Source organism: Sorangium sp. So ce1504, assembly GCF_051521635.1.
Classification (GTDB): domain Bacteria; phylum Myxococcota_A; class Polyangia; order Polyangiales; family Polyangiaceae; genus Sorangium; species Sorangium cellulosum_B.
In genome coordinates this window covers 2,880,963-2,938,633 of record NZ_CP150365.1, presented here as the reverse complement: position 1 = coordinate 2,938,633, position 57,671 = coordinate 2,880,963, and the positions used below count along the sequence as shown (strand labels likewise).

Sequence of the window (57,671 nt, the reverse complement as noted above, 5' to 3'; positions counted from 1 at the left end):
ACCGCGACGGTCCGGCGCGCGGCGCGCGGCTTCACCGAGGGCGCGATCGCGGTGGAGGTCGCGGCCTCAGGGCTGAGCCACCGCAGGTTCATCGAGCTGTTCCGTCGCGAGGTCGGCTTGACGCCGCGTGACTTCCTGCGCGTCCAGCGGTTCCAGCGGGCGCTCGACATCGCCGCGCGGAGCGGGCGAGCCGGGGCCGATCTCGCCTACGCAGCAGGGTACTCCGACCAGTCGCACTGGATCCTCGAGTGCCGGAAGCACTCGGGCCTGACGCCGCGCGAGCTCCTCGCCAGGCAACGGGGCGCGCGCCCCATCCCGCCGGCCGAGAGGGGTCAAATGCTTCCTATTCGCTGACCTGGCGCGCGATCCAGGCTGCGCGCATGCACATCATCTTCGGTTCCAGCGGAGTCGTGGGGAGCGCGGTCCTGGCGGAGCTTCACCGCAGAGGGCTGCCCGCGCGCGGCGTCTATCGTTCGAGGAGGCCGGCCCACCACGCCGGCGAGGTCGCGCGCGTCGATCTCGAGACCGGCGACGGCCTCGACGCGAGCCTCCGCGGGGCGACGACCGTCTTCCTCGCGACAGGAGACATGCTCGATCAGGTCACCGCCGAGCTCCGCGTGGTCGAAGCGGCGCGGCGCGCCGGAGCCCACCGGCTCGTCAAGCTCTCGATCATGAGCGCGGAGAGCGAAGCGTTCTTCTATGCGCGCGTCCATCGCGCGATCGAGCGCGGGGTCGAGGCCTCCGGGATCGCTTACACGCTCCTCCGGCCAGGCGGCTTCATGCAGAACTTCATCAATTACCACGGTCACGCGATCCGGACGGAGGGTGTCCTCCGCCTGCCGTGCGAGGACTTCGAGGAGAACGTCATCGACGCGCGCGACATCGCCCGCGTGGCGGCCGAGTGCCTGTCATCGGACCGCTTCGAGGGCCAGGCGCTGACGCTGTGCGGGCCCGAGCCGCTCTCGTACGCGTCGATGGTCGCCGAGATCTCCGGGGCGACCGGCCGGAAGGTCACCTTCGCGTCGACCTCGGCGGAGGCGTTCCGCGCGGCGATGCTGCCGTATGCGGTATCCCAGGAGCACGTCGACGGGATCACGGCGATGCTCCGCTTCCATCAGATGGGTCGGGGGCCGAAGACGAGCGACGCGGTGCTCGACGTGACCGGCGCTCGGCCGCGCTCCTTCGCGGAGTTCGCGCGCGAGCACGCGTCGAGCTGGCTCCCGTAGGGCTGCGACGAGCTTCCCCGGCAAGCTCGTCAGGGGCGGGCTCCCTCGCCTTCTGGTCGGTCGCAGTGACGCGTCGCCGACGCCTGTGGTGCCCTCGAGAGCCGCCAGCGCTATCCTGCGCGCATGTCCGGAGCCGCGTCCGCCCGTCGCCTCGCCACCGCGGACGATCTCCTGGCCATCCCAGAGCGCGAGCGTTTCCACGAGGTCATCGGTGGCGAGCTCGTTCGCAAGGCCATGCCGAGCGGCCCGCACGGGCGCGCCCAGCTCCGGATCGGAAGCCGGATCAGCGGACCCTATGACCGGCGGCCCGGCGGCCGCTGGCCCGGTGGCTGGTGGTTCGCGACCGAGGTCGAGGTCGAGATGGAAACCCATGAGGTCTACCGTCCCGATGTGACGGGGTGGCTGCGCGAGCGCTTGCCGGAGCTGCCTCGCGAGGTGCCCATCCGGGTACGGCCGGACTGGGTATGTGAGGTGCTATCGCCGTCGAACAGCCGCAACGATCTGTTCAAGAAGCTTCGAACGTACCAGCGCTGCAAGGTGCCCCACTACTGGATCGTCGACCCCGAGACGGAGACGCTCATGGTCTACCGGTGGATGACAGAGGGATATCTGCTGGTGCTGGCCGCCGAGCGGGAGGATCGGGTCAGGCCCGAGCCTTTCGATGCGATCGTGCTGAAGGTAGGCACGCTGTTCGACGACGACGACGAGGACGACGAGGAGCGGCAGCGGTGACGGACCGTGGCCTACGGGACCACCTCGATCCACGCCGACGCGCGCACGGCGGCGTCGGACGCCGGATTCAGCTGCAAGAGGCTCGCTCCGAGGACGCCGGTCCGGCGGTTCCGGGCGAAGGTCACGGGCGGCGCCGGGCCCGCGTCGAAGTCGCGCAGCCGCTCGAGCGCCGCGATCAGCCCCTCCCGCGTCGCATGAGCGCCGGCGCGCTTCAGCGCCTCGATCGCGATCTGCGCCGCGACGTAGGCGCTCGCCTGGATCCCGAGCGGCCCCGGCGCCACGCCGGCCCGGCGCAGGAACGCCTGCAGCGCTTGCTCTGACGCCCGCTCCCGCTCGCTCAGGGAGCCTGGGTACACGAACAGCACGCGGCCGGCGAGCTCGCGGGACAGCGCCCCGGCGTGGCCGGCGATCGATCCCGGCGAGGCGTAGATCGGCGCGGCCGAGCCGGCGTCGTCCAGCGCCGCCCTGGCGCTCGCGAGGTCCGCGCCGGGGCCCCAGAAGAGAACGGCCCGCGCCCCGTGCGCCCGCGCCGCGCCGGCCACGTCGCGCGGCGAGAGGTGGCCAGGCTCGAAGGAGAGCGCCGGCGGCGCAGGGAGGTCGCGGTGAGCTGCCTCCTCGCGCGCGCCCGACGCCCAGGCCTCGCCGGCGCGGTCGCGCGTGTGCACGACCAGCGCAAGCGCCCCCGCGGTCGCAGGAGCGCCGGCGAGGTGCTTGACCGCCACGCGGGCCAGCACGTCGGGCCCAGGCAGCACCTGGAACACGAGATCGTTGGCCCCGGCCGCGCCCCCTCGGGCGACATCCCGCGCGCGGCCAGGGGCGCCGCCGGCCAACCCGGGTGCGCCCGCCCCGCCAGCCAACCCGGGTGCGCCCGCCAGCGACAAGGGCCCCACGAGCGGCGCCCGCTCCTCCGAGAGGCGCGCCCGCAGCGCCGGATCCCCGTCGAAGGCGCTCCCCACCAGCGCCAGCACGCCCCGGTCCAGGAGGCGCGCCGTCGCCCCGGCCTCGCCCGCCGGCCCGGCGCTGTCCTCCACACGCAGCTCGAGCCTCCGCCGGTAGATGCCGCCCCGCGCGTTCACCTCGGCGAACGCCGCCATCAGCACGTCGCGCGCGGCCGCCCCCACCGGCGCCTCCGGCCCGGTCAGCGGCAGCGCGGCGCCCAGCGCCACCGAGCCCGCCGTGACGCCAGGGTCCAGATCCCGGCCGACACAACCCAAATAGTCAATAAGATCCGATAGATCCGCCTCTGCCAGGTGGTACCGCGGCATCACCGGGCTCAGCCACTGCCCCGCGGGCCCTCGCCCCTCGCGGATCGCCGTCACCAGCGCGGCGGCGGTCATCGCCCCCTCGCCTGCCCCCCTCCCCTGCCCTGCTCCCCCACCCCGCTCGCCGCTGGCCCCTAGGCGCAGCTCGGCCGCGAGCGGCGGCGCCGTCACGCCCCCCTCGGTCGTCCCCTGCCCGCTGGGGCCATGGCAGCCCGCGCAGGCGGCCTCGCGGCCGGAGAGCGCCGCGGCGCCGCCGACGATCGCGCCCTCGATGGCCCGGCCGTCCTCGGTCGCGCCGCGCTGGTAGATGCGCTTGCCGCGCCGGGCGGCCGGCGAGAGCTCCTCGCACGACGCCACCTCGCCCGCCGCAGGCGCGTGCGCCCGAGGCGCGCGATCGTCGCGGCCGAGCGCCCACGCCGCGACCGCGCAGATCCCCACCGGCACCGCAGCCAGGAGGCCGAGCCGCGCCCTCCCAGAACGGGCCCCCGGCCTAGCCACCGCCCGCGCTCCGCGCCGCAGCCCCTCGCGGCGGAAGCAACGCCCGGACCTCGTCCGCGAGGCGCCCCGGCGGCGCGATGCCCTCGACCCGCGTCCAGCGGCCCTCCGCCTCGCGCCCGATGAGCGTGATCGGCGCGTGCCGCTCCTTGATCGGAGCGCGCCCCCCGAGCGCATCCAGCACGCGGTTCACGCGCTCGCGCCGCCCCGTCAGGAACGACCAGCCCTTCCGCCGGCCGAACTTCTCGGCGTACGCGTTCAGCCGCTCCGGCGTGTCCATCGCGGGGTCCAGCGAGATCGAGACGAGCCGCACGTCCCGGTCCAGCGCGCCGCCGAGCTCGGCCTGGAGCCGGCCGAAGATGGCCGTCATCGGCGAGCAGATCGTCGTGCAGGTCGTGAAGATGAAATTGACGGCGAGCACCCGGTCCCTGGCGAGCTCGCGCAGACGGACGGGCCGGCCGTCCTGATCCACGAGCTCCTCGTCCAGCACCTCGACGCCCGTCGCCGGCGAGGCGCGCACCTCCGCCGCGCCGTCCGCGGAGAGCCCAGGTGGCCCCGCGGCAGCAGCGACGTCCGGAGGGAGCCCTGGCGGCCCCGCGGGAGCGGGGGCCGCGTGCTCGCCAGGAGGCGCGTTCCCGCTCCCGCGGCCGCACGAGGCCGCGGCGAGCGCGCCGGCCAGGACCAGCGCTTTCGATGCACCGAGCGACAGGAAACGCATTGTGGGCCTCACCGTGGGTCGTTGAGGTGCTGGACGGCGCGCGCGAGCGCCTCGGGCTCCTCGGTGGCGAACGCCTTCAGCCACATGCCGGTCGACGTGTCGCCGACGAGCAGCGTCATCGTGTGCTCGTCGGGGCGCTTCACCTGGCCGCCGAGGCGCTTCAGCACCGCGGCGACGTTCTCGGGCGTGCCGGTCAGGAAGTACCAGCCCTCGCCCGCCTTGAACTTCGCGGCGTACTCCTTCAGCGCGGCCGGCGTGTCGTTCTCCGGGTCGACCGTGATCGTCAGCATCGTCACCGCCTGCCCGCGCGCCCGCAGCAGCGCCTGCACGCGCGCGAGGTTCGCCGTCATCGTGGGGCAGACGCCCTTGCACGAGGTGAAGGCGAAGTTGATGAGCACCTTCCGGCCCCGCAGCAGCCCGTCGTAGAAGCGGTGCGCGCGGCCGTGCTGGTCGACGAGCTCGGTGTTGGTGAAGTACCGCGCCGCGGCGGCGTCGTCCTCCCGGGAGACGCCGCCGATCTTCATCCGCTCCACGCGCGGCGCCTTGCCCTCCGCGGGCGTGAAGCGCGCGGACGAGGAGATCGCGAGCGCGAGGGCCGCCGCGGCGAGGGCCGCCCCGGGCCTCATCGCGCACCTCCGCCCTGCGCGCTGGCGCCGCGCGGGGAGACCCGGAGCGGGACGAACGGGAGCGCGCCGACAGGCGCCCCGCGCCCAGGGACGGCGGCGAGGAAGCGGTACTGGCCCGGCGCGGGCGGCGTGAACGCGACGGAGAACGTGCCGTCCCCGTCGGCCCGCGGCGCGCCGCGGAAGCGGTACCCGGCCGGGAACCGGACGACCATCACCTCGATGTCCTCAGCGTCGAGCGCGTCGAGCGGAGGGCCCCCTTCGCCCGCGGTCGCGCGGAAGCGCAGCGTCGCGGGCTCGCCCGCCGCGAGCCGCAGGTCGGGCTCGAAGAGCGGCGCGATCGCGATGTCCTTCACGGGGTCGCCCCCGCAGCCGGACGCGTCGGCCTCGCCGTCGCCCGGGGCGCAGCGCGCGGGCGCCACGGTGGCCTCGAGGCACACCCCCGTCCGCGGGCGGTCGAGGAGGAGCTCGACGTCGTAGAGCCCCCCCTCGCCGAGGCGCACCGTGGTCGCGTACACGCCCGGACGCACCTCCTTGAGCGACCTGTCCTCGACGAGGATCGATCGCGGCTCGCGGCCGTAGCTCGGCAAGGTGCCGATCGGGGCCATCATGCCCTCCACGTAGACGTAGAGCGCCCTGTCGGCCGGGCTCGCGACGAGGGCGCCGTTGCCCTCGGGCAGGGGGGCGATGGGCGTGGCGAGCGCGGCCGGCCCTGGCCGCGCCGCGGCGGCCAGAGGCGGGCCCTGGCCGACCGCGATGTCGACGAGGGGCGGGGCCGCCGGGCCGCCGAGGGCCGACCGGTCGACGAGCGAGACCCGCGCGGCGCCCCGGTTGCGGATGTAGGCGAAGGCCCCGGTGAAGGTGACCGCGTCCGGCGCGGCCAGCCCGGTGAGCGTGTGCGCCACCGCGCCCGTCGCGCCGTCGAGGACGGCGACCTCGTTCGCGGACGGGTTCAGCGCGAACGAGAACCGCCCGCCCGGGTCGAACTGGAGCGCGCCGAGCCCGGGCTTCAGGGCGACGCGCCCGGCGACGGCGCGGCGCGCGACGTCGAGGATCACGACCTCGCCGCGCGCGGCGTTCGCCGCGTGGACCACGCCCGCTTCATCGCTCGCCGCGATGGCGACGACCCCCTCGCCCACCGCGATCTCGCCGAGCGGCTCGAGCGTCTCGCCGTCCACCACGGCCACCGATTCGCCCTGCTGGCTCGTGATCCACGCGGCGCGGCCGCCGCCGGTGAAGGCGATCTCGTGGTGGCCCGGGCCCACCGGGAGCGTCTTCAGGACGTCCGTCGAGCGGGCGTCGATCACGCTCACCGTCCCGTCGCCGTCGTTGCCCACCCAGACCGTGCGCCCGTCGGGGGCGACCACGACGCGCGACGGATCCTGGCCGACGGGGACGTTCGTCCGGACGAGCCCCCGCCGCGTGTCCACCACGGCGAGGCCCTGCCCGCCCCGGAGCGTCACGTAGAGGCTCTCCCGGTCGGGGTGCAGGACGAACGAGACGCCGCGGCCCGCGAGGCTGACCACGCTCCGGAGCTGCGTCCTGGCGAGGGCGACCTGCGGGTTGATGGCCGAGAGGGAGTTGTCCTGGTTCAGCGTCCAGAGGAGGTAGGCGTTCATGTCGACCTCGGGGCGCACGGACAGGAGGCCCGCCATGAAGCTCTTGATCTTCCCCCGGCACGCCGCCTCGTCCGGCGCGGCGTCGATCGCGCTGGCGAGGCTCGCCGCGGGCGCGCCGCTGGCGAGGCTCGCCGCGGGCGCGCGGCCGGAGAAGCTCGCCGCGGCGGCGCCGTCCGCCCCGGCGCGGCGCGACATCCAGCCGAGCGGCGTGAGGCCACGGACCGGCGCGCCCGTGGACGCGTCGGTGATGGTGAACTCGGCCACGACGTCGGAGCCCGCCACCGCCGCGGCCGGCCCCGCCCCGAGGCCGGTCCCCCCGCCCTGCTGGCCGCGATCCAGCGGCCGCAGGGCGAACGCGATGGAGAGCCCATCGCGCTCGACCCGGCTCTCCTGCAGGGGAGCCGCCGGCTCCTCGGGCTGCGCCGGCGGCGCGAGCTGCGCCGGCTGCGCCGGCCGCTCGGCCCCCGGGTCCTGCGAGGCAGGGAGCGCCTCTCTCCGGCCGCAGCCGAGCGCCGTCGAGGCGCTGAGCCAGGCCAGCGAGAGCCAGAGTCCGCGCGCGCCCATCGAGGCGCCGTCCATCGAGATCCGTCGCATCACAGGCCCCTCCTCCCGCTCACGGCGTGACCCGCCAGATGCCCCAGAGCCCGCCGGTGAGCATGGCGTTCGACTGGTCCATGTAGAGGCGATCGCCGGGGACCTCGAACATGCCGCCCGACCTGAAGTAGGGAGTCACCGTCCACGCGGTCATGGGGCCGATGCCGCCGTGCGCGCTCACGGCGAAGCTCTTGCTGTTCCGGCCCTGGTACCGGGATCCCGAGCCTTGCGCCCACGGGTTGTACGCCCACTCCGTGTTCGAGAGCCCGAACGAGTGCTGGCGCCGGTGCCCCGAGGCCTGCAGCACCCGGAAGCGCACGCGGTCATAGCGCCCCGCCGTGAAGATCGGCGTCGCCGGATCGCCGCGCCCCGCCGAGCTGAAGACGCCGCTGACGTCGAGGCCCGGGCGGACGCCGAGAGGCGCGTCCGGCCCCACGCCGAGCCGCGCCCAGATGGGCTCGGCGCGGTAGTTGAACGCCTTGTGGCCAGTGAAGTCGGGATCGGGAGGGCCAGCGACGTTCGCGAGGGTGGCGCCGCAGCCCAGGGCCGGGTTGAGGCAGCGGAAAGCCGCCTGATCCGACTGCAAGGGCACCTCGTCCTGGTAGAGGAGCACGAACTCGCGGAACCAGATCTCGGAGCCGTTCTCGTCCCGGTGCTTCACCTGGGCGGCCGCGCGGGAGTCCCGGCTCGGGTACCAGACGGCGCCCTCCGGCTCGACGATCAGCGCGCCGATCCCGCCATGCATCGGGTGGTTCACCACGTCCGCCATGTCCTTGAGGTTCACGGCGCCGAGCTCGATGGGCTGCCAGCGGACGTCGCCCCGCGCCGTCACGGAGATGTCGCCGGCATACCAGGTGTACGTCCGCTGCTTCCCGCGCTCGACCGTCTGATCGGGGTTCTGGCCCACGTTCGCGCCGTCGCTCGCCGTCACGTCATACCCCACGAGCTGCGGGTGCAGCGAGACGCGGTTCGACGGCTTCACCTGGTTGACGTTGAACCCGTCGACGATGGGAGCGTTGTAGTTCCAGTGAGGCGACTTCGGCGGATCCTCGGGCAGGTCGTTGACGAGCGTGACCTCGACGCACTCGCCGGCCGCCGCGCGCAGGACGAGCGGCTCGGGCGGGCGCGCGCCCGAGCGCAGGGCGGCAAGATCCTCCTCGAGGACGAACAGGATGGCGTTGGGATCGTTGAGCCCGTACGTGGCGTTGTACGTGAGGCGATCGCCCGGCAGGTTGCCCTTCGCGGTGATCGCGTGGACGACATACGCCCTCTTCTGCGCCTCGGGCGGGCACACCTCGACCTCCCGGCGCCTGCCTCTCCGCAGCGACGCGCCCGAGAGCGGCAGGAGATCCGTCTGCCGCTCGCCGTGGACGCGCAGGATGCCCCACCGCCCCTCCCAGAGATCGTCCGTCGGCGCGCCCGCATAGAGGTAGTCCGCGCCGCCCGCCGCGTTCTTCCGGAAGAGGGGCGCCGCGTCGAGCGCGAGATCCGCCTGCTCCGAGACGCCGATGGCCTGCCCGTTGGCGTAGCCGCTGTCGGGATCGGTCGACTCGTTCAGCCACTTCTTCCCGTGCACGGTGAACACGTGCTGCTCCGCCTGCGCGCCCTGGGTGAGGCGGATCAGCGTGCGATCGCCCTCGTACGCGCGGAGCAGCGGCGTCGCGGGATCCCCGTGGACACGCGAGCTGAAGACGTTGTGCATGGCGCCGGCGTCGCCGCTCTTCTGGACGACCGCGCGCGTACTGCAGTTGCGCTCGGCGATCCGGAGCGGGATCGGCTCGTTCCGGTAATTGATGAGCCCGACGCCCGAGTCACGCCACGAGATCGCGTCGGGGGTGGAGGGCCCATGGGTGATGGCCACCGGCAGCGGCGCCGGCGCCTGCGACGACGGGTTCACCGGCCGGCCGCACTCGTCGTAGACGGGGCCGTAATCGGCGATGCTCAGGTTGAACTCGCGGAACGGGCTCCGGTGGTCGCCCGGGGGAAACAGGATGTCGGCGCGGTAGCTCGTCGGCCCGCCGTCGCTGCGATCGCCGAAGAGCGCTCCGGTCTCCGGATCGCGCCAGATCGAGCCGGCCGGCTCGACGACGAGGCCGCCGTAGAGCCCGTGGTGCTGGTGCGATGAGGCCGAGAAGTGATCGTGGGTGAAGGCCGTGCTCAGCGCGCGGTCCTGGCCGGCCTCGCTCATGATCGAATCGGCCCACCAGCGCTGTATCGTGGTCTGCGCCCCGAGCGACGGGCTCGTCATGCGCGGGTGGCGCGTCGGGTCCTCGAGCCGCACGCGCGCCCCGGGCTCGCCGCTCCTGACGCCGGCGGCGAGGGCCCCGCCGAGCGCGTTGGCCGCCTGGATGCGCGCCACCACCTCCTCCATCGCGAGGGCCCCGTCCTCGTAGTTGAAGCCGTTCGCCCCGCCGTCCGAGGAGGTGACGTCGAACTTCACGAGGTGGATGTGCTGGCCGATGACGTCGGTGGGCGTGAAGATCTGGAAGTCGTCCGCCGCGAGCGCCGCCGGGATGAGGTTCGTCGCGTGGAACACGACGCACTCGCCGGATTGCGCGCGGATGAACAGCGGCTCCGGCGCCCTCGTGCCGTCGAGGGTGGCCTCGACGTCCTTCTCGAGGACGATCATGCGGGCCTGCGCGTCGTGCCAGCCGGCCCGGTTCACCGGGGCGTTGGTCTGGACGTAGGCCGCACGGTAGGTGCGCACCGGCGCGCCTGGCGGGCACGGGTCCGCGAAGGGGGCGCCCGCGGCCGGCGGCTGGCCGTTCACGAGGAAGAGCGCCGGCTTGCCGGCCGCCGTGAAGGCGGGGTAGCCCTTGACGGGGAAGCCGTAGCGCTCCGGCGCCAGCACGGCGCCCGGGAACGCGCCCGCGTGGAAGTTGGCGGCCGCCACCTCCGACGGGGTGCCGTCCTTCGGCAAGAGCTGCACGTCGGCCCTGGAGAGCTGCACGTCGAAGAGGCCGCGGCCGCCGGCCGCCGCGCCTCCCGGCGGGACGTTCGCGATGTAGTGGCGCGGGAGCCCCCCGTCGTGCTCCATGTCGCGGGGCGGCTGCGACGGCCGGTGCCCCGCGACCGCGGCGACGTAGAACGGATAACCCGGCATGGGATCGCGCTCCTCGGTCTTGCCGTCGGCCATCCTGACCGACGTCCGCTCGTAGGTCGGCATCGGCGCCAGCGCGACGCCGGGGATCGGCACGACCGCGGGTGTGGGCGTCCCCGCCGCGAGCTCGCCGTCCGGGAGCGAGCGGTCCGGCGTGCCCGCCTCGAAGACATCGTGTGTGCGCCAGAGCCCCCACATGCCCTGCGCGAAATGGGCATACAGGTGGCAGTGGTAGATGGCGTCTCCCACGGAGAGGTTGCGGTTGCCGCCTCCGCCATAGGTGATGTCATACGTGTAGGCGGCCCTCGGGCCGATGGTCTGCGAGTCGATGTACGCGCTCTTCTCGTTGCCCGGCGACCGCAGCCACTGGTGGCCGTGGAGGTGGAAGACGTGCGTCTCGCTGGGGCCGGCGTGGAGGTTCCTGACGCGGACGGGATCCCCGAGGTAACCGTGGGATACGTTCGAGGGGTCGTCCGGATAGAGGGCCTCTGTCGCGTTGCCGGCGTCGTCCCGGTCGATGTTCAGCGCCGGATCCCCGTTGACCCACGAGCTCAGGAAGAACTCCTCGAACTTGCACTCCTCGCAGCGCTTGCTCGGGCCGATCCTCCGCTTGTTGGCGAAGACGGCGCTGCCCAGGCTGGCGGCGCCGTAGTTGATGCCGAAGCCGGTGCGCACGCCGTTGTAGCGCGGGTCTGCCTGGTACTCCGCGATGGGCTGCACGACGCTCAGGATGTCGTGGAAGAGCACCGTGAACTCGCGGAAATAGCCCATGTTCTCGGAGGCAGGGGAGCCGACCTCCGTCTCCTCGCCGAAGCCCGCGATGATGGCGTTGACGTCGCCGTGCACGATCTCGCCGGCGTCGTCGATCATCTTCAGGATCGGCCGACCGGACGCGTCGACCGCGTTGTAGTCGATGCGCGGCGTGCCGTCCGGGTTCGAGGGGTTCTGGGAGGCGGCCGAGAGCTCGGCGGCCGTCACCTGCGAGCGGTAGGCGACCGCGCCCGGCGGCTCGACGGTGACGGCGCCGTACAGCGTCTGGGAGATCCGCCGCCCCGGCCCGGGCTCCGAGCCGACCATGGCGCCGCCGCTGTGCATGAGGAACGTGCCCTCGCGGCCGGCGAAGAGCTCGTACTTGCGCGTCTCGCCCGGCGCGGCCAGCGAGCTCTCGTTCTTCCCGACGTCGCCCGCGAGCGCGTCGATGTTCCGGATCTGGAGCCCGACCACCTGGATCGAGGCGTCACGGGTCGACGCGGAGGCGCTCGGCAGCGCGCCGGTCGCGGGCGTGAGCCAGTTGGTGAACGAGATGGAGAGCCTGTCGCCGGCGTTGACCCGCAGGACGAGGGGCCTCGGGCGCTTGCCCGGCCGCAGCGTCGCGTTGCCAGGACCGATGGACTTCGACGGATCGGCGGCCACCACGTCCCGGCGGAGCGCGTACACCATGCCCCCGGGGTTGAACGCGCCGAGGCGATCGTAGACGAACATCTGATCGATGGCCACGACGTCCGCGAACACCGTCCTTCCAGACGCGGGTGCATGGAAGTCGTAGCGCACCTCATCCTGGCTCTCCAGGACGCTCTCCTCCTCCGGAGGAGGCCCTTCGGAGCCGGAGCACCCAAGGACAGCCACCATCGTCATGGCCCATCCGGACCGCCAGGGAAGCCTCATCAGCACGGGGATCTCCTTGCTCCGGGTGGAGCCGAGCAGGAGCGCTCGCGTCGAACGTTTTTCGTAGGAACGCCAGGCACGAGCACGCCGACGGATGCGCGCAATGCAATGCGCGGCCATGCGCCGACCGAAGCCTGGCAGTTGTAATAAAACTCTGTCTCCCAGCCCCCCTCGGGTCAAGAATCTTCGCTATCAGGGGCCCGCCGAGCCGAGAGAACAGGCGGTGTTCCGAACAGACACGCGCGGGACATGCGCTGTCCCCGCGGCGGGCGGAGCTCACCCTTCAGCGGCGGTTCCAGGCGTCAGAAGCCGACACAGACGGGCGCGTCGATACGCAGCACGGATTCCTGGTTGAAGCGAACCTTGTATTCCTTGCGGATCGCGTCGATGGCGTCCGAGGCGACCTGGCCGCCGTCGTGGAGGAGCATGATCAGCCGGCTGTCCTCGCGGATCAGCTTCCCCGTCGTCGCGAGGTACTGGCCGTCGACATCGAACTGGGTCAGCCCGTCCTTGAAGCGCGGGGTGACCGCCGTGTCGACGAACTGCTGCCACTCCGCCTGCGTCACGGGGGGTAGCTCGAACCGGTCCAGGCCGAAGAAGAGCTCGGTCCGCGTCATCGGATCGCCGCGCCCGCAGGCGGCGCCGGCCCGGTCGGGCGAGGGGTGCGCGGCGTCCTTGCGCGCGCCGTGGCACGCCGTGGTCGCGAGGGGCGTCGCGAGGAGCGTCGCGAGGAGCACGGCGAGCAAGGCACGCGGGAGCGTTCGGCTGCGCATGGCGGCGGTCTCCGGGGTGAGGGCGTTCGGGCGCGAGGCGCGCGCCACCGTACCACGGCCCCACGCCGAGGGCGGGCGGACCGGCAGGCCGGTCCGGGAGTCCGACGTCGCGCCGCGGAGGCCGGCCGCAGGCCTAGGTGATGTTGTACGCGAGCAGCGCGATCCCCGCCGCGATCAGGACGATGCCGCCGATCTGAAGCGCCGTCAGCGTCTCGTGCAGGAAGTAGACGGAGAAGACCGAGATGAGCAGAAAGCCGCCCGACGACATGATCGGATAGGCGATCGACAGGTTGATGCGCTTGAGCGCCAGGACGTAGAACAGGATGTTCGACGCGAAGAGCACGAGCCCCAGCACGAGGTGGTAGTTCTTGACGAGCGCGAGGCCCTTCTCGACGAGGGATAACCCCTCCATCGAGGTGACGCGCCGCGACGCCAGCTTCATCAGGATGTTCGCTGTCGCGTTGAAGACGAGGGCGATGATGAGGAAGAGGTAACCTTGAGCCATGGCTGACGTGCGGCGAGCGCGCTCCCCGGGGGAGCTCGCCGTGCCCGGGAGGGCACCGGCGCGGCGCGCAGCAGTAGCAGATCCGGGAGGATGGCGGGAACGACAAAGGGCGGGGCGAGGCCCTCGCGGCGTGGCCCGCGCCTCGCCACGCACCCCCGCTGACGCCCTGCGCGGCCCCTCGGCGCCTCAGGCGGGCGGGGCGCCGCTCTCGTCGCCGAGGAACGCCATCACGGAGGCCACGTCGTACGCGTTCTCCCAGTGCTCCGTGATCAGGCCCCCGCGGAAGCGCCAGACCCCGCAGAACGGCATCGCCAGGCTCGCGCCGCCGAGGTGGGCGCGCAGCACGCCGAACGCGGCGCCGAAGTGATCGTTGGCGAAGATGTGCTGCACGTCCATGAGCAGGGTGCCGCCGGTCATGCGGATCAGCTCGCGCTCGTGGGTGGTGGCGGCCGCCTTGCCGACGACGCGGCCGGCGGCCCTGTCGCGGCAGAGCTCCCGGTGCGCGGTGTGCAGGACCATGTCGTCGGCGACGAACTCCCCGATGCGCGACAGATCGGCGTAGAGGGTGCGCAGCTTCTGGACGTTCGGATGGGCGGCGCTGGTTTGCAGCTGGGTGCTCATGGCATCTCCTTCGTCTGGGCGGACCCCGATTCCGACGCCGATGGACGCCACGTCTTCGCTGCAGCAGCGGCGTCCTCGATGGCGGCCAGCTCGCTCTCGTCGAGCTTCATGTCCGCCGCGCGACAGTTCTCTTCCAGGTGCTTGATGGACGAGGTGCCGGGGATGGCGAGGATGGACGGCGACCTGTGCAGCAGCCAGGCGAGGGCCAGCTGGGCGGGCGTCGCGCCGCGCTCCTTGGCGAGCCCGGAGAGGACGCTGCCGGGCTTGGCGAGGTCGCCGTGTCCCATGGGGAACCACGGAATGAACGCCATGCCGTGCTGCTCGGCGTACCGCAGGGCCTTCTCCCCGGAGCGGTCCGCGACGTTGTACAGGTTCTCCACGGCGGCGATCTCGGTGATCTCGCGCGCCTTGGTGAGCTGCTCCACGGTGACCTCGGGCTGCCCGGAGAGGCCGATATGGTGGATCTTGCCCTGCTCCCGGAGCCGCGCGAGCTCGCCGAGCTGATCGGCCAGCGGTACGGCCGGGTCGATGCGGTGGAGCTGATAGAGCTCGATGCGCTCGAGCCCGAGGTTTCGCAGGCTCATCTCCACCTGCTGGCGGAGGTACGCCGGACGCCCGCACGGGACGATGTACGGGCGCCCCTGGACGGTCCAGTCCTCCGGTCCGGAGCGCAGCAGCCCGCCCTTGGTGGTGATCACGAGCCCCGCCGGGTACGGATGGAGGGCGCGGCGGATGATCTGCTCGTTCGTGTCCGGGCCGTAGGCGTCGGCGGTGTCGATGAAGTTGACCCCGAGGTCGACGGCGCGCCGCAGGAGCCGGACGGCCGCGTCCGGGTCGGCCGGCGGCCCCCAGTAGCCCGGCCCGGTCAGGTACATGGCGCCATAACCCATGCGGCAGACGGGACGGTCGCCGCCGAGCGTGAACCTCAGAGACGGCGTCTTGAGCGATGCGTTGGTCATCAGCCTTCCCTTCCTCTTCTCACACGATTTACATGGCAGGAGCGACAGGGCCGCTGTCACGCGGCGGAGGACGAACGCGCTCCGCCCCTGCTCTCGCCGTGATCGTTCACCCAGGAGCCGACGGCCATCTCCGCCGTGATCCCCGGGCCGAACCCCGCGATCACGCCGCGCGCGCCGTCGGGCATCGGCCTGTCCGCGAACAGGCGTCCTAGAGAGTCGAGCACCACCGCGCTCGCGATGTTGCCGTACTCCGTCAGCGTGGCCCTGCTGTACCGGAACGACTCCTGGGGCACCTCCAGGTACCTGCACAGATCGTTGAGGATGCGCGGACCGCCCGCGTGGACGATGTAGAAGTCGAGGTTGCCCACGTCCCAGCCGTGGCTCGAGACGAGCCGGCGCATCACGGGGGCGAGGGGCTTCATAGTCCCGGGAACCCGCTTGTCGAGCCGGAAGTGAAACCCGGTGTCCTTGACGGCGTACGAGATCCACTCCTCGGTGTCCGGGATGAGATAAGCCTCGTTCCGCTCCAGCCGGATGCCTGTGCCTCCGCTGCCCCGGACGACGACCGCGCCCACCGCGTCCCCGAAGAGGCCGTCGGACAGGAGCGATCCGACGTCATCGTCCGTCGGCTGGTAGCAGAGGGAGCAGAACTCGCAGGCCACGATGAGCACGTTGGCCTTCATGTGCGCAGCGCAGAAGTCGTGCGCGCGGCTGATCGCCGCCGCCCCGGCCGCGCAGCCGAGCTGCGCCATGGGTATCTGGCGCGTGTCGTGCCGGAAGCCCATGGCGTTGATCAGATAGGCCGTCATAGACGGCATCATGAAGCCGGTGCACGAGACGAAGATGATGGCGTCGATGTCCCGCGCCGTGAGCTCGGCGTTCTCCAGCGCCTGCCGTATCACCGGCGGCACCCGTCGCTTGGCCTCCCGTTCGTAAATTCTATTTCGGATCTCGAAACCAGGGTGAGCGAGCGCCTGCTCCAGAGGCTGCACGATGTGGCGCTTCTGCACCCCGGTGCCGTTGATGAGCCGCAGCACGAGCTTCAGCTGCGGGTTTCTCGCGTGCAGCCGCTCCGCCAACTTCAGCGTATCTTCCCGCGTGACGATGAACTCCGGAACCGCGACCTCCGGCCTGCACAGTGTGGCCATACTTCCCCCCTACACATGATGAACTCGGAACGTCCGGCGTCGGCCGAGCCGCGGCGAACGGCGCCATGGAGCGGCACACGGAAGCAAGGACGTCGCGTCGATCTACCGCGTCGCCGGCTCTACAAAGCCCGAAATTCCCTCCGGACGCCCATGGCGCCTCAGCGTCGGGCCGCCAACGATTCCATCGAGTACCGCAGGAATCACACATCGTCAATGGAAGGTGTGCGATTCCTAACAAGCCCTGTCCGCCCAGCGAACATCCGACTCGCCATCCGTGCTCGACGTCGATTGTTCCTCATCCGTGCACGCGTGCGTCCGGGCTCCCCGGCCGAGCGCAGCGCGGGCGGCCGCGCCCCGCGCCCCGCGCCGCGAGCGCGCCAGACGCACCCGGGTCTGCCCCGGGCAAGCCACCTCTCGCGCTCGCAGCGCACCGCGGACGGCGCGCCCTACGGGCGGAGCATTGGCGCGCACGTTCAGAGTCGCAGTCTCGCGCGAGCGCCCCTCGGCGCATCGCCGGCGGCGCGCGCGAACATGGGTGTTCGCGCGCGAACGACCGATGAAGTAATGCCCTTCATCGGAGCCCTGCTATCGTGGGGTCAGGGGCCGTTGTGGTCCGCCTCCACACTGCCCCGGCAGGTGCCATTCCTGCTTTTACCGTCAACTTCGCCTCGCGACGTAAATCCACCGATGCCTGCCGCGGCGACGAGCGGCATGAGCTCGAGATGAACAGCACCTCTCGCGCGGGAACGAAGGACGAAGGCGAGAAAACCGTTAAACGACGACGGGGATCCACCGTGAGCGCGCACAACATGACATCGCTGCATACGGACAGCACGACGAGCACGACGACGCCCGCATCGGCCGAAAACCACGAAAGCCACGCGATCGATAGGCCATCGCTCCGGAGCGCGGCGCCTCCGGAGCGCGAGCCGGCGCTGCACCGGACGCCCGAGGACGGCCAGGGGCGAGGCGCCGACACCCGGATGACCGCGAGCCTCTTCTCGACATCGACATCGAAGACGCCGGGAGAGACCGACTCGGCGATGAAGATCCTGGCCAAGTCGGTCGCGCGGGAGCTGAGCAAGCATGGATATGGTCCTCGGGAGGCGATCGTCCTCTCGACGGAGCTCGTGCGGCTCATCTCTGCCGAGCTCGAGCACCGCAGGAAAATGCACCAGGCCTCGCTGCCGAACGGCGCCGGCCAGGAGCGCCTGTCGTAGGCGAGCTCACCCGCATGGCGAGCGAGCGCGGGACCGCGCACAGGCGGATCGATCCCGGAGCGGACCGGTCCCTCAGCCCGGTCCCCTGCCGAGGTCTTCGAGGCCGGGGCGCGCGCCCCGGCCCGAACGTGGCCCGAACGTGGCCCGAACGTGGCCCGAACGTGGCCCGAACGTGGAATGAGCGCCGCCCGCGCCTTGTGGGATCACGGCCGCTCGGATAGGCTCCCGCCCGCTCAGCGCCCCGGCGCGAGGAGGATGGATCCGGATGATCCGGCGAGAAGGAGCCTGCCAAGTGCAATTGCCTGTTTCGGGTGTCGCAGAGGTGAGCGCGAAGGGGCGCGCCGAGGTCCCCCCTCCCCGCGCTGTCCGGACCGCTTTCGCCGGGCGCGGCCTGGCCGCGCTGGTCGCGTCTGCGCTCCTCGCCGGGTGCGGCTACACCGAGTTCGAATGGCAAGCTCAGCTCGACCGGTCCGAGCGCCTCCAGCGCGAGCTCGTGGCCAGCCAGGCGCGCGTCCGCCAGCTGGAAGAGCAGGGCCCGCGCGGCGGCGCCGCGGCCGATCCACACTGGGCGAACGATCCGATCTCGGGCCTCGACGTCGGGCTGGGCGCGACGCCGCCGCGCGGCGAGCCGGCCGGGGCCCGCCCGGCGTCAGAGCGCGACAGCGACGTCCTCAGGGCGTTCCTGCCGGTCGCCGCCGGAGACGTCACGGTCGCGCCGCGCGACGGCCGCGTGGTCATCTCGATCCCGAGCCGGGTCCTGTTCAAGGGGAACCGCGACGCGCTCTCCCCGGCGGGGGAGAAGGTGCTGAGGGACATCGCCGCGATCATCCGCAGCAACGAGCCGCTCAAGGGCCTCGGCTACCAGGTCGTCGGCCACACGGCGAGCGGCACGCCTGGCGTGGCGTGGCGCAACGGCTGGGACGTGACGGTCGCCCAGGCGCGCGCCGTGCTGCTCTTCCTGGCGCAGCCCAAGGAGGCCGGCGTGCCCCTCGCGCGGCTCAGCCTGGCGAGCTTCGCCGATCTGCCGCCTGCCGACGCGGGCGGCGGCGCCGCGGCGCAACCGCCCGAGCCGCGCGTGGAGATCGTGATCGAGGGGACAGCCCAGCTCCCGGAGGGCCCCGCTCGCCCGGCTGGCGCGGCCCCGGCTGGTGCAGCACCGGCTGGCGCGGCCCCGGCTGCACCGGCTGGCGCGGCCCCGGCTGGCGCGGCCCCGGCTGGCGCGGCCCCGGCTGCACCGGCTGGTGCGGCCCCGGCTGGCGCGGCCCCGGCTGGCGCGGCGCGCCCGGGAGCCGGCACGAAGGGCGGGGACGATACGTATCCGTGAACGCGGCGCGAGGGCTGCCGCGGCCATCCGGCCGCGGCGAGCCTGTCATGCGCCGTGCAGCTCCTCGACCCTCAGCCTGAGCGCCTCGGCATCGCCGAGCTCGCCCAGCAGCGCGCGCACCGCCTCCGGCGCGGCGGCCGCCACGGCGTCGCGGACCTGCGCCCGCAGCCGCCGGCCGCTCGCGACGAGGTAGGCCGCCGCGAGCGCCGCGGCCACCTCCCCGTCGGCGCCTCCGCGCTGGAGGAGCGACACGGCCAGCGCGCAGAGCGCCTCGACCGCCTTGGCGACCTGGGCGCCGTAGATGGGGTGGGCCGAGTCGACGCCCTGGTCGTGGCACGCCGCGAGGCACAGGGCCGTGCTGGAGAGCCGGCCGAGATCGGTCGAGTCGCCGCGCTCCCAGAGCCCGGACGCGAGCTGCTCCTCGAAGAGGCGCCCGAGGCCGTCCCCCTGGGACGGGCCTCCAGGAGCAGCGCTCGGCGCCGGCGCGACGGCCGGGGCTGGCGGGGGCACGTGGTGCGGCGACGCGGGGCCGCCCGGCGCGGCGGCGGCCGGGGGCGCGACGGCGCCCGCCGCCCGGTCGGCCGAGCCGCGCGCGGCCGCGGCCCCTTCGCTCGGCTGGAAGAGCTGCTTGGCGCGCGCCAGCAGACCGCCCGTGGCGGGCGCCGACCTGGGCGGGGCGGCGGCCGCCATGGGAGCAGGCGCGGAGGCCCTGGATCTCATGACGACGGGGCCGCCCGGGCCGCCCGTCCTGGGGCGGCGCCCGTCCATCGCCATCACCATCATCGCGTCGATCACGGGCCCGGACGCCGCCGGGCCGCGGCGGCTCGACATCCCCCACCCCGCCGGCGCGCTCACCGGCACGGGCCGCGCCTCGGGTTGCCCGTGGGCGCGCCGGTCGCCCGTCCGCCGCTCGATCACCACGAACGACGCGTGCTTCGACGCCACCCGGTGCCGGACCGCGAGGTCCACGATGCGCTTTCGCATCGCCTCGGCGCGCTTGCCGGACAGCCCGCGCTCCGACTCCTCGAGCTCCCGCACCCGCGCGCCCGCCCACAGCGCCTCGAGGCCGGGCCGCGACGCCTCCGCCGCGAGCTCGACCGGCACCTCGACGAGGAAGCGCTCCCCGCGCAGGATCCCGCGGAGCGAGAGCCGCCCCATCCCCGGCTGACCGTAGCGGCCGTAGAGCACCCACGGCTCGCCGTCGACGAGCGCGGGGCGCTCGGCCGGCGCGAGCTCGCCGACGTCGATCCCCTCGAAGCGCGCCTCCAGCCCGGTGACCCGGACCGCCGTCGCCCGCGCGAACTGGGCCGTGACCTTCTCGTCGATGCGCTCGCCCGGATGGATGAACTCCGCTGCGCCCTCCGTCCGGCGCGCGAGATCGCTCACCAGCACATCGCTCACGTTCGTGCCGATGCCGAACGCGTAGATCCGCACCCCCTTGCCCCGCTGGACGACGCGATCGACGATCTGCGCCTCGTTGCCCACCTGACCGTCCGTCAGCAGCACGACCACGCGGTCTCGCTCTGCGTCGCCGAGCATGCCCACGGCCGCGAGCAGCGGATTCAGCATCTCCGTCCCGCCGTCCGCGCGCAGGCCCTCGACGAACGCGTCCGCGGCCTTCAGCGTCGCCTGCGTGAACGGGGCGAGCGACGGATCGAGCGCCCGGAAATCGCTGGAGAACGCGATCACGCCGAGCCGATCCCCCTCGGCGAGGTGGCGGAGGCACAGCCGGAGCGCGCGCTTCGCCTGGTCGAGCGACTCGCCCTGCATCGATCCCGACACGTCGACGACGAACACGACGTCGCGCCGGGAGGACGCCCGCTTCGCGTGTGCATGCGTGTCGAAGAGGTCCGGCACCACGGTGAGGGCGAAGGTCCCCTCCTGGCCTTTGGTCCTGTCGCACACAACGCCTGCCTGCACGCCCGGCGCGCCCGCCGCGAGCAGCACGATGTCCCGATCGAGCGCGGCCTTGTCGTTCCGGAGCGAGACCCGCTGGCGATACCCCTCTTCGCGGCGCACCGAGAGCGCGTGCGAGGGGCTCTCGATCGCGACGTCGCGCCCGAGATCGAAGACGATATCCACGGTGATCCCGTAGTCGACCCGCGCGATCCCGGGGGAGATGCGGTCGGCGTCGGGCACGTCGCCCGTCGGCTCCTGGACGCCGTGCGCGGTCCGGTCGCCCCCGGTCGCGCCGGGGATGTAGCGGGGCGCGACGAGGGTCGGGATCATGAGCCGCAGCGCCCCCTCGTCGGCCGTGAGCGCCTGCACGAACGTGACCTCGACGACCGTCTCCTCCCCCGGCAGGAGGTTGCCGACGCTCGCCGTGAACACGTTGCGCCGCTCCTCGTCGAGCAGCGCCGCGCCGTGGCCGGTGGCGATGGCCTCGTCGTAGGCCTGGAACGCCTCTTCGCGCTCCTTGACCTCCCCCTCGAGCCTGCGGCCGGCGCACTCCATGGCGAAGCCGGCGATGCTCGCCTCGCCCGGGAGCGGGAAGGTGTAGATCGCCTCGATCGGCCGGTGCTCCTCGTTCCGGTAGCGCTGCCGCACGACGAGCCGCGCCGCGCCGCCGAGGACCTCGCCCGAGAGGGAGACGCCGAGCAGCGGGACCGGGTGGCCCTCGGAGGTGCGAAGACACGACATCGGCGACGGGTGCGAAGGATCGTGGGAGGGGTTCATCGCGAGCCTTTCGGGGCAAGGGTTGTGTAACGAGACTCGATATCGAGGGCGATGCGCCGCGAGGGCTCCGGGGCGTCGGTCCGCACGTGGAGCTCCACCCCGTCGGCGATCTCGACCCGCTCCCAGCGCTCGCCGCGCGGGGCGCCGGCGCGCGGGCTCGACGCGGCGGCCTCCTCCGGCCCGGCGCAGCGCACCTCGAGAGCGCCCGGCGGCGCCCCCGCGGCGATGCGCTCGATCTCGTCGAGGCCCGCGGCCGAGAGGCGCGCCTGGATCTCCTCGAGCGGCAAGTGCGCCTGCTGGAGGACCTTGATGGCGCGGAGCCGCGCGAGGTGCTCTCGCCCGTAGGAGGTGTCCTTCCCGCGGAACTCCGGCGCCGGAAGGAGGCCGCGCTGCACGTAATACCGCACCGTGCGCGGCGCCACCCCCGCCTCGCCCGCGAGCTCGTCGAGCTTGTACGTCATCACGAAGCGCACCCTGCATCGAGACACTAAAACTGTCAAGTAAACAGTTTTAGTTGCTCCGCGACCAGGCATCTTTAAGCGGAAAATTGAACATGAAGGCGGGAAGGCGGGAAGGCGGGAAGGCGGGAAGGCGGGAAGGCGGGAAGAAAACCTTGATGATCTTCCCGCCTTCCCGCCTTCATGTGGACTCTCTCCGGGCAAAGTTGACCACTACCGAAATTCGAGGGGATGCTTCAGAGCAGGTACTTGACCGCGAATCCGAACTCGATGAACCCGAGCCCAGCCGGGTCCGAGACGACATCGTCCTTCTTGTTCCAGAGGAACTTGTAGCGATAGCAGGTGCCGTCGCACCCCTCCTGATCCTTCTTCTTGAAGGGCGCCGAAAGGCGCAGGGAAGCGCCGCCGGAGACGACGAGGTGCTTCGAGAGGGCGGGCACGCCGACCATCGCCTCGATCCGAGGGGTCACCGCGTTCAGGAGGACACGGCCCGAATCCTCGTACTCGACCGCCTCCGAGCGCCGGAGCGCGAGCTCGCTCAGCGGGGCGAGGAGGTCGATGAAGGAGGGTTGGAGGGCGAAATAATAGGCATCCGTATAACGCACGACGCCGCGCAGGTTGAGGGTGTTCGCCGACGGCACGATCCTCGGCGATCCGCCCTCGCCGTCGATGTAGCTCGGGCTCCACGACACGCGCAGCGCCATGTCGGGCCTGTAGAAGGCGTGACCCCACGGGCGATCCATGCCGCCCCCCGTGCCCAGCTCCCGGAGCACCTCGACGGACGCCTCCCGGAACGCGGCCCGGTCGGCGTCCGAAGGAATCTTGTCGTCGACCGTCGCGAGGACGTAGACGATGACCGCCTCGGCGAAGCGCCGGTAGATCTCGACCTGATCCCCCTCGCCTCCGGGCCGCGAGGAGAAGAACGTCCTGATCGCGCGGCTCGCTGCCTCCCCGTGCTCGCCCTGGCTGGCGAGCCGGATCGCAGGCCAGAGGTCCGCCTGGAGGTCGCCGATCTTCGTCAGCGCCGAGGACTGTCGCTCGATCTGGGCGCAGATCTGGCCGATCAGGTCCTTGTCACAGAGATCGCGGAGCGCGCCGCCGGCGGCGCCGATGACGTTCACGAAGCTCACGAGATCGAGGTTGTTCGCGCCGCCCCGCGTGCCGATGTTCCACTGGACCCGGAGGCGCTCGAGGTTGCTCAACCTCGAGCGCAGCTCCCGGGCACGAGCGGCTGCGTCTGCCTCGGCGGCGCCCGGCGCGACGGGTGCGGCGGACAAGAGGACAGGGAGGATCTCGTCGAGCTTCTTGCCGCCGCGCAGGACGTCTCTCGTGACCAGGACCGCCTCGTCCAGGAGTCTTCTCCTCACGGCGTCGTCCGTCACCTCGAGGGCCTTCGCGGCGGTCTCCCCGACCACGACGGCGGCTGCCCTGATGAAGTGCTCCTCCGCCAGGGCGTCTTTCCTCTGGAGAATCGCGCGAACGGCGAACGCGAGCTCACACGCGTAGCTGGTCCCTGACGCCGCGCTCGCGCCGCAGTCCTTCTCGAGCGGCGATGGCGCGCCAGCGTCGGTGACGCCCGACGCGAGATCTTCCTTGAGCACGGAGACACAGGTGTTCAACGACCGCGGGTCGAGCTTGGTCCACGTCAGCTTGCTGGCCGCCGCGCGCTCGGCGCGAGCGTCGTCGGCGCTCGCGAACTTGTGCAGGAGCTCGATGCTCTGTGTACCCTGCGGCTTTCTTATCTGGCCCTCGTTCGACGTCAGCCCGACATAGACCATGTGCCCCGCGAAGCCCGCGACCTCGTCCGTGACGCTCGTCCGGATCGCGCTGAACTGCCGCCGGAAGACCCGCTGGAGCGTGAGAGGGAAATAGGTGAGGATCGGGAACCCCCTCCTCAGGATGGGCCTTAGCTCGTCGCGCCGCTTCTCTAGCGCGTCCTTCTCCGGGCCCGCCGCCGCGTCTTCGAGCTTGTCGACGATCCCTGCGTATTCTCGCAGGTGGTGATCCGCGCTCGCCAGGCGCGCCGTCTGGCATACCAGGTTGGGGGCGACCGCCTCGGCGACCTCCCGCTGGATCAGATCCTCGATGACGTCCCTCACGTCCTCGTAGACCGCGTCAGCGATCTGCGCGCGCGCCGTTCCCGCAAAGCCGGTCACCGCCATCGCAGCGGCCGCGCACGAGATCGCGATCTTCCGGTGGTGTCTCGCCATGGCGCTACAGCTTCCCGAGCGACGCGCGCACGTGCTGGATGAACACCTTGATCTTCGGTATCTCCGACAGCGCCCCCGGGACGCTGAGCCGCACGGGCCGCTCCTGCCCGACCACGTCGGGCAGGACCGGCACGAGCGCGTCCGGCCCCACGTCCGGGTCGGGCACGAGCGCGTCGGGGACGAGGCCGATGCCCAGGCCGGAGATGCAGCAGTGCCGGATGAAGTGGATGTCCGTCGCGATGAGGGCCGGCTCCACGGTGAAGGGCGCGCCCCGCCATGTCCGCCAGGTGCGCGCGTCCTCGCCCGGGGCCTGCCACGCGAACAGCTCGTGGTGCTTCAGATCGTCGATCGTCTGTGGCGTGCCGCGCCGCTCCAGGTACGCGCGGCTGGCGATGAGCCACTCGCGGACGCGCAGGACGACGTGAGATATCCAGTGTCCGCTCGGCGCGTCCTCGCCGAAGTGGACAGCGATGTCGATGTCCGTGAGCGCCTCCCCCAGCGGATCGTTGCTGAAGCGGCAGTGGACGTGGAGCCTCGGATACGCGCTGCGAACGGCGGCGAAGAGCGGCGTCATCATGTGCGGCGGCAGCCCCACGGGCAGGATGACCCGCAGGGTGCCCGAGGGCGCGTCGCCCACCTCCCGGATCGAGGCCAGGAGCGCGGCGGCCTCCTGCACCATGCCGCGCCCCTTCCGGGCGAGCACCTGCCCGGCCTCGGTCGGCACGACGCCGTTCCGCACGCTCTCGAGCAGGAGGACGCCGGCGCGCGCCTCCAGCGACGCGACCTGACGCCGCAGCGTCGTGCGCGACGAGCCGAGCGCGCGCGCCGCGCCAAGGAAGGAGCCGGCCTCGACCACGGCGAGGAAGGCGCGAAGCTCTTCGAGATCCATACACCCTGCCACTGTCCGCATTCTAGCCAGGGGTGACCGTCTTCGGCCATCCACATGCGGCGCCGCTCGATAGTGTCGCGAAAGGAGGAGACAAGTCGATGGCACGAGACGATTCGCACGCGCTCACGCGCACAGGCTCGCTCGCGGCGCTGGCCCTCTCCCTCGCGGCGCCCGCAGGCTGCGGCGGAGGCGAGGAGACGAGCACGACGAGCACGACGCCGCAGACGACGTCCACGTACGAGGACCCCCCCGAGCTCCAGCCGGGCGCGGACGGAGCGTACGAGCTGCGTTTCGGCCCGAGCGAGGTCGAGATCGACGGGCGGCGGTTCTGTCTCCGTGCGTACAACGGAATGACGAGCGGCCCGACGATCCGCATTCCGAAGGGCGAGGATCGCAAGGTCCACGTGAACCTGCATAACGACTTCACGAAGAGCGACTTCCGCGAGATCGCGAGCATGATGGGCCATGGCAACAGGTCGTGCCACGACTTCAACCTGACGAACTTGCACGGCCACGGCCTGCACGTGCAGCCCAACTTCGCGACGGACGATCCCGCGGACCCGTGCGAGGGGGACGGCTGCGCGCCCGAGGGGAGGTATTTCGGCGACCACGTGCTGCACGAGGTGGGGCCTGGGGAGAGCGCCCGGTACCGCTGGGACCTGGACGAGGACGGGATCCACCACGAGGGCACCGACTGGTACCACCCTCACATCCATGGCTCCACGGCCATCCAGGTCATGGATGGGGCCGCCGGGGCGCTCCTCATCGAGGGCGCGCTCGACGAGCTGCCCGGCATCGCCAGGGCCAGAGAGCGGGTGATGGTCATGACGCAGGTGCCCATCGATCACGCGAACACGGTGCCCTTGAAGGAGGGAGAGGCCTGCACCGAGGACAACCTGTCGGTGACCGACTTCCTCGCGGTCGAGTCGCTCCGGGCCACGCTGATCAACGGCAAGCTCAGGCCGCGGCTCACGACGCCGCCCGGGCAGGTGGAGCGCTGGCGCATGGTCTACGCGGGCAGCCCGGACGAGATGGGGATGAAGCTCCACGCCGCGAAGGACGCCTCGTGCTCCGATTTCGACAAGGCGCCCATCGAGACGACGCAGATCGCGCGCGACGGGCTGACGCTGCCGCAGTTCTACAGGAGCGATACGGTGTGGGTCTCCCCCGGGTACCGCGCCGACGTGATGGTGAAGATGCCTGAAGGCAAGCAGACGCTCTGCCTGGTTGGTCGCCGGCCGAACGATCTCCTGGGGAGCGTGATCGCGATCGTCGATGTGGATCCGAGCGCGGGCGAGCCGACCGAGGTGAACCTGCCCGCGGAGGCGGACGTGGCCGCGCTCGCGCCGCCCACCTCGTGGACCGGCACGGTCGACGGCGAAGAGATGGAGGTGAGCTGCGATTCGGTCGAGGCCGTGCACCAGAAGGTGGTGCTCCTCGTGCCCACGCCGGGGAGCCAGCCGCCCGATCTCAGCAGCGATGTGGCGCTCATGTCCTGTGACCCGGGAGAGCACCCGCACGAGGTCGATCCGGACGCGCCGGTGTGCATCTGCCCGGATCCGAACATCAGCTGCCGCAAGTTCGACGAGCGGCGCGCCCGCGGCTACCGGAGCGATCGGGTCATGACCGTCGGGAGCCCGGAGCGGTGGGAGATCCGCGCGTTCGACGGGCACCCGTTCCATATCCACATCAACCCGTTCCTTGTGTGCCCCAACAAATCGAACAAGGAGCCCAACTTCGCCCACTGGCGAGACACGATGTGGGTCCAGGTCGAGGACGGGCCGCGCGACGTGATCATGAACCCCAGGAAGTTCACAGGCCAGTTCGTGGCGCACTGCCACAAGCTGAACCACGAGGACGAAGGGATGATGGAGCTCGTGGAGATCTGCGACCCGGGAGATGAGGAGTGCCTGTGTCAGGGGACGGACGAGAGCGGCGCGTGCATCTCCCAGGCAGGGTGTCAGCCGGACGATCTCGCGTGCCAGTTCGCGAAGACGGCGACCGACGCGTACCCGGCGCCGCCGCCGCCGAACCTCGAGCTCTGCGGGCCGTGATGGCGCGGCGGCGCGCCGCGCCCGGGACACGCGCCGCGAAGCCCTCGAGCCTGGAGCTCTGGCTCGACCTTCATCGCGGGTCGCTCGGCGCCGCGCGCATAGCGCACGCTCGCACGCGCAGCCGCGGCACGCAACGCGCGGCGCGAAGACACGGCACGTTTGTCGCACGACGCGCAGGGTCGAGCTCACGTACGAGCTCGGACTGGGGGAAATCATGGCCCAGACCGTCGGCGAGTTCCTGCTGAGGCGCCTCGTCGCGTGGGGTGTCCGGCGCGTCTATGCCTATCCAGGCGACGGCATCAACGGGATCGTCGGGGCGTTCCACCGCGTTCCGGACCTCCGGTTCATCCAGGTGCGGCACGAGGAGATGGCCGCGTTCATGGCGTGCGCCCACGCGAAGTTCACCGGCGAGGTCGGCGTGTGCCTGGCGACCTCGGGGCCCGGCGCCATCCACCTCCTGAACGGGCTCTACGACGCGAAGCTCGACCACCAGCCGGTCGTGGCCATCGTCGGCCAGCAGGACCGCGCCGCGCTCGGCGGGCACTACCAGCAGGAGGTCGATCTCCTGACGCTCTTCAAGGACGTCGCGCACGAGTACGTGCAGATGGCGTCCTCTCCCATGCAGATCCGCCACCTCATCGACCGCGCGATGCGCATCGCCAGGGCGGAGCGCACCGTGACGTGCGTCATCGTCCCGAAGGACGTCCAGGAGCTCGACGCCGTCGAGCAGCCCCCGCACGCGCACGGCACCGTGCACTCCGGCATCGGCTACGCCTCGCCGCGCGTGGTGCCGAAGGAGGAGGACCTGCGGCGCGCGGCCGACGTGCTGAACGCCGGCAAGCGGGTCGCGATGCTGATCGGCCAGGGCGCGCTCGGGGCCGCGCCGGAGATCGTGCGCGCCGCCGAGATCCTCGGGTGCGGCGTCGCGAAGGCGCTGCTCGGCAAGGCGGCGCTCCCCGACGACCTGCCCTGGGTGACCGGCGCGATCGGCCTGCTCGGCACCAAGCCGAGCTGGGAGATGATGGCCAACTGCGACACGCTCTTCATGGTCGGCTCGAACTTCCCCTACCCGGAGTTCCTGCCGGAGGAGGGCAAGGCGCGCGGCGTCCAGATCGACATCGACGGCCGGATGCTCGGCCTGCGCTACCCGATGGAGGTCAACCTGATCGGCGACAGCGCCGAGACGCTGCGGGCGCTCATCCCCTACCTCAAGCTCAAGACGGACCGGTCGTGGCGGCGCAAGCTCGAGGAGAGCGTCGCCGACTGGTGGAAGGTGCTCGAGGCGCGGGCGATGAACGACGCCGATCCGCTGAACCCGCAGCGCGTCTACTGGGAGCTCTCGCCGCGGCTGCCCGACGGCTGCATCCTGACCGCCGACTCCGGCTCGTCGGCGAACTGGTACGCGCGCGACATCAAGATCCGGGCGGGGATGATGGCCTCGCTCTCGGGGACGCTGGCGACGATGGGGCCCGCGATGCCGTACGCGGTCGCGGCGAAGTTCGCCTTCCCCGACCGCCCGGTCGTGGCGATGGTCGGCGACGGCGCGATGCAGATGAACGGCATCAACACGCTCATCACCGTCGCGAAGTACTGGCGCGAGTGGAAGGACCCGCGCCTCGTCGTGCTGGTGCTCAACAACCGCGACCTGAACCAGGTCACCTGGGAGCTGCGCGCCATGAGCGGCGATCCCAAGCTCGAGGCGTCCCAGACGCTGCCGGACTTCCCGTACGCGGCCTACGCCGAGGCGCTCGGGCTGCGCGGCGTGCGGATCGACCGCCCGGACCAGGTCGCGCGCACGTGGGACGAGGCCTTCCGGGTCGACCGGCCGGTGGTGGTGGAGGCGATCACCGACCCGGAGGTCCCGCCGCTGCCGCCGCACATCACCCTGAAGCAGGCCACGATGCTCACGTCGGCGCTGCTCCGGGGCGACCCGGGCGGGCGCGGGGTCATCCGCCAGGCGTACCGCGACATGATCGAGAGCTGGATCCCGCACCGGGGCTGACGGAGCGCGCCGGCCGGCCCCGAGGCGGAGACGCTCGCGGACGAGCTCTCGCGCATGATCGACGGCGAGGTCCGCGTCGCCGCGGGCGTCCGGGCGCTCCACGCGACCGACGCGTCGAACCGGCGAGCGCGCTGGTGCACCGATGGGGAACGGCGATTGCAAATGCAGCGCCCATGGAACCATCCGGTGTGATCCGGTTCGATCTGGAGAGGGTCTCCCGCTCCCTCGGCGAGCGCGGTCATGTTCGCGCCGAAGCCGTTCCCGCGGCGCCGTCAGGCCTCGCCGAGCCGATCGAGCGCAGCGAGGAGCGGCTCGCGTGCGATCGGGTCACGGCGAAGGCGAACCTGCGCGTCATCGAGGGCGGCGCCGCGCCCACGGCCCGGCGCCTCGCCGCCGCCGCGGCCGTCGCGCTCGCCCTGGGGACCGCCGCGGCCGTGGCGGCGCGCGCACGTCGCGAACGCCGGCGCCTCTGGTGAGGGGCACGAGGCCCAGACGAGGTCAGGGAGCGCTGAGCCGCGGTCACACCGCCGGCGGCTCGGTCTGGCGTTGCCACGCGCGGTGCATGGCGATCGCCTTGACGAACGCCGGCGCCGCCGCGGCCACCGCGTCGTCCGGCAGGACGAGCAGGCCCGGGTCGGCCCCCGCGGCGGCCTTCATGCCGGCGGCCTCGGCGAGCGGCGCGGCCGACGCTGGCACGAGCAGCGGCTTGCAGTGGCGGTACTGGAGCTGGACGAACTCGACCGCGAGCCCGTCGCGCGCCAGCGCCGCCGCGCCCCTGCCGGGCAGCAGCGCCGCGGCGTCGAAGAGGACGCTCGGGGCCGCCTCGACCGTGACCTCGACCGGCAGCTCGTCGCCCTCGGCGGTGCGCACCACCCCGAGGCGCGCGCCGACGTAGCGGGGCACCGCGCCCGCCACCAGCAGCGCCTCGTAGAGCGCGCCCGCCTCCGCCCCGCTCACGCCGTCGGCGACGAGGAGCGCGACGCGGCGGCCGAGGATGCGGCCGTCGCCGGGCCGGGCGAACAGCGACAGGGCCGGCGATACCGCGACTTCGGGGTCCTTGACGGGCGGCGCCACGATCGAGAGCGGCTCGGGGAGCGGCATGCCGAGGTCGGCCGCAACCTGCGCGGCAAGCCCCTCGTCGACGTTCCGCAGCATCCGGACCATGCGCTCGCGGATGGCTTGCGTCTGTACGCGCGTCAGCTCGAAGCGGAAGGCGCGCGCGATGTGCGCGCGCTCGACGGGCGTCTGGCTCGCCCAGAAGAGGCGCGCCTGCGTGTAGTGGTCCGCGAACTTCTCGGGCTTCGCGCGGAGCTTGCTCGGCTCGGTCGCGGCCTGCTGCGCCAGGAGCCGCTCGGCGACCGAGGCGAAGCCGCGCGCGCCGGCCTGGAACGGGCAGCCACCGGCGAGCGAGTTGGGCTCATAGTTCACGCGGCCGCGGTTGATCGCCTGGCGATGGAACCCGTCGCGCTGGTTGTTGTGCACCTCGGCGACCGGCGCGTTGATCGGGATCTCGTGGAAGTTCGGCCCGCCGAGGCGCGAGAGCTGCGTGTCGAGGTACGAGAAGTTGCGCCCCTGGAGCAGCGGGTCGTTCGTGAAGTCGATGCCGGGCACGATGTGCTGCGTGCAGAACGCGACCTGCTCCGTCTCGGCGAAGAAGTTGTCCGGGTTGCGGTTCAAGACGAGCCGGCCGACGGTGCGCAGGGGCGCGAGCTCCTCCGGCACGATCTTGGTCGCGTCGAGCACGTCGAAGCTCCACCGCTCGGCCTCGGCCTCCGTGAACGTCTGGATCTGCAAGAGGTACTCGGGGAGCGCGCCGCCCTCGATGGCCTCCCACAGATCGCGGCGGTGGAAGTCGGGGTCGGCGCCCGCGATCTTCACCGCCTCGTCCCAGTCGAGCGAGTGCGTGCCGAGCACGGGTGTCCAGTGGAACTTCACGAGCGTCGCCTCGCCGGCCGCGTTGACGAGCCGGAAGGTGTGCACGCCGAAGCCCTGCATCGTCCGGAAGCTGCGCGGGATCGCCCGGTCGCTCATCTGCCACATGACCATGTGCATCGACTCGGGCATGAGCGAGATGAAGTCCCAGAAGGTGTCGTGCGCGCTCGACGCCTGCGGCATCTGGTGGTGCGGCTCGGGTTTGACGGCGTGCACCACGTCGGGGAACTTCATCGCGTCCTGGATGAAGAAGACAGGGATGTTGTTGCCGACCAGATCCCAGTTGCCCTCTTCGGTGTAGAACTTCACGGCGAAGCCACGCACGTCGCGCACCGTATCGGCGCTGCCGCGCTCGCCCGCCACGGTCGAGAAGCGCACGAAGACCGGCGTCCGCTTGCCGACCTTGGCGAAGGGCGCGGCCTTGGTGAGCGAGGTGATGTCCTCGGTGCACTCGAAGTAGCCGTGCGCGCCCGAGCCGCGCGCGTGCACCACGCGCTCGGGGATGCGCTCGTGATCGAAGTGCGTGATCTTCTCGCGCAGGATGAAGTCCTCGAGCAGCGTCGGGCCGCGCAGCCCCGCGCGCAGCGAGTTCTGGTTGTCGCCGACGGGCACGCCCTGGTTCGTCGTCAGCGCCCGACCGAGCGAGTCGACCCGATGCTTCTGCAGAGGCCCCTGGTTCGGATTGGCGCCCGGCGCCGCCTTGGCGCCGTTCTTCTCGGACTCGTTGCTCTCGGTGATCGTGCTCGCGGTCGCGTCGAGGTTCTCGGGCTTCGCCGTGGCACCTTGCGGCGGCTGTGGCATTTTGCCGCGTAGCGCGTACTCGGCGCCTTTGTTCACGTTCTCGGGGATCGCGGCGACGAGCGCTTCGGTGGCGTCGACCTTCGCGTCGAGGCGGTCGGCTGCCGCCGCGTGGCGCACCCGGGCGTCCTCACTGCTCGTCCCGCTACCGAGCGCGGTCGCCGCGCGCTCGAGGAGGCTGCGTTTCGTCCGTGCCGCCCGCGGCTTCGCCGACGGGCCGCCCATCGATTGCTTCGCGCTGCCCGCGCCCTTCTCGGTCGGCGCCGGCTCACTGGACGACGGCTTCGCGGGGTCTTTGCGTTCGGTCATGAGATGTCCTCCCGGAGAGCCGGGGTTTCAGCAAAGGGCGCACCAACACGCGAGCTTCAAGCAAGCGCGAGCGACCGACGCACGGCCGAGCCCGTTATGGCGCCTCGGTCGGCCCGCCGCGACCTGGTGGGGCGTCGCCGTGCCGCCGGCCGCGGGCGCAGACGGGGCGCGCGTGAGCCCGAGTTCCTCCGACCGGAAGGCGCGCCGGAACTGCCCGCGACCCGCGGCATCCAGGCGCGGCACGAGTACTACGTCGTGCTGGTGAGGCTGCGCGAGCTGCCCCACCTCTTGGCGCCCAGCGACGCGAAGGCGCGGCCGAGCTTCGGGCGCACCGGCACCCCTCGCACCGCACTCGAGTGGCGGAGCAACATCACGCTCAAGCCGCCGCCCACGGCTGAGATTGCGAAATTTCCACCCCACCACGTGGTGCTTGCACCCGCATCCATGCATTGTCACGCCATGGATGACGACAACCTGCGCAGATGGTTGTGGACCGACGCGACCGCGAGCGCGTCGGACGATCCGGCAGGGGTCCTCTTGTCCGTGGAGCGGGACCACGTGGACTCGGTCTGGAGGGAGCACAGCCAGACCAATGTTCGCGTCCTGATCCGGAACGAGCAGCGCCCGGTGGACATGGAGGTCTTGCCGCGTCGGGTCGATGCGCCGTCGCGATGCACCGTGCCCGAGCTCCTCGCCCGCCACGAGCGCGTGCTCGTCGTCGGCGGGCGAGGCTCGGGAAAGACGGCGCTCATCGCGCGGCTCGCCGCGCGGGCCGCAGCAGACCACCGCCCGGGCACGCGGACGCTCGTGCCGTTCGTCGTCCCCGTATCGCTCCTCGACGACCCACGCTTGAGCGAACACACCATCGCGAAGCTCTCGCCGATCGGCGGGGTCGTGCTCCTTCGCCGTGCGCTCGAGGAGCGCCGCGCTCTCGTGCTCGTCGACGGGCTCGATGAGGCGAGATCCGGCGCGAGGAGGCTCTCCGAGTCGGTCGAGGCGTTCGCCGAGGCCAATCCGGGAAATCCGATGGTCGTCACGACGCGCCCGCGTCGCACGGGGATCCCGGGCTATACACGCGTGGAGCTGCGCGGATTCGTGACGGCGACCCTCTTGCCGCAGCCCTGCTCCCGCGTGGTCGCGGCGCATCATTTCTTGGCGCGACGGGATCCGGGGCGCCGCACGTCCTTGATCGCCTCCACCATCGACGCGCTGCTCGAGCGCTACGCCGGCGAAGAGCTCCCGCCCGACGCGATCCTGAAGTCGCTCGATCTGCGCGACCGGCGGCTCCTCTTCGGATCCATCGCCTGGCGCATGCACTGCGACCAGCTTGTCGAGCTCCCCGTGGAGCCGCTGGCCGCGCTCCTGCGACAGCAGTTGAACGGCGCTCGCTGGGTCGAGGGGCCGCGCCTCGTCCTCCGCAGGGCGGACGAAGAAGACGAAGAAGACGACATGGATGATGAGGATGAACACGGCGACAGCGACCGCGATCCCCAAGGCGGCCCGCTCGAGCGCGAAGCGGCCGGCGACGCCCGTGAGCTCGGAGAGCTCGCGCAGGACATCGACGGGATGGTCGAGCGCGTCGTCGAAGAGATCCGCCGGCATCAGGGATTGCTGATCGAGCCACGCCCCGGGTTCTTTTCGTTCGCGGACCTCTCCTACCAAGCGTACCTGAACGCGCTCGATCACGTCAGGATCGGCTCGCTCGACTTCCTCATCGAGACGCGAAACAATCCGTGGTTTCATGAGACCATCGTTCACGCAGCGGGCCTACCGGAGGTGGACGCGGCCGCGTTCATTCGGGAGCTCCTCGAAGCGGATCGGGGTGAGCCGCCGGTGGCCACGCTGCTCGCTGCCCGATGCGCCGAGGTCGCCGGCGGGCGCCTCCCGACCCAGCTTCGACGCACGATCGCGCGGCGGCTCTCCGATGTGGTGCCAGCGCGTGATGCGTTCGACGTCGCGCGCCTCGTCGACGACATCGGCGAGGTCGCGGGTCCAGGGCTGATTCAAGCGCTCGGCTCCGCCAGCCCGAGCGAGCGGGCCTATACGGCGATGGCGCTCGGAGCCCTGCGCTATCGGCCCGCCTACGGCGTGCTGGTGCGGATGGCCGCCGACGATTCACCTGTGAACGAGCCGATCGAGTGCTGGCTCTGGGACGACGATCACCTCGTGAAAAATCAAGTCGTCGGCTGCTTCGCGCTCCTCTCGCTCTTCGACGTTGCGCTCGCCGTGCCGTCTGCAAGCACACTCTTCCAGCAGGCCCTCGAGCGCGTTCCACGCGGCGCGCTCGACTGCGTCTACAAGCTCATCGACTACCGACATGTGGTGAGGAGCACCAGGGCCTCCGAGGACAAGCCAATTCGCGATCTGGAGGCCGTCGATGTGCTCCTCGCCAAGATGCGCAAGGTGCTTGACCGCACGGGCGGGCCCTCGGAATGGCGGCCTCCGTAGTCGCGCCGTGAGAATGGCATTGCGACCGCGACCTCCGCATGCCCATGCCAGACCGGAGATGAGGTTCCGGTCCGCCGACTTCGGTCGCGCAGCCGGCGACCGAAAGGCCGACGACGGTAGGGTTTGAAGCGCCCGCCGAGGAGCTCGAGGCGGTGGTCCGCCGCATCGGCGAGAGCTACTTCGATTCGAGGTACGTTCGGTAGTGGTCCGGTTCGAGGATGGGGATCGCGTCGTTCTTCGTGACGCACGACATCCAGTACGGACCGGCGAGCCTCATGAACGCCTCGAACTGGGCCTCGGGCGTCGTCTCCTCGATGAAGTAGAAGAGCTTGTCGTGCACCATGTTCTCGATCTGGCTCTTCATCTCCTTGGGAAAACCCTTCGGGTCGCCCCAGAGGAAGACCTGTTCGCCGTGGCCGATGGCGCGCGTCAGGAGGATCTCGCCCTTGCCGTAGGCATCGACCGACGGGAATGCCGCCATGGTCCGACCCGAGATCAGCTCGCGGAAGTTTGCGACGGTCTTCGTCCGTCCGGCGTCCTGGTAGAGGCCGAGACGGCTCTTGCGCGCCTCGTCGATGAAGCGCAAAAACCCCGGCCCAGCCTCGGTCCCCTTGAAGAACTCCTCGAAGTAGTCGAGCGCAGTCTGGCGCTCGGGGCCGAAGGGGAAGTCCATCAGCGCCCAGCTCTGGACGAAGACGCCGTCCTCGAAGGCCGGGTCGCTCATGAAGAGCCTCTCCAAGTCCTTCCAGCAGCGGGTCAGCGCCGGGTACTTGTTCTCCGCGACGCACGCGATGCCGAAGAAAAGGAGAAAGCGGTACGCACGCATGTACTCGGCGAAACCAGGCGGACCCTCGATCCTCTCGGTAAGGAAGGCGTGAGCTGCCTTCACGTTCCGAAGCTGGTCGAGCGTGAAGCGCGACGGATCCAGATTGCCCGGCAGAATCGAGAGCCACGCGGGCTTCTTCTTCGCCATCGGGCCAGCGATAGCAGGCGGCGCGGCGGGCTTCCATCCCCAGCGCGGCGGAAAGTTCAGCGGTCCAGCCGCCGGGAGGGCCGCTGAACACGCAGCCGGTCGATCGGACCGAGCCGAGTAGCCGACGCCGAGGAGATCGAGGAGAAGGGGCGGACAGCCTGCCGCTGATCGCCGCCGCGGCAGACGCCGTCGAGAACATGCTCGCCGCCGGATCTCGGCCATCACCTCCTCGTGCAGGATGAACGGCCCCGCCGCGCCGGCCGCGACCGCCTCGCGCTCCTCGCCCGAGATCTGCTCGTCGTAGACCACGGGCGCGAGGCGGAACGCCCGCAAGACCGGGGCCTTCTCGTCGAGATCGGGAGCCATGAGTGCTCGTCCAGGCCAAGGACAAGTGCCGGCGTGGACACTTCTGGGTGCTCGTGGCCGACCGAGACCACGTGCTCTTCCGCTTCACGCCGCGTCACAACCAGGATGGCCCCAAGGAGTTTCTCCGCGGATACAAGGGCTACGTCCAGGCCGACGCATCGAGCGTCTACGAGGAGCTGTTCCGGACCGAACAGGTCACCGAGGTCGGCTGCTGGGCCCATCGCCGCCGGCGCTTCTTTGAAGCGATGTCGTCGGACCGGGAGCGTGCGATGACGGCGCTCGGCTTCATTCACCAGCTCTTCGCCATCGACGAGGCGACCAAGGACCTGGCTCCCGGTCGCCGCACCGAGCAGCGCCGAAGCCATGCCCAGCCCGTGCTCGATGCCTTCCGCGCGTGGCTCGACAGCGAGGAGCTGCTCGTGCTGCCCAGGAGCCCCATCGCTGGCGCCATCGGGTATGCGCGCAACCAGTGGCCCGCGCTCATCCGCTTCCTTGAGGATGGGCGGCTCCGCCTGGACAGAGAGCTCGATCTGCTTGGTGGTGAGGGGGCGCGCTTCGAAGCTCGCGTGACCGGAACATCGTCCGCTTCACCCTCGTACTGCGAGATCGGAACGACCTTGGCCCTGGGCATGCAATGCTTCTTGTGGTTCCACACCAGCATGTGATCGGAAATGCCGAATTTCCGAGCAGTACGCCGGAGGGAGAGCTCGTTCGTTCGTTCGGAGGATCCTCTCGATCTCCGCACGAGCCTCATGTCTACAGACCGCACAAGCCATCGTACGTCTGGAAGTATGACGCACGAAATCGAGCAACAAGCAATTACGGCTTTCCCACATCAAGATTTCACGCTGAAGAGACGAGAAGAATGGCGTCGAACAGCCTGGCAGGCTCGTCCTTGACGTGGCCAGGGGCCGGGCTCCACGTGCTCCTCGGGGGAAGCACATGAGACGGCTGCTGTGCGTGCTGGGTCTTCTCGGAGCCACAGGTCTGGCGACGATGGTGGGATGTGGAGCATCGCCAGAGGTGGACGAACCTGAAGCGGCCAGCGGCGAGGTCGAACTGCCTGACTCCCTGGACGAGTGCAACCGGGCATGTCGGAACGGACAGCAGGCGATGGAGCAGTTTTGCGCCCAGCTACCACCGGACCCTCGCTTGAGGGCGGGTTGCTGGGCGGCGGCGTAAGGGTAGCTTGGTCGCGTGCCTCGGCTGGTGTTACTGGCACTACGGCACGTGAAGAGGACGTCCGCTTGACACCCTGCGGGAAGGGGCCGCAAGGTGCGTCCTATGCAGGACGACACCCCGCTCGAACCCATCGCAGAACGCCGCCTCTCGGTCGTGGGCGAGCCCGGTCGGGTGGTGACCGTGACCATCGGCAAGCCGGTGTAGAAGGCGTCCGGCGACTGGGCGTGCCCGGTCGATATTCAGGGACTTGGGAAAGCGGTGCGAGATTCCGCCTACGGTGTGGACGCCGTGCAAGCTCTACAGCTCGCCTTCGAGACGGCTCGTCAGTCCCTCAAGAACTCTGGGCTTCCGGTCACCTGGTGCGACGGAGAGCCCGGAGAGACGGGATTCCCCGTCGCCGTGCCGTACATCTTTGGACGCACCTTCGAGGACAGGATGGAGCGGCTGATCGAGGATGAGATCGAGAAGGCCGTGGAGGCGAAGAAGAAGGGGGCGCCCGGCTGAAGCCAGGAAGTGATGCTCGGCGCCTGGACCTCGATCGGTAAGGGACGCTATCGGCCTCAGCCGGGGGGCGAGCCTCGGCGAGCCCTGTGGGTCTGGCTCTGGTCGATCGCCTGGCACGAGGCGAGCCACTACCGGGGCAGGGCGTTCCGACGCCGGGAGGTCTGGATGGCCGACCCGTGGACGGCCGGCCCCGAGCCGATCGTCAAGCACGACCCGGTAGACCGGATCGACGCCCAAGAGGGGATCCTCACCATCCGCCGGCTGCCGCTTCATCTGCGTACGGTCCTTCGCTTAGGGGGCATCGGCCTCGGGGCGACCGAGCTCGCCAGCCTCCTCGGTGTCCCGGTCCCGACCGCGGCATCTCGGCTTCGACGAGGGCGGCAGCTCCTCGGCCAGATGCTGGCAAGGGGAAGGCGATGAACAAGGGGCGGCTACCCCGATACCGTGCACCCACGCAGCAACCTGTATCTCTCCTGGTGCGCCTTGATCCTGAGGGTGATCTGCTCCCAGGGAAGGGGCTGAGCTTCACCTGAGAGGGTTCGTCGCAGCTCATGATGCAGGTCGAATATGACGATCTGCTGGAGCGCATCTCCCGGCGCGACCGGGAATAGCTGATTGCGCATTCCCGTGGTCGCATAGACGCCGGTTTCTGGAGTGATCTTCATCCATGCCAAGGCGTGACAGTTGTCCTTGTCGTCGGCTCCAATGATGAATGATGGGGCGCTTTGGATGCACTTCCCCGCCTCCCTGAGCGCTTGGATCTCCATTTGCACTTCAATTGTCAACCACAAGGGGAACCGCCGCTTGTGGTCGGACCAGGACACGAAGAGGAAAGGGTCGAAGGGTTCATCCCACGGGACGGCTCCCTTCTCCTGGGCGTCGAAGAACGCATGGGCAGCGAACCACACATCTACGTACCAACTCAGCAGGTCCATGCCGCGGTACTTCTTGTTCAGGTACCTGGAGTTGATGCGGAGGATCGGGAACCGGAACCGCTCGCAGAGTGCGTTCTTCTTCTCGTCGCGGCGCCTCTGCACCTCGGAACGATGGGATGCCCCGTCGAACTCGACCGCGAAGAGCGGAATGCTCTTCGCGTCTGCGACCACGAAGTCGAAGTGCGCCTGGAGGGCGTACCGGAAGAGCTCGGAGGGCAGGCCGCTACCCTCAATGGGCAGGACCTCTTTCAGTCCGACCTTGGGGCACACGCGGGCGCCGAACCCGCTGCACGTCTCCTGGAGCCTGGCGTCGGTAACCTTCTCGTAATCGTCGACCAGGATGGGCTTGAACGTCGGGGACTTCGACGAGTCCTTGGGCGAGGGCTCGGACATCCTGGCGAGCCTAAAACGCGCTCGGCCGGGCAGCCTGGACACTGGTCACGTGTACAGCATACTTTTGTATGGACCTGGACAATTTGATTCGTAAGTTGAATCACATGACTACTCCACAGGGCCAGGCGGAGCTCGTGGAGAAGGACTACGCGCACATCCGGTGCCCCGAGCATGGCGGCTCGACGATGGCCGAGCCGGACCCCGCGGAGCAGGGGAGTTTCTTCTACTCGTACTGCTGCGAGAAGCTCCAGGAGCTCGTCCACGCCGAGAGGGCTAGCTCGGGCTAGCCGTGGCCCCCGATCACGTTGCCTCACGTTGCCACGCCGGGTGGGTCGTAGCGTCCCGTCGCGTCCCGTCCGGTAGCCGATGGGGGCTAACCCTGCGGAATGACGTAGATTTACCTAGCACCCCCGGCAAGAATTGAACTTGCGACCTTCGGTTTAGGAAACCGCTGCTCTATCCACTGAGCTACGGGGGCAGGGGCGACAGCCGCTACGGGCGCCGGACCCTGGCACACCTCGCCTCACGCATCAAGCCAGATCCCCAGCCACGCCTTCGTCCAGCCCGCTCTTCCGCCGCGCCTCACCGGCCCGCGCTCCTCCGCTGGCCGCCATCCCGCGCGCTTTCGCCTTCCGCCGCGCGCCTCGATCACTTCCACACCTCGCCCCAGAGCGCCGCCCCGATCGCCAGCGCGCCCGCGCCCCGCATCAGCCCTGCCCGCAGCGCCGCCACGGCGCGCTCGCGGTTCCCCCGCACCACCCGGGCGATCTGCTGCGCCCCCCGGTAGGCGTGGGTCGGCCTCACCACCTCGACGTGCACCTCGTCCCCGAGGCCGAGATCGATCCTCTCCCCCGTCCCCTTCCCCCCGACCCGCGCAGCGCTGCTCGCTGCGCCGTCGTCTCCCGCCGCCATCACCCCCGTCGCCCCCGCCTCGATCTCCTCTGCGATCCGCTCCGCGACCTCGTCCCCCGCCCCGCTCCGCTCCCGCGGCAGCTTCAGCACCCTCGCGAGTTCCATCGCGTCCAGCGCGCACAGCCCCGCCACCACGGCGAACCCCATCGCCGCCACGAGGCGCCCCAGGTCGGGCGCCGCCGCCCCCGCCAGCCCCGACCCCAGCTGCAGCGCCACCGCGATCACCGCCGCCGTGGCCGCCCACACCGCCCGCCGATCCGAGAGCGCCACGATCGAGCCGGCGCGCGCCCGCCCGACGCGGTTCGCCGCGCTCAGCACCGCCGCGAGCGCCGGAACGAACGGCAGCGCGAACACGGCGCCGAACGCCGCGCCGATGATCATCCCTGCCGGCCCCGCCACGAGCCCGATGGTCATCCCGTTCACGACGCCAGCCACCACGATGGCCCACAGCGCCAGCACGCCCGCCACGAACGGCCCCCGCCGGGTCCACTTCCCCGGCGCGTCGACCCACGGCAGGCCGTCCGCCGGCGCATCGCCCGCGCCGAACGCCATCGAGCCATCGCCCCAGACGCCTCCGATCCGCGGCGTCAGGTAGTGACCCAGCAGCGCCGCGACGATCGGGGTCACACCCGCGAGCAGGAAGCGGGGCACGAGCTCGTCCATCTCGAGAACGTCGGCGGTGAGCCAGCCGCCCACGAGCCCGATCGCCCCGCAGGGGAGCACGAGCGACACGGGCGCATCAGGCGACATGGAATCGGACGTTGAACGCGGCATCTTGAAACCCTCCGGCTCGTTCGTTCCCCTTCGACGCGCAGGCCCTCGAGCAGCTTCCAGGTCCCTGGCGCGCCGCCCGACCTTCCATCATCTCACCACGGCGCTCCACGCGCACTGCACACGGTCCGCGCCATCAGCCCGGCCCCGCCTGCGGGTGCGGGTAGTGGCTGAGCGCCACCAGGTTCCCGTCGGGATCGCGCGCGTACATCGTATAGGCGCTCTCCCGCTCGACGCCCACGCCGCCCGCGGCCAGCCGGCGGCGCCACGCCTCCCGCTCGGACGGCGCGATCCCGAGGGCGACGCAGTGCCAGCCTGGCGCCTCGTCCGCGCGCATCGGCCCGGCGGCGCCCGCCCGCTCCACGGCCAGAAAGGCGCCGCCCCCGAGATCGAGCCACACCGACCGAGGCGCTCCGGCCTCGTCCGTCCAGCGCCGCACCACCGGCAATCCGAGGACACCCGCGTAGAACGCCTCGGCCCGCACCAGGTCGCGCACGACCACGGCCAGATGATGGACCGACAGCGACGCTACCGTCCCGCTCATACAGCGCCCTCATTTCAGCGCCTTTCACGCGGCGACGCACCTGAAAAGCCACGCGGGCGCCGCGCAGCCGACGCCTCGCCGACGCCGGGCGCTCGATCGGCCGGCGCTCGACGCGTTCGACCTGTCTTGCCCCGGCAGGGCGCCTCGTCTATGGTCCCGCTCGCGGACGCGCTCTGCCCGGGGAGTCGCACAGTCCGGTAGTGCACGAGCTTTGGGTGCTCGTTGTCGCGGGTTCAAATCCCGCCTCCCCGACCCTCTCCGACGATCCTCGCCCCTCGCGAGCCGGGCGGCCCCGGTGGCCCCGGCGCTGCGGCTCAGCTGGATCGCCGCTCGCGTCGCCATCGCTTCCGCCATCGCACCCGCCGCGCGCATCGAACTTGGCCTCCTCGGGTCCGCTGCGCATAGTCCCGCCGATGTCGACGCCCGTAAGACTCCTGCTCGGCGCATGTCTCTCCCTGTCCGTCGTCGCAGGGTGCGGCGGGCCGCAGACGGCCGCCCCGGCAGCGGCTCCGGCGCCGCGCGCGCAGAGCGCGGCGCCGCCCAAGCAGGCGGTGCCCGCCGGGCAGCTCGCCCGCGCCGACGTCGACCGGGTGCTGCTGCAGGGGCCGCCCTGGATCCTGCGGCGCGTGCCGGTCGAGGAGGTCGTCCGGGCGGGCGCGTTCATCGGCTGGAAGATCCTCGCGCTGCCCGCGGACTGGAGCAGCATCGAGCTCAAGACCGGCGATGTCGTCACCCAGGTCAACGGCACGACCCTGGAGCGCCCGGACGACCTGTTCGCGGCCTATCGCGCCCTGGCCAGCGCCAGCGAGCTCAAGATCACGTACGAGCGCGAGGGCGCCGCGCGCGAGCTCGTCGTACCCATCGTCGGGGCCCCGTCCAAGGAGACCGTCGAGACCTTCGCGAGCGACAGCCCCCCGCGCCGCGCGACGACCGCCCGGCCGCGGGGAACGACGGTGATCGAGGAAGACGACGGCGGCGCGCCGCTCGACGGCAGCGCGCCGTGAAGCGCGTACCGGCGCCGCGCGCGCATCGCACGGCGCCGCGCCTCACATGTCGAAGGCCAGCCCCAGGACCCACGTCGAGGTGCCGACGTGCATCTGCGGGCGCGAGCCCAGCCCGTCGAGGTTCGCGAACATCCACTCGCCGAACAGGTACGTGTGGTTGATGCCCGTCGTCTCATCGAGCTGGGAGGCCGAGCGGCGGTCCAGCCAGTTGAGCGCGAGCATCCCGCCGAACGCGAGGTGCGTGCCCCACGTGATGCCCTCGCCCCGGACGCCATCGGGCACCGGCGTGACAGGGCCCGACGTCGAGGTCCATAACCCCATCCCCAGGCCCACCTTCGCGTAAGGCACGATCGGGACGCCCGTCTTGCGCATCAGCTCGTCGGCGCGGAGGACGGCCGACAGGTGCATCGGCATGATGGTGAGCGAGGTCTCCTCTGCCTCGGCCCTGTCGTCGCTGCCCGCCACGAAGGCCTTCGCCGACGCCGACGTGTACCCCCAGCCGAACCCTGGGCCGATCGCGCCGACGTACGGGATCCGGAGCGGCAGCCAGTCGACCTCGACACCGAAATAGAAATTCTGGCCGTCGCCGAAGGTCTTCCCGTAGGGGCCCGCGCCGGAGAACTCCTCGTCGACCTGGGGAGAGTACGGGGCGAAGCGGAGCTCGAACGCGAAGCTCTGAGGAGACGCATAGCGCTCCTCTCGCTGGATCCTCGAGCGATCGTGCTGCCGCCAGTCGCCCATCCCGTAGCTCGTTTGCGCGCCGGCGACGGAGGCGGCGAGGAGCGCCGCGCTGCCGGCGAGGCAGGCGGCCGCCTGATGACGGAGATGACAGCTCATTCGCTCTCCTGCGTGAAGGAACACGCGTGCGCGCGCGCGTGGCGTCGACGACGACGGCTCCTGCGCAACAACCCGAGCGCCGCGCCGGCCGCGACGGCGGCGAGCGGCGCTGCGGCCCACCGGCCCGCCCCCACCGGCCCTTCGATGCTGCAAAAGCCCCCACCGGCTTGCCCGCCGGCGTCCCGGTACTGCTCGAAGAACCCGTCGACGTCGGTCGCGGTCGCACAGGAGATCGCCGACAGCGGCCCGGCATTGCCCACCTGGTCATAGGCCGCGACGCCGACGGCATACGATCTACCGTTGACGATGTTCTCCGTGGCCTCGCCACGGCTGGCCCTCCCCACGCTGCCGCACTGGTACTTGGCGTCCGGGATCTCCCCCGAAACCAGGAGCGACGACTGACAACCGGCGCTGCCGCCCCCCGTCGCGCTGCCTCCGGCTCCCCCTGCGCCGTCGCCGCCTCCGGCTGCTCCGCCTCCGGTGCTGGATCCCCCTGCGCCGTCGCCGCCTCCGGCCGCTCCGCCTCCGGCGCTGGATCCCCCCGCGCCATCGCCTCCTCCGGCTGCCCCTGCCCCGCTCGAAGCTGCAGCGGACTGCCCCCCATCATCGCAGTAGAGGTAATAGCCCTGCACGTCCTCGTCCTCGTTCTGCTTATAGTCGACGAGGAGACGACCATCCCCGGGGTGCGCCGCCACGCCGGTCGGCGGCTTCGGGCCCTGGAGGTCCATCTTGCTGGTATCCCACTTGGCGTGATCCGGGTTGTCCTGGTCCGAGGAGACGAGCCGCAGGAAGTAGATGTTCAGCGGGACCGCGCCGGTGCTGGCCCTCGTGCTGTCGCAGCCCTCCGCGCCGAGGGCCTCCGCGATCGCCTTCGCCGACACCTTGACGACCATCGTGTCATCCAGGTTCGACTCGGCCGACACCTGCTTGCACCGCGTGCCGGTGTCGCGGTTCGAATACGCAAGGCAGTCCAGCGACTCGCTGACCCAGACGGCGAGCGTATCGCTGGTCGAGAAGCCGCTCAGCGTGAGCGTGAACTCGAGATCGTTGTTCGTCAGGCAGTCCTCGCGGCTGATCCAGAGCGGGTACTGCGCGTCTGGCCGCTGCAGCTCGGTGCGCTTCACGTCGGTGCTGATGGTCACCGTCGCGCCGGCCTGTCGCGCGCCTCCAGCGAGCGCCGCCGCCGCGAGGGCCACCGCGCACAGCCGGGGGAGATGCCGCCGCCCTCGCGGCCGGAGCCGGACGGGATACCTTGTCGTGTCCATGGGCGCGTCCTTTCAGCACAGCTCGTACCACGCCGCAAATGCCTCGCACAGCCCTTCGAACGGCGCGGAAATCGTTCGTGCGCCCGCGTGCGCCCGCGCCGGATACCGCGTCGAACGCGCCCTCAGAGGCCCCCGCGGTCCCGTCGGAGGCGTCCTTGGAGGCGTCCTCGACGCCCCACCTCGGAGGCTCGGAGGCGCGCCGCATGACGAGCTGGCCATGGTCGCCGTCCGTTCCTGACAAGTTGGCATCGGCGCCGCGGAGCAGGGCGAGCGGACCGCCGCGCAGCGCCATGGGCCGACGGACGAGCTGCGTGGCCCGAAACACGCGCTCTTCGAGAGAGCTCGGCTAGCTTGAGGCAGGTGGATTCGACCGACGCCGCTCCCCCGCAGCCGGGCTCGAAGGCAGGGCCGAGCGCGAAGGAGCGCGCCGCGGCGCCGGAGACGGTGCGCGCTGGGCAGCCCAGCGCGCGCCCGGAAGGCGCGCCCGCGTCCGGGGTCACCCCGTCGGTGCGCCCGACCTCGAGCCGGCCCAGCCGGCTGCAGCCGAGCGGCGCCGCGCCTGACGCCCACACCGCCGTCCTCGGCGTCCCCCTCACCCGCGTCGAGCTGCACCGGACCGCGCTGCTCTTCTGCCTGCTCTTCCTCGCCGCCCTCCTCTTCGTCGTCGGCCGCTCCGCGCGGGACGCGCTCTTCCTCACCAGGTTCCCCGTCACCTGGATCGCGCCGATGTGGATCGTGTACGGCGTCGCCTCCGCCGTCGCCGCGCTCGCCTACGACCGCGTAGCCCGCCACCTGCCGCGCGCCCAGCTGTGCGTCGCCTTCGCCCTCTTCGGCGCCGCCACGTTCGCGCTGCTGCGCGTCCTCATCGGCCAGGAGGTGCGCGCCGCGACCCTGGTCTTCTACATCTGGTCCGAGATCATCGCGAACTTCACCGCCGTCCTCGTCTGGGCCGTCGCCCAGGACCTGCACGACCCGCGCAGCGCCAAGCGCCTCTTCGGCCTGATCGGCAGCGGGCGCGTCGTCGGGACCGTCGCCTGCGGCTTCGCGACGGGCGCCGTCGTCCGGTGGATCGGCACCGAGAACCTCCTGTTCGTGCTCATCGCGGCGCTCCTCGCCATGGCCGCGCTCACGACCGCGCTCGCGCGGCGCTACCCGCTCGGGCGCCCCCCGTCCGGCGACGAAGAGCTCCTCCAGGCCCGCCTTCCGCGCATGGACGTGTGGCGATCGCGCTACGCCCTCACCGTCGCGCTGCTGACCTGCCTCCTCTTCACGGTCCTCACGATCGGCGACTACCAGTTCAAGGCGATCGCCCTCACGGCCTACCCCCACGTCGACGACCTCACCCGGTTCATGGGGTTCCTCTACGGCGCCGTCGGCGTGGTCGGCCTCCTCGTGCAGCTCGTCGCGACCCCCCGGGTCCTCCGGCGCCACGGCGTGCTCGGCGGGCTGCTCGCCATGCCGGCCGCGTTCACCGCGAGCACCGTCGCGCTGCTCGCGGCGCCGTCGCTCGCCTGGGGCGCGATCCTCAAGCTGAGCGACAACGCGCTGCAGCTCACGATCTACGACGCGACGATGCAGCTCTTGTTCTTCCCGTTCCAGCCGGCGCTGCGGGAGCGGGTGCGGACGCTCGTCTCCACGATCGCCAAGCCCCTCGGCTACGGGCTCGGCGCGCTGATCCTGCTCGCCGTGGCGCCCACCGCCGCGACGGGCGCCGCGCTCGTCGAGGAGGCCGCGTGGATCGGCGTCTACTCCCTCCCGCTCTGCGTCGCGTCCATCGCCCTCCTCCCGCTCGTGCGGCGCGGCTACTTCGACGCCATGCGCCGGACCTTGATGCGCCGCCAGATCGAGCCGGACAGCGTCGCGTACGGCCCCCAGACGCGCGCGATCCTCAAGGAGGCGCTCTACAGCCGCGCCATGATGCAGGTGCTCTTCGCGGTCGAACAGCTCCAGCAGCTCGACCCGACCCTCGTGCGCGAGGCCGTGCCCGCGCTCGCGCGCCACGGCTCGGCCAGGGTGCGCGCGCTCGCGGTGCGCCTCGCGGCCGAGCTCGAGCACGAGGAGGGGGCGAGCATCGCGCGCGCGGCGATCCACGACCGGAACACCGACGTCCGCGTCGCCGCCGTCGCCGCGCTCGCCGCGCTGCTGCGGGAGGACGCCCACGACGAGCTGCTCGCGCTCGCGCGGGAGGGCGCCGCGCCCCGCGCCGCGGCGGACGCGACCGGCGGCGAGGCGCTCCGGGCCGCCGCGATCGCCGCGCTCCTGCGCTACTGCGGCCTCGACGGCATGCTCGAGGGCGCGCCGCGGCTGCGCGCGCTGCTCGACAGCCCGTCGCCCCGCGATCGCGTCGCCGCCGCCAGGATCCTCGGCCTCGTCGGCCACGCGTCGCTCCAGCGCGCCCTCGCGCGGCTCATCGGCGATCCCGACCCCGCGGTGCGGCGCGCGGCCGTGCGCTCCTCGTCGAGCGTCGCCGACCCGCGCCTGCTCCCCCTGCTCGCGGACGCGCTCGCCGAGCGCGCCCTCGCGCCGGCCGCGGCCCGGGCCATCGAGGCGCTCGGCGACGACGCCATCCCGGAGCTCGCGGCGCGCCTCGGCGACGACAGCACCCCGCGGGCCGTGCGGCTCGCGATCCCGCGGGTGCTCGCGCGGCTCTGCAGCCACGAGGCGCTCGACGTGCTGCTCGCCCGGATCGACCACCCGAACGAGGCCCTCCGCCAGAAGGTGCTCGCGTCGGCGTCGCGCCTGCGCCTCGCGCTGCGCGCGCCGCCGGCGCCTCTCCGCGTGATCCGCGCCTGCATCGACGACGAGACGGTGGAGCACGTCCGCACGCGCGAGGCGTACATCGCGGTGCGCCCCCGCGTCGTCGGCGCGCTGCTCGATCAGCACCTGCTCCGCCGGCTGCGGAAGGGGCTCATCCGCGTGCTCCGGCTGTGCGAGCTCGCCTACCCGCGCGAGGTCGTCGCCCTCGTGCGCACCCACGTCTTCGGCCCGGATCCCGCGCTGCGGGCCAACGCGTTCGAGGTGCTGGAGTCGCTCCTCGACCGCCCGCTGCGCGAGCGCCTCGTCTCCCTCGTCGAGCGGCTGCTCGAGCTGTCCGCGGCGTTCCCCCGGAGGCCCCTGCCGCCGGAGACCGGGGTCATCTCCTGGATCCGCCACGAGATCGTGCGCGGCGACCCCTACAGCGCCGCGCTCGCGCTCGATGCCGTCGCCCGGAGCTCCATCTCCGGCGCCGCCGGGGACGCGCTCGCCGCGACCTACGATCCGGACCCGCTGGTCCGCGAGGCGGCCGCCATCGCGGTCGCCGTCACGTCGCCGCCGGGCGCCCGCGAACGGCTGGACGCGCTGCGGGCCGATGAGGATCCCGCGGTGGCCCGTTACGCACGATACTGGGCGGTCACCGGCGGCACCGGCATCGACCCCGAGGACGAGATGTACACGACGATCGAGAAGGTCCTGTTCCTCCAGCGTGTTCCGCTCTTCTCCCGCGTGGCCGGCGACGATCTGGTGGCGCTGGCGCGCGGCTCGCTCGTGGTGTCGCTGGCCCGGGGCGACGTGATCTTCCGCCAGGGCGAGCCTGGCGGCGCGCTCTACTCGATCATCTCGGGCGAGGTGAGCCTCACGCTGGACGGCCGCGAGATCGCGCGCCTCGGCGCGAACGACGTGTTCGGCGAGATGTCGCTCTTCGACAGCGAGCCGAGGGCCTCGACCGCGGTGGTGACCGAGGACGCGGAGCTGCTCCGGGTCTCCGCCGAGGATTTCCACGAGGCGGTGCGGGAGACGGCCGAGATCGCGGACGCCGTGATCCGGGTGCTGAACCGGCGCCTGCGCGAGGCCGACCGCAAGCTGGCCGACGCGCACGCGCGGCTGTCGCTCCTTCCGAGGCCGCCGGCGCTGCCCGGGAGAGCGCCGCCTCCGGGGGACGAGACGCCGGCGCTCGACGACAGCGACCTGGACTGAGGAGCGCCGCGCGCCACCTCGATCGAGCGAGCGCTGCCGGTGCACGCCGCGTGGAGCGCCGGCGCGGGCGATGCGGAGCGTAGTTTGCAGTGCAGCTGCAATATTCGAGCACCTAGGGACGTCCAAGGGCGGCCGAAGAGGTCTCGGGACCCCGAGCCGAGGCCAGCCTGACCTCTCCCTGGCACCTCTCTCCAGAAGGACCCGCATGGCATTGCTGCATTTCCCGCTGTTCGCTTCCCTTTCGCGCCCTTCGGCCGCGGCGCCGCGCCTCCTCGGGGCGCGGCTCCGCCGGCTCGGGGGCGCGCTGCCGCTGGCCGCCGCGCTCATGGCCGCGCCCGCATGCGCCGCCGCCGAGGGGTATCCGCAGGGCGCGAGCTACGCCCCGTACGGCGCTGACGAGACCTTTCCTTCACAGCCCGCCGCGACCCGGCCGGTCCAGGTCGAGGTCCGCGTGAGCGCGCAGACGCAGCTGGAGGCGGACGAGTACGACGACACCGATCCGAGCGCCCTGATCGAGTTCTACCGGCCGCTCGCCCCCTACGGCACCTGGGTCGACGACCCGAGCTACGGCAGGGTCTGGGTGCCTTCCTGGTCCGAGGTTGGCCTCAATTTCGCGCCCTACCAGACCGACGGGCACTGGGCGCTGACCGACGACGGCGAGTGGCTCTGGGTCAGCGACTACGCGTGGGGTCACATCCCCTTCCACTATGGCCGCTGGATCCGGACGACCGGCCACGGCTGGGCGTGGATCCCGGGGCGCGCGTACGCCCCGGCGTGGGTCGTCTGGCGCGTCGGCGGTGACGGCTACGTCGGCTGGAGCGCGATGCCGCCCACCTACGCCTGGCGCAACGGCGTCGCGGTCTCGCTGAGGACCCTTCCCCCTGAGGCGTATGTCTTCTGCCCGACGACGCACGTATTCCACGATCACGTCGACATGCATGTCGTCCGCGATCGCGATGAGATCCGGCGCATCACCAGGCGCTCGCGCACCTACAGGCCGGCGCTGCCGACCGCGGGCACGCCCGAGCGCAGCTGGGCCCGCCCGGATGGGGCGGAGCGATCGAGCTCGTACGACGGGATGCGTTCTGGCGGCTATCGCCCGGCGTCGCCCTCGCTCGTCGAGATCGGCATTCCGTCTTCGGACGCGCCGAGGTTCCGCGGCAGGCCGGACCCGCGCGCTCTTGCCTATTCGCGCAAAGCGGCGACGCCGAGCGCGCACGTCGCGCCGGCGCCGGTACCGCGTCTCTCGGCGCCCCCTGCTCCCTCGGGCGGCGACCGGCCCCAGGCGCGCACGCTGCACGCCCCGCGGACACCCGCGTTTCCGGCCCCGACCCCGGAGCCGCGCGTAGGCGCCACGCCGCACGTCATCGCCCCGCCGCGCGCCGCCGCGCCGCGGGTCGGTGCCACGCCGCGCGTCGTCGCCACGCCGCACGTCGGCGCCACGCCGACCACGTCACACGCGGTCCCGCACCATGCGCCGTCGGTCTCGGCGCCGCGACCGATGCGACCGGCGACACCGGCGCCGCACGCGAGCGCGACGGTCGCGAAGCCGCCTGCGATCCCGAGCGCGCCGTCGTCCCCGGCGCGCCCCAGGATTCGCATCCCGTCAAGCCCGGCTGCGGAGGAGGCGGCGCCGGCGCCTGCATCCGGTCGCCCGCAGTCGAGGTGACGCGTGGTCCACGTATTGCGACGTCCGCGCGTAGGAGAAGAACCGATGACTGCTCCCGCCGACTTCATGAAGCGTCGTTCCGTGGGGATATGGTCGTTCCTGCTCGTCGCTGCGCCCCTCGGCTTGGGCGGCTGCGTTCTCGCCGACGACGAGGATGCCCGCCGCGATGAACCCCAGGTGCACAACGGCGACGAGGACGAGGGGGACAGCCGCGTCCCTCCGCCACGTGCACGTGCGGGCGACCCCCGGCTCGTCGCCATCGATACGGGCGCGGTCCTGAGCAGCCCGCCGGGCGAGGGCATCGGCATCTTCCTCGAGTACGCGCCCGGCGGGACGTGGAAGCTCTGGACGACCTGCGACACCAACACCTCCAAGGTCATCTGCAGCTTCGATCTCTATGTCTCGGTGGACACGTCGTCCCAGCTGTTCGACATCGTGGGGATCGAGCTCGAGACGAAGGACTCGACGCGCCTCGTGAGCGATGGCGTCGCGCATCTCCACGCCGAGACCGGCTCGGACATCGACGCGATGGAGTTCACCACGACCCAGGGCGCCATCATCCGGCTGGAGGCCTACGTCGACGGGGTCCTGCAGCCTCGCTTCGTCTACTGGTTCGGCAACGGCGTCCTGCACCAGGGCGCGCCCACCAACCCGCTCGACTTCAAGCCGACCGCGCCCTGAGGGCGCGATCCCGCCGCTCCTCCCGCTGCCCGCGCTGCGGGAGGAGCCCCCGGCGAGGGCGCACGCCGCTGCCTCAACCTCGGTCGGACGCCGACACCTCAACCTCGGTCGGGCGCCGACACCTCAACCTCGCGCCGACACCTCAACCTCGGTCGGGCGCCGATACCTCAACCTCGGTCGGGGGCCGACGCCTCAACCTCGGTCGGGCGCCGACACCTCAACCTCGGTCGGGCGCCCATGCCTCAACCTCGGTCGGACGCCGCGGCGAATGGCACGCAAGCGCGGCGCTCCGGATGGTGGCCTGCAATGTGCAATGTCGGGCGCGCAGGGACGTCTGAAGAGATCTGAGGGCGCCCGAGGCCAGCCCGACCTCTCCCTGGCACCCCTCTCCAGAAGGACCCATCATGCTGCCGATGCCTTTCCCGCTGTCCGCTTCCCCCTTGCGCCCTGCACCCGCGGCGCCGGGCATCCCCGGGGCCCGGCTCCGCCGGCTCGGCGGCGCCCTGCCGCTGCTCGCCGCGCTCATCGCCGCGCCCACGAGCGCCGCCGCCCAGCCCGCCGAGCCCCCGTCGGTCCAGGTCGACGTCCGCGTGAACGCCGAGTTCGAGGCGGACGAGTACGAAGACACCGACCCGAGCGCCCTGGTCGAGTTCCAGCAGCCGCTCGCCGCGTACGGCACCTGGATCGACACCCCGGGCTACGGCACGGTCTGGGTGCCCTCCGCGGTCGTGGTCGGCCCGGATTTCGCGCCCTACCAGACCGCGGGCCACTGGGCGCTGACCGACGACGGCGAGTGGCTCTGGGTCAGCGACTACGCGTGGGGCCACATCCCCTTCCACTATGGCCGCTGGGTCTGGATCTCCTCCCACGGCTGGGCCTGGATCCCGGGGCGCACGTACGCCCCGGCGTGGGTCGTCTGGCGCGTCGGTGACGCCGGCTACGTCGGCTGGGCCCCGATGCCGCCCACCTACTACTGGAGCAGCGGCGTCGCGGTCTCGCTGTGGACCGTTCCCCCTGCGGCGTACGTCTTCTGCCCGACGACGCACGTGTTCCACCGCCACGTCCACACGCACGTCGTCCGCGATCGCGCGGTCGTCCGGCGCATCGCCGCGCACTCGCACACCTACAGGCCGGCGCGGCCGACCGCGGGCAGGCCCGGGCGCGCCGACGTCCGCCCGGGCGGCGATGGGGGCGCGGGCCGCTCGAGCCCGCCCCACGGCATCCGTCCTGGCGGCTACCGCCCGGCGTCGCCGTCGCTCGCGGAGGCCGGCGTTCCCTCCTCGGCCGCCCCGAGGCACCGCGACAGGCCGGATCCTCGCGCCCTCGCTTACGCGCGCAGGAGCACGACGCCGAACGCGCGCCTCGCGCCCCAGCCGGCGCGCCGTCCGGCGTCGCCAGCAGGCGACGACCGTCGCGCGGCGCCGGCGCTGCGCACGCCGCTGCACCCGCGGGGAACGCCCGTCGGCGACGCTCCGGCCCCGATCGCCAGGCCCGGCCTCCCCGCGCGGGGCGTCTCCGACGCGGGTGCGCTGCCCCGCACCGGCGCGAGCCCATCGCACCGGCCCTCGCGGCCGACGGTCACGCCGCCGTCGCCCGTACCCGCCCCGGAGCCGCCGGCCGCCTCGGCGCCGCGCGCCGTCGGCACGCCGGCCGCCACGCGTGCCCTCCCGCACCGATCGCCGTCGGCCACGGCGCCGCGGCCGCTGCCGCAGGCGACGCCAGCGCCGCAGCCGATCGCGAAGCCGCGCGCGCTCCCGAGCGCTCCGTCGTCCCCGCCGCGCCCCAGGATCCACCTTCCGTCAGGCCCGGCTCCGGGGAAGACGGCGCCGACGTCCGGTCGCCCGCGGTCGAGGTAGCGCTTGGTCCACGTCTTGCGACGTCCACGAGCAGGAGCAGATCCGATGACTCTTTTCGCTGACTTTGTGAAGCGTCGTTCACTGGGGCTGTGGTCGTTCCTTCTCGTCGCTGCGCCCCTCGCCTCGGCCGGCTGCATCATCGTCGACGAGGACGGCGACCACGATGGCCATCACGTCGACGACGACTGGGACGACGGCGACGACGACACCGTTCCCCCGCCGCCCGCGGACGACGTGCGGCTCGTCGCCATCGACACGGACGCCACCCTGAGCACCGAGCCGGGCGAGGGCGTCGGCATCTTCGTCGAGTACACGGAGGGCGGGACGTGGACGCTCTGGACGACCTGCGACACCAACACCTCCAAGGTCGTCTGCAGCTTCGATCTCTATGCCTCGGTCGACACGGCGTCCGAGCTCATCGACCTCGCGGGGATCGAGATCGAAAAGACGGACGCGACGCGCCTCGTCGACATCGGCGTCGCGTATTTCCACGCCGAGACCGGCTCGGACATCGACGCGATGACGTTTGCCACCACCCCGGGCGCCATCGTCCGGCTGGAGGCCTACCTCGACGGGGCGGAGGAGCCCCGCTTCGTCTACTGGTTCGGCGACGGCGTCCTGCACGAGGGCGCGCCCAGCAGCCCGATCGATTTCGAGCCGACCGCGCCCTGAGGGCGCGATCCTGCCGCCCGCTCCCCCCGCTGCCCGCGCGGCGGGAGGAGCGCCCGGCCAGGGCGCGCGCCGCTCAGGGCTCTTTCTTCGGCTGGATCGGCTGCCCCTCGACGTCCCACGCCTCCGGCTCGCCGAGGCCGATCCCCTGGAGCTGCGGCAGGATCTCCTGCCGCGGTCCCACGACCACGACGGTCGCCGTCTTCGGATCCACGGCCCTCGCGAGCTCCGCGAGGCTCGCCAGCGTCGCGCTCTGCCGCGCCTTGCTCGCGTCGCCGTCGAACGTCTCCGGCAGCTTCAGCCGCGCCAGCGTCCCGAGGCGCTGGGCGGTGCGGTTCACGGTCTCGTAGGCGGAGACGAGCTCCGCGCGGTCCTGCGCCTGCACCTTCGCCAGCTCGTCCCGGGTCAGCCCGGAGTCGGCCATCTTGGCGAGCTCGGCGAGCATCTCCTTCAGGGCGGGTCCGGTCGCCTCGGTGACGACGGAGGCCCGCGCCACGAACGCGCCCGGCAGCCTCGTCTCGGTGAACGCCGAGCCGGCGCCGTAGGACCAGCCGTGATCCTCGCGCAGGTTCTGGTTCAGGCGCGACGTGAACGAGCCGCCGAGCGCGGAGTTGATCAGCTGGAGCAGCGGCCGCCGAGGATCGCTCGCCGCGACCCCCTCCCGCACGGCCGCGATCACCGACTGCGGCGCCCCCGGGCGGTCGACGATCACCAGCCGCGGCGGCTTCCACGCCGGCGCGGCGGCCGCCGCGCCCTGCGCTGCGGGCGTGCCCTTCGTGGCCGGCGCGGCGCTCGCCGTGGCGCCCTTCGCCGACCACGTCCCGAGATCGCGCGAGAGCGCCTGCTGCAGCTCGTCCCGGGTGATGTCGCCGACCACGGTGATCACCGCGCGGTCCGGGCGCCACGCCGCCTTGTAGAACGCCTTCACGGCCGGGAGCCCGATCGACTTGGCGTCCGCGACCAGGCCGTCGACGGGGTGCCCGTACGGCGTGCCCGGCCCGTGGAGCGCGGCCATCGAGACCAGCCCCGAGACCCGCGTCGCGTCGTCACCGCGCTTCCTGAGGTCGTTCTGCCAGAGCTCGCTGACGCGCTTCCACTCCTTCGCCTCGAACCGCGGGCGCGCGACCACGTCGGCGAGCAGCGAGAACGCCTTGTCGAAGTTCTTCTTCAGCACGGAGAGCGTCGCGACGCTGCCGTCGGCGCGCGCCCCGACCGAGAGCGTCGCGCCGAGGTCGTTGATCGCGCTGGACAGCTCCACCGCGCTCCGCGTCCCCGCGCCCTCGTCGAGCATGTCCGCGGTGATGTGCGCGAGCCCCGCCGCGCCCTTCGGATCGTCCGCCGATCCCGACGCGACGCCGATGGACACGGACACGATCGGCAGCGTGTGGCGCTCGAGCAGCCACACCTTCGCGCCGTTCGGCCCGTCGAGCACCACCGGCGCCGGCGGCGTGAACGGCTGCGGCTTCGGCAGCTCCGGCTTGGGCCCGAGCGGGTCCGCGGGCTTCGCGGCCGCCGGCGGGGCGCTCGGCCGCGGCGCCTCCGCCCGGGCAGCGGACTGCGCCGGCGTCCTCGGCTCGCAGCCGAGGGCCGCGGCGACCAGCGCGATCATCGCGCCTGCGTGTGTCGCTCTCATTTCGTCACCGCCTTCTTCGCCTCTTCGCTGCCCTTCGGCACGACCCGCAGGATCATCCGGGCGTTGGGATCCAGGGTGCTCTTCGCGTACGCCTGCAGCGACTCCGCGGTCGCGTCGCGGTAGCGCTTCAGATCCTGCTCCACGAACCCGGGTTGGCCCTTCGACGTCTCGTACCGGTTGAGCATCGAGGCCCGGCCGGCGACCGACTCGAGCGCCATCACGAAGGCGGTCTCGTACTGGTTCTTGGCCCGATCGAGCTCCTCGCGGCTCAGCTTCGCGTCCCGCACCTTGGCGAGCTCGGCGTCGATGGCGGCCTCGACCTTCTCGAGCGGCACGCCTGGCCGCGCGATCGCCTCGACGGTGAACGTCGAGCCGAGATCGCCGGAGCGCTGCACGGCGCTCACCTCCTGGGCGAGCTGCTTGTCGTAGACGAGGGCCTTGTAGAGGCGGCTCGCCTTCCCCTGCTCGAGCGCCGTGGCGAGGAGGTCGAGCTCGGCGTCGCCCGGCGCGAAGTGCGCGGGGCTGTGCCAGGCCATGATCACCTTGGGGAGGTTCACGTTGTCCTCGATCGTCTTGCGCACGACGCCGCTCAGCTTCACGGGCGAGGGCGTGGTCGCCGCGGGGACGGGCCGCTCCGGGATGCCGCCGAAGAGCCGCTCGATGAGATCGCGCGTCTTCTGCGGATCGAAGTCGCCGGCCACGACGAGGGAGACGTTGTTCGGCACGTACCACCGCCGGAAGAACGTCGTGACGTCGTCGACGGTCGCGGCCTGGAGATCCTCGTGCGAGCCGATCACGGGGTGGTGGTAGGGGTGTCCCTCCGGGTACATCAGCGAGGGCATGAGGAGGTCGACCTTGCCGTAGGGCTCGTTCTCGCTCGTCTGGCGGCGCTCGTTCCGCACGACGTCGCGCTGCGCGTTGAGCTTCGGGAGGTCCATGCTGTCCGCGAGCGACGAGAACCGATCGGCCTCGAGCCAGAGCAGGAGCGGCAGCGCGTGGGCCGGCGCCACCTCGTGGTAGGCGGTCCGGTCCTCGCTGGTCCACGCGTTGTTCCAGCCGCCCTCGGCCTCCATCCAGGCGTCGAACTGCTTCGTGGGGACGCGGCGCGTGCCCATGAACATGAGGTGCTCGAACAGGTGCGCGAAGCCGGTGCGCCCCGGCTCCTCGAACCGCGATCCGACCTTGACCATGAGGTTCAGGGCGACCATCGGCAGCGCGCGGTCCTCGTGGAGGATCACGGTGAGGCCGTTCTTGAGGGTGTACTTGGTGAACGGGATGTCGAGCTTCGGCGGCTGGGAGGCCGCGGACTGAGGCGCCGTGGGCGCGGACGCCGGGGCCGCGGCCAGCGCGGGCGCCGGGGCCGCGGCTGGCGCAGCCTTCGGAGCCGCGGCTGGCGCGGACTTCGGCGGCGAGGTTGTGGCCTCGGGCGGCGCTGCTGGTGCGGGCTTCGGCCCGGACAGAGAGAGGGCCGCGGCCACGGCGACCAGGATCGGCCCGGTGGAGCGCGGGAGCGGCGGGTGACGCGCGCGGGTCTGCATGAGCCCGAGGGTTGCGCCGGTCGCGGGCGGGGCGCAAGCGGGCGGGAGCATGGATTGCGGAGACGCGCCCCGCCAACGAGTGCGGTTGTCAAGTTGTCACGGAGGAGGGACGCACCGCAGAACGGAAGGAGCGCGCGGCGCGGGCGGGACGGCGGAGCTTACGAGGGCTGAGCGCCGGCCGAGCTCGCGGACGCCGCGAGCGGAGGCGGAGGCGCTGCGCCAGATCGGTTGTCCACCGCCTTGCCCGCTGCGGCCTTGCGGGCCTTTTCCCGCCGAGCTGCAGCGCGGCGGCGGCGCTCGTGGCCTCGCGGACGATCTCCGGATGGCGGCGGAAGACGTGCGCCGCCGTCTTCCGCACGATCTGGACGCGCGTGGCGGGGCACCGGAGGCGTTGGGGTGGAGCTGGGAGTCCAGATGACGGAGGCACGTGTCCAGATGACGGGGGCACGTGTCCAGGTGGCCGGGCGCAGCGGGCTCTCTCGCTGCGTATGCCTGGATGACGGGGAGCGCGTTCTGCGCCTTGGCTTCTATCTTGCTCTTCGCAACGTAGCTGCGCGCAAACTCGCTCTGAAGCTGGTATCCTGCCAACCTCTACGCGCACTCGCGCACCCGCAACCCTCGCTTCAAGTCCGAGGTGGACGATCCGCTGACGGAGTGGAGTAACAACCTCGTCTACAACCGGGCGTTCCACTGCGGATACACCCCGGAGAATCAGAGGTTCCACTCGAACCTGCACGGCAACTACCACGTCGCCGGTCCCTCGACGCCGGTGGCTCGACCAGAACGACGCGAGCCGCGACCGCCGATGGCGAAGCGCCCGCAGCCTGCCGTGAAGAACCCTGCGCGCCTGGGTAATGGATTGCTCCCCATGCAGCGGTCGCCGCGCTGACCGCTTCGCACCTCGCCCCCGCCAAGAAGTCGGCGCATTCTGAATTCTCGGAATTCTCGGATGCGCGGCGCGCGCTCCGACACCGTGTTGCAGGGCACGACGCGTGCTTTATCGCCTCCGGCGCCTGCGAAGCGCCTGATGAATCGCTCGCGTACAGCGCGGGCGGCTTTGCCGCCGTGGAGCTCCTTTGCCTCGTGAGGGTGCTTTGAGACGACGTCCGCCTTGGATTCACGCGTTGCTCGCCCCCCTGTCGGCGGCGATGCTCTGGTCCGCGCCTGCTCGCCCCGGCGAGCCGCCGCAGCTCTCCTGGGACAAGCCGGTTCGCTGCATCCGGTCGCCGAACGGCGGCGCGGTGCGCGTTCAATGCGAGCCAGGGCCGGAGGGCGAGCGCTGCCTCGTCGCGCCCGATCACCTGGCCCACGACGGCGGCGCGCTCGATAAGGTGCAGCCGTGCAACGTGGTTGAAGACGCCTCGGCCTACCGGGCCCTGACCGCGCGCGGCGCCCGCCTCGTCGCCGCGATCCCCGAGGCGCCGCCGGGCTACGCGCGCTCGGCCGAAGGCAAGGCATTTCAGGTCAAGTTCGATCTCCTGAACCGGCTTTACTTGGGCGCGTCCTGGCTGCCCACGTTCCATGGCGAGAACGGGCTCCCCGTGCCCACGAGCTTCCCCCTGGGCCGCGGGAGGGCCGAGGCCGGTATCCATCTCAGCGTGCTCTCGACGCGCTCCCGCGCCCGC

Annotated in this window: 42 protein-coding genes, 2 tRNA genes and 1 pseudogene (2 of these 45 cut by a window edge); 21 read left to right on the top strand and 24 right to left on the bottom strand. The window is 71.7% G+C overall.

The window, feature by feature from the left end; genetic code table 11:
* From WMF39_RS11405 to WMF39_RS11395, 3 genes are all read left to right on the top strand, one after another.
* Positions 1 to 354, top strand: partial view of an AraC family transcriptional regulator gene (locus WMF39_RS11405; protein WP_437745560.1) — the 3' end only. 495 nt of this gene lie to the left of the window's left edge; only the last 354 of its 849 coding nucleotides appear in the window; its start codon lies off the left edge, out of view; its stop codon occupies positions 352 to 354.
* Positions 355 to 380: 26 nt separating this feature from the next.
* Entirely contained in the window at positions 381 to 1,226 is an 846-nt protein-coding gene (locus WMF39_RS11400) for an NmrA family NAD(P)-binding protein (protein ID WP_437745559.1), read from the top strand.
* 123 nt (positions 1,227 to 1,349) lie between these two features.
* Positions 1,350 to 1,958, top strand: a complete 609-nt coding sequence (locus tag WMF39_RS11395) for a Uma2 family endonuclease (RefSeq protein WP_437745558.1) — start codon at positions 1,350 to 1,352, stop codon at positions 1,956 to 1,958.
* An 11-nt stretch (positions 1,959 to 1,969) separates the two neighbouring features.
* Here the strand turns inward: WMF39_RS11395 and WMF39_RS11390 are convergent, their stop codons facing one another.
* From WMF39_RS11390 to WMF39_RS11345, 10 genes are all read right to left on the bottom strand, one after another.
* Entirely contained in the window at positions 1,970 to 3,664 is a 1,695-nt protein-coding gene (locus WMF39_RS11390) for a cytochrome c/ABC transporter substrate-binding protein (RefSeq protein WP_437745557.1), read from the bottom strand.
* 46 nt (positions 3,665 to 3,710) lie between these two features.
* Entirely contained in the window at positions 3,711 to 4,433 is a 723-nt protein-coding gene (locus tag WMF39_RS11385) for an SCO family protein (protein WP_437745556.1), read from the bottom strand.
* An 8-nt stretch (positions 4,434 to 4,441) separates the two neighbouring features.
* Positions 4,442 to 5,059, bottom strand: coding sequence for an SCO family protein (locus WMF39_RS11380; protein ID WP_437745555.1), 618 nt, complete (start codon positions 5,057 to 5,059; stop codon positions 4,442 to 4,444).
* Positions 5,056 to 7,269: a YncE family protein gene (locus WMF39_RS11375; RefSeq protein ID WP_437745554.1), complete on the bottom strand. Its 2,214-nt coding sequence runs from the start codon at positions 7,267 to 7,269 to the stop codon at positions 5,056 to 5,058. Before WMF39_RS11375 ends, WMF39_RS11380 begins: the two co-directional genes overlap by 4 nt.
* Before the next feature lie 19 nt (positions 7,270 to 7,288).
* Entirely contained in the window at positions 7,289 to 12,004 is a 4,716-nt protein-coding gene (locus tag WMF39_RS11370; RefSeq protein WP_437745553.1) for a copper oxidase, read from the bottom strand.
* A gap of 332 nt (positions 12,005 to 12,336) precedes the next feature.
* Positions 12,337 to 12,807, bottom strand: a complete 471-nt coding sequence (locus tag WMF39_RS11365; RefSeq protein ID WP_437745552.1) for a DUF3574 domain-containing protein — start codon at positions 12,805 to 12,807, stop codon at positions 12,337 to 12,339.
* 133 nt (positions 12,808 to 12,940) lie between these two features.
* Positions 12,941 to 13,312, bottom strand: a complete 372-nt coding sequence (locus tag WMF39_RS11360; RefSeq protein WP_437745551.1) for a DMT family transporter — start codon at positions 13,310 to 13,312, stop codon at positions 12,941 to 12,943.
* A 186-nt stretch (positions 13,313 to 13,498) separates the two neighbouring features.
* The gene (locus WMF39_RS11355) at positions 13,499 to 13,933 is read right to left on the bottom strand and encodes a nuclear transport factor 2 family protein (RefSeq protein WP_437745550.1); all 435 of its coding nucleotides are present in this window, start codon (positions 13,931 to 13,933) and stop codon (positions 13,499 to 13,501) included.
* A complete protein-coding gene (locus WMF39_RS11350; protein WP_437745549.1) occupies positions 13,930 to 14,892 on the bottom strand; it encodes an aldo/keto reductase in 963 nt (320 codons plus the stop codon). Before WMF39_RS11350 ends, WMF39_RS11355 begins: the two co-directional genes overlap by 4 nt.
* Before the next feature lie 56 nt (positions 14,893 to 14,948).
* Positions 14,949 to 16,040, bottom strand: a complete 1,092-nt coding sequence (locus tag WMF39_RS11345; protein WP_437745548.1) for a type III polyketide synthase — start codon at positions 16,038 to 16,040, stop codon at positions 14,949 to 14,951.
* A 608-nt stretch (positions 16,041 to 16,648) separates the two neighbouring features.
* Between WMF39_RS11345 and WMF39_RS11340 the strand changes: the two genes are divergently transcribed.
* The gene (locus WMF39_RS11340) at positions 16,649 to 17,260 is read left to right on the top strand and encodes a hypothetical protein (protein WP_437745547.1); all 612 of its coding nucleotides are present in this window, start codon (positions 16,649 to 16,651) and stop codon (positions 17,258 to 17,260) included.
* A 292-nt stretch (positions 17,261 to 17,552) separates the two neighbouring features.
* Positions 17,553 to 18,584 (top strand): OmpA/MotB family protein, encoded by a 1,032-nt coding sequence (locus WMF39_RS11335; RefSeq protein WP_437745546.1) that lies wholly within the window; start codon positions 17,553 to 17,555, stop codon positions 18,582 to 18,584.
* 45 nt (positions 18,585 to 18,629) lie between these two features.
* Here the strand turns inward: WMF39_RS11335 and WMF39_RS11330 are convergent, their stop codons facing one another.
* From WMF39_RS11330 to WMF39_RS11315, 4 genes are all read right to left on the bottom strand, one after another.
* Positions 18,630 to 21,260: a VIT and vWA domain-containing protein gene (locus WMF39_RS11330; RefSeq protein WP_437745545.1), complete on the bottom strand. Its 2,631-nt coding sequence runs from the start codon at positions 21,258 to 21,260 to the stop codon at positions 18,630 to 18,632.
* Positions 21,257 to 21,721 carry a helix-turn-helix domain-containing protein gene (locus tag WMF39_RS11325; protein ID WP_437747964.1) on the bottom strand — a complete coding sequence of 155 codons (465 nt, stop codon included), beginning with the start codon at positions 21,719 to 21,721 and terminating at the stop codon, positions 21,257 to 21,259. Before WMF39_RS11325 ends, WMF39_RS11330 begins: the two co-directional genes overlap by 4 nt.
* Positions 21,722 to 21,954: 233 nt before the next feature.
* Positions 21,955 to 23,928 (bottom strand): hypothetical protein, encoded by a 1,974-nt coding sequence (locus WMF39_RS11320; protein WP_437745544.1) that lies wholly within the window; start codon positions 23,926 to 23,928, stop codon positions 21,955 to 21,957.
* A 4-nt stretch (positions 23,929 to 23,932) separates the two neighbouring features.
* The gene (locus WMF39_RS11315; protein WP_437745543.1) at positions 23,933 to 24,817 is read right to left on the bottom strand and encodes a LysR family transcriptional regulator; all 885 of its coding nucleotides are present in this window, start codon (positions 24,815 to 24,817) and stop codon (positions 23,933 to 23,935) included.
* A gap of 98 nt (positions 24,818 to 24,915) precedes the next feature.
* On the opposite strand from WMF39_RS11315, the gene WMF39_RS11310 reads away from it, so the two are divergent.
* The 3 genes from WMF39_RS11310 to WMF39_RS11300 all read left to right on the top strand — a co-directional run bounded on the left by WMF39_RS11310 (position 24,916) and on the right by WMF39_RS11300 (position 29,349).
* Positions 24,916 to 26,871, top strand: coding sequence for a multicopper oxidase family protein (locus WMF39_RS11310; protein ID WP_437745542.1), 1,956 nt, complete (start codon positions 24,916 to 24,918; stop codon positions 26,869 to 26,871).
* A gap of 214 nt (positions 26,872 to 27,085) precedes the next feature.
* The gene (locus WMF39_RS11305; RefSeq protein ID WP_437745541.1) at positions 27,086 to 28,873 is read left to right on the top strand and encodes a thiamine pyrophosphate-requiring protein; all 1,788 of its coding nucleotides are present in this window, start codon (positions 27,086 to 27,088) and stop codon (positions 28,871 to 28,873) included.
* A 173-nt stretch (positions 28,874 to 29,046) separates the two neighbouring features.
* Positions 29,047 to 29,349: a hypothetical protein gene (locus WMF39_RS11300; RefSeq protein WP_437745540.1), complete on the top strand. Its 303-nt coding sequence runs from the start codon at positions 29,047 to 29,049 to the stop codon at positions 29,347 to 29,349.
* 43 nt (positions 29,350 to 29,392) lie between these two features.
* Here WMF39_RS11300 and WMF39_RS11295 read toward each other — a convergent pair whose 3' ends face one another.
* Entirely contained in the window at positions 29,393 to 31,912 is a 2,520-nt protein-coding gene (locus WMF39_RS11295) for a catalase (protein WP_437745539.1), read from the bottom strand.
* Positions 31,913 to 32,371: 459 nt separating this feature from the next.
* Between WMF39_RS11295 and WMF39_RS11290 the strand changes: the two genes are divergently transcribed.
* Positions 32,372 to 34,360 (top strand): NACHT domain-containing protein, encoded by a 1,989-nt coding sequence (locus tag WMF39_RS11290; RefSeq protein ID WP_437745538.1) that lies wholly within the window; start codon positions 32,372 to 32,374, stop codon positions 34,358 to 34,360.
* Positions 34,361 to 34,535: 175 nt separating this feature from the next.
* On the opposite strand, the gene WMF39_RS11285 is transcribed toward WMF39_RS11290, so the two are convergent.
* Positions 34,536 to 35,699 carry a hypothetical protein gene (locus WMF39_RS11285; protein ID WP_437745537.1) on the bottom strand — a complete coding sequence of 388 codons (1,164 nt, stop codon included), beginning with the start codon at positions 35,697 to 35,699 and terminating at the stop codon, positions 34,536 to 34,538.
* Between the two features lie 2 nt (positions 35,700 to 35,701).
* Here WMF39_RS11285 and WMF39_RS11280 point away from each other — a divergent pair, with 2 nt between their 5' ends.
* Positions 35,702 to 36,364, top strand: a complete 663-nt coding sequence (locus WMF39_RS11280) for an IS66 family transposase (protein WP_437745536.1) — start codon at positions 35,702 to 35,704, stop codon at positions 36,362 to 36,364.
* A gap of 739 nt (positions 36,365 to 37,103) precedes the next feature.
* Positions 37,104 to 37,385: pseudogene (locus WMF39_RS11275) on the top strand (DUF6968 family protein); the annotation flags it as partial.
* Positions 37,386 to 37,816: 431 nt separating this feature from the next.
* Here the strand turns inward: WMF39_RS11275 and WMF39_RS11270 are convergent.
* A complete protein-coding gene (locus WMF39_RS11270; RefSeq protein WP_437745535.1) occupies positions 37,817 to 38,713 on the bottom strand; it encodes a DUF2726 domain-containing protein in 897 nt (298 codons plus the stop codon).
* Between the two features lie 104 nt (positions 38,714 to 38,817).
* On the opposite strand from WMF39_RS11270, the gene WMF39_RS11265 reads away from it, so the two are divergent.
* Complete coding sequence (locus WMF39_RS11265) at positions 38,818 to 39,000, top strand: hypothetical protein (protein WP_437745534.1); 183 nt, start codon at positions 38,818 to 38,820, stop codon at positions 38,998 to 39,000.
* Positions 39,001 to 39,118: 118 nt separating this feature from the next.
* Here WMF39_RS11265 and WMF39_RS11260 read toward each other — a convergent pair.
* From WMF39_RS11260 to WMF39_RS11250, 3 genes are all read right to left on the bottom strand, one after another.
* A tRNA-Arg gene (locus WMF39_RS11260) sits at positions 39,119 to 39,191 on the bottom strand.
* A gap of 170 nt (positions 39,192 to 39,361) precedes the next feature.
* Entirely contained in the window at positions 39,362 to 40,375 is a 1,014-nt protein-coding gene (locus WMF39_RS11255; RefSeq protein ID WP_437745533.1) for a hypothetical protein, read from the bottom strand.
* 157 nt (positions 40,376 to 40,532) lie between these two features.
* Entirely contained in the window at positions 40,533 to 40,940 is a 408-nt protein-coding gene (locus WMF39_RS11250; RefSeq protein ID WP_437745532.1) for a VOC family protein, read from the bottom strand.
* Between the two features lie 178 nt (positions 40,941 to 41,118).
* On the opposite strand from WMF39_RS11250, the gene WMF39_RS11245 reads away from it, so the two are divergent.
* Together WMF39_RS11245 and WMF39_RS11240 are read left to right on the top strand one after the other, a co-directional pair.
* Positions 41,119 to 41,192, top strand: a tRNA-Pro gene (locus WMF39_RS11245).
* Positions 41,193 to 41,353: 161 nt separating this feature from the next.
* Positions 41,354 to 41,944 (top strand): serine protease, encoded by a 591-nt coding sequence (locus WMF39_RS11240; RefSeq protein ID WP_437745531.1) that lies wholly within the window; start codon positions 41,354 to 41,356, stop codon positions 41,942 to 41,944.
* Positions 41,945 to 41,986: 42 nt separating this feature from the next.
* On the opposite strand, the gene WMF39_RS11235 is transcribed toward WMF39_RS11240, so the two are convergent.
* A complete protein-coding gene (locus WMF39_RS11235) occupies positions 41,987 to 42,781 on the bottom strand; it encodes an MXAN_2562 family outer membrane beta-barrel protein (protein ID WP_437745530.1) in 795 nt (264 codons plus the stop codon).
* Positions 42,778 to 44,046: a hypothetical protein gene (locus WMF39_RS11230; protein WP_437745529.1), complete on the bottom strand. Its 1,269-nt coding sequence runs from the start codon at positions 44,044 to 44,046 to the stop codon at positions 42,778 to 42,780. Before WMF39_RS11230 ends, WMF39_RS11235 begins: the two co-directional genes overlap by 4 nt.
* 360 nt (positions 44,047 to 44,406) lie before the next feature.
* On the opposite strand from WMF39_RS11230, the gene WMF39_RS11225 reads away from it, so the two are divergent.
* The 5 genes from WMF39_RS11225 (at position 44,407) to WMF39_RS11205 (ending at position 52,878) form a co-directional block, all read left to right on the top strand.
* Positions 44,407 to 48,000: a HEAT repeat domain-containing protein gene (locus tag WMF39_RS11225; RefSeq protein WP_437745528.1), complete on the top strand. Its 3,594-nt coding sequence runs from the start codon at positions 44,407 to 44,409 to the stop codon at positions 47,998 to 48,000.
* A 205-nt stretch (positions 48,001 to 48,205) separates the two neighbouring features.
* Entirely contained in the window at positions 48,206 to 49,669 is a 1,464-nt protein-coding gene (locus WMF39_RS11220) for a DUF6600 domain-containing protein (protein ID WP_437745527.1), read from the top strand.
* Positions 49,670 to 49,714: 45 nt separating this feature from the next.
* The gene (locus WMF39_RS11215; RefSeq protein ID WP_437745526.1) at positions 49,715 to 50,350 is read left to right on the top strand and encodes a hypothetical protein; all 636 of its coding nucleotides are present in this window, start codon (positions 49,715 to 49,717) and stop codon (positions 50,348 to 50,350) included.
* Positions 50,351 to 50,754: 404 nt separating this feature from the next.
* Positions 50,755 to 52,206: a DUF6600 domain-containing protein gene (locus WMF39_RS11210; RefSeq protein ID WP_437745525.1), complete on the top strand. Its 1,452-nt coding sequence runs from the start codon at positions 50,755 to 50,757 to the stop codon at positions 52,204 to 52,206.
* A 45-nt stretch (positions 52,207 to 52,251) separates the two neighbouring features.
* Positions 52,252 to 52,878 carry a hypothetical protein gene (locus tag WMF39_RS11205; protein ID WP_437745524.1) on the top strand — a complete coding sequence of 209 codons (627 nt, stop codon included), beginning with the start codon at positions 52,252 to 52,254 and terminating at the stop codon, positions 52,876 to 52,878.
* Positions 52,879 to 52,951: 73 nt separating this feature from the next.
* Here the strand turns inward: WMF39_RS11205 and WMF39_RS11200 are convergent, their stop codons facing one another.
* Both WMF39_RS11200 and WMF39_RS11195 read right to left on the bottom strand, forming a co-directional pair.
* Positions 52,952 to 54,508, bottom strand: coding sequence for a M16 family metallopeptidase (locus WMF39_RS11200; protein ID WP_437745523.1), 1,557 nt, complete (start codon positions 54,506 to 54,508; stop codon positions 52,952 to 52,954).
* Positions 54,505 to 56,097: a M16 family metallopeptidase gene (locus WMF39_RS11195; RefSeq protein WP_437745522.1), complete on the bottom strand. Its 1,593-nt coding sequence runs from the start codon at positions 56,095 to 56,097 to the stop codon at positions 54,505 to 54,507. Before WMF39_RS11195 ends, WMF39_RS11200 begins: the two co-directional genes overlap by 4 nt.
* Before the next feature lie 583 nt (positions 56,098 to 56,680).
* On the opposite strand from WMF39_RS11195, the gene WMF39_RS11190 reads away from it, so the two are divergent.
* The gene (locus tag WMF39_RS11190; protein ID WP_437745521.1) at positions 56,681 to 56,935 is read left to right on the top strand and encodes a hypothetical protein; all 255 of its coding nucleotides are present in this window, start codon (positions 56,681 to 56,683) and stop codon (positions 56,933 to 56,935) included.
* A gap of 235 nt (positions 56,936 to 57,170) precedes the next feature.
* On the top strand, positions 57,171 to 57,671 hold the beginning of the coding sequence (locus WMF39_RS11185; RefSeq protein WP_437745520.1) for a hypothetical protein. Its footprint extends 711 nt past the window's final position; the window shows 501 of its 1,212 coding nt (coding positions 1-501); it begins with the start codon at positions 57,171 to 57,173; its stop codon lies beyond the right edge, outside the window.

Bases quoted from the DNA above. Each gene is read 5' to 3' on its own strand.
- WMF39_RS11400 (WP_437745559.1), top strand. From the start codon at position 381: ATGCACATCATCTTCGGTTCCAGCGGAGTCGTGGGGAGCGCGGTCCTG.
- WMF39_RS11395 (WP_437745558.1), top strand. From the start codon at position 1,350: ATGTCCGGAGCCGCGTCCGCCCGTCGCCTCGCCACCGCGGACGATCTC.
- WMF39_RS11385 (WP_437745556.1), bottom strand. From the start codon at position 4,433: ATGCGTTTCCTGTCGCTCGGTGCATCGAAAGCGCTGGTCCTGGCCGGC.
- WMF39_RS11380 (WP_437745555.1), bottom strand. From the start codon at position 5,059: ATGAGGCCCGGGGCGGCCCTCGCCGCGGCGGCCCTCGCGCTCGCGATC.
- WMF39_RS11375 (WP_437745554.1), bottom strand. From the start codon at position 7,269: ATGCGACGGATCTCGATGGACGGCGCCTCGATGGGCGCGCGCGGACTC.
- WMF39_RS11370 (WP_437745553.1), bottom strand. From the start codon at position 12,004: ATGACGATGGTGGCTGTCCTTGGGTGCTCCGGCTCCGAAGGGCCTCCT.
- WMF39_RS11365 (WP_437745552.1), bottom strand. From the start codon at position 12,807: ATGCGCAGCCGAACGCTCCCGCGTGCCTTGCTCGCCGTGCTCCTCGCG.
- WMF39_RS11360 (WP_437745551.1), bottom strand. From the start codon at position 13,312: ATGGCTCAAGGTTACCTCTTCCTCATCATCGCCCTCGTCTTCAACGCG.
- WMF39_RS11355 (WP_437745550.1), bottom strand. From the start codon at position 13,933: ATGAGCACCCAGCTGCAAACCAGCGCCGCCCATCCGAACGTCCAGAAG.
- WMF39_RS11350 (WP_437745549.1), bottom strand. From the start codon at position 14,892: ATGACCAACGCATCGCTCAAGACGCCGTCTCTGAGGTTCACGCTCGGC.
- WMF39_RS11345 (WP_437745548.1), bottom strand. From the start codon at position 16,040: ATGGCCACACTGTGCAGGCCGGAGGTCGCGGTTCCGGAGTTCATCGTC.
- WMF39_RS11330 (WP_437745545.1), bottom strand. From the start codon at position 21,260: ATGAACCCCTCCCACGATCCTTCGCACCCGTCGCCGATGTCGTGTCTT.
- WMF39_RS11325 (WP_437747964.1), bottom strand. From the start codon at position 21,721: ATGACGTACAAGCTCGACGAGCTCGCGGGCGAGGCGGGGGTGGCGCCG.
- WMF39_RS11320 (WP_437745544.1), bottom strand. From the start codon at position 23,928: ATGGCGAGACACCACCGGAAGATCGCGATCTCGTGCGCGGCCGCTGCG.
- WMF39_RS11315 (WP_437745543.1), bottom strand. From the start codon at position 24,817: ATGGATCTCGAAGAGCTTCGCGCCTTCCTCGCCGTGGTCGAGGCCGGC.
- WMF39_RS11310 (WP_437745542.1), top strand. From the start codon at position 24,916: ATGGCACGAGACGATTCGCACGCGCTCACGCGCACAGGCTCGCTCGCG.
- WMF39_RS11305 (WP_437745541.1), top strand. From the start codon at position 27,086: ATGGCCCAGACCGTCGGCGAGTTCCTGCTGAGGCGCCTCGTCGCGTGG.
- WMF39_RS11300 (WP_437745540.1), top strand. From the start codon at position 29,047: ATGGAACCATCCGGTGTGATCCGGTTCGATCTGGAGAGGGTCTCCCGC.
- WMF39_RS11295 (WP_437745539.1), bottom strand. From the start codon at position 31,912: ATGACCGAACGCAAAGACCCCGCGAAGCCGTCGTCCAGTGAGCCGGCG.
- WMF39_RS11290 (WP_437745538.1), top strand. From the start codon at position 32,372: ATGGATGACGACAACCTGCGCAGATGGTTGTGGACCGACGCGACCGCG.
- WMF39_RS11285 (WP_437745537.1), bottom strand. From the start codon at position 35,699: ATGGCTCCCGATCTCGACGAGAAGGCCCCGGTCTTGCGGGCGTTCCGC.
- WMF39_RS11270 (WP_437745535.1), bottom strand. From the start codon at position 38,713: ATGTCCGAGCCCTCGCCCAAGGACTCGTCGAAGTCCCCGACGTTCAAG.
- WMF39_RS11265 (WP_437745534.1), top strand. From the start codon at position 38,818: ATGACTACTCCACAGGGCCAGGCGGAGCTCGTGGAGAAGGACTACGCG.
- WMF39_RS11255 (WP_437745533.1), bottom strand. From the start codon at position 40,375: ATGTCGCCTGATGCGCCCGTGTCGCTCGTGCTCCCCTGCGGGGCGATC.
- WMF39_RS11250 (WP_437745532.1), bottom strand. From the start codon at position 40,940: ATGAGCGGGACGGTAGCGTCGCTGTCGGTCCATCATCTGGCCGTGGTC.
- WMF39_RS11240 (WP_437745531.1), top strand. From the start codon at position 41,354: ATGTCGACGCCCGTAAGACTCCTGCTCGGCGCATGTCTCTCCCTGTCC.
- WMF39_RS11235 (WP_437745530.1), bottom strand. From the start codon at position 42,781: ATGAGCTGTCATCTCCGTCATCAGGCGGCCGCCTGCCTCGCCGGCAGC.
- WMF39_RS11230 (WP_437745529.1), bottom strand. From the start codon at position 44,046: ATGGACACGACAAGGTATCCCGTCCGGCTCCGGCCGCGAGGGCGGCGG.
- WMF39_RS11220 (WP_437745527.1), top strand. From the start codon at position 48,206: ATGGCATTGCTGCATTTCCCGCTGTTCGCTTCCCTTTCGCGCCCTTCG.
- WMF39_RS11215 (WP_437745526.1), top strand. From the start codon at position 49,715: ATGACTGCTCCCGCCGACTTCATGAAGCGTCGTTCCGTGGGGATATGG.
- WMF39_RS11210 (WP_437745525.1), top strand. From the start codon at position 50,755: ATGCTGCCGATGCCTTTCCCGCTGTCCGCTTCCCCCTTGCGCCCTGCA.
- WMF39_RS11205 (WP_437745524.1), top strand. From the start codon at position 52,252: ATGACTCTTTTCGCTGACTTTGTGAAGCGTCGTTCACTGGGGCTGTGG.
- WMF39_RS11200 (WP_437745523.1), bottom strand. From the start codon at position 54,508: ATGAGAGCGACACACGCAGGCGCGATGATCGCGCTGGTCGCCGCGGCC.
- WMF39_RS11195 (WP_437745522.1), bottom strand. From the start codon at position 56,097: ATGCTCCCGCCCGCTTGCGCCCCGCCCGCGACCGGCGCAACCCTCGGG.